Origin of the sequence: Flavimaribacter sediminis (genome assembly GCF_019492055.1) — a bacterium.
GTDB classification, from domain to species: Bacteria; Pseudomonadota; Alphaproteobacteria; order Rhizobiales; family Rhizobiaceae; genus Flavimaribacter; species Flavimaribacter sediminis.
Window position 1 is genome coordinate 399,086 of record NZ_JAICBX010000001.1, and the last position, 57,671, is coordinate 456,756.

General features: G+C 58.5%; 51 protein-coding genes (1 of these 51 cut by a window edge). 31 read left to right on the forward strand and 20 right to left on the reverse strand.

Annotated features, from left to right (window positions below; all coding sequences use genetic code 11):
• The first annotated feature begins 59 nt into the window (after positions 1 to 59).
• The 3 genes from K1W69_RS01945 (at position 60) to K1W69_RS01955 (ending at position 2,665) form a co-directional block, all read left to right on the forward strand.
• Complete coding sequence (locus tag K1W69_RS01945; protein ID WP_220226648.1) at positions 60 to 272, forward strand: hypothetical protein; 213 nt, start codon at positions 60 to 62, stop codon at positions 270 to 272.
• A gap of 34 nt (positions 273 to 306) precedes the next feature.
• Positions 307 to 987, forward strand: a complete 681-nt coding sequence (locus tag K1W69_RS01950; protein ID WP_220226649.1) for a cysteine hydrolase family protein — start codon at positions 307 to 309, stop codon at positions 985 to 987.
• Between the two features lie 127 nt (positions 988 to 1,114).
• A complete protein-coding gene (locus K1W69_RS01955) occupies positions 1,115 to 2,665 on the forward strand; it encodes a serine hydrolase (RefSeq protein ID WP_220226650.1) in 1,551 nt (516 codons plus the stop codon).
• On the opposite strand, the gene K1W69_RS01960 is transcribed toward K1W69_RS01955, so the two are convergent.
• Together K1W69_RS01960 and K1W69_RS01965 are read right to left on the reverse strand one after the other, a co-directional pair.
• Entirely contained in the window at positions 2,666 to 3,016 is a 351-nt protein-coding gene (locus tag K1W69_RS01960; protein ID WP_220226651.1) for a cupin domain-containing protein, read from the reverse strand.
• Positions 3,017 to 3,086: 70 nt separating this feature from the next.
• Positions 3,087 to 3,746: a GntR family transcriptional regulator gene (locus K1W69_RS01965; RefSeq protein WP_220226652.1), complete on the reverse strand. Its 660-nt coding sequence runs from the start codon at positions 3,744 to 3,746 to the stop codon at positions 3,087 to 3,089.
• A gap of 145 nt (positions 3,747 to 3,891) precedes the next feature.
• On the opposite strand from K1W69_RS01965, the gene dctP reads away from it, so the two are divergent.
• The 5 genes from dctP to K1W69_RS01990 are packed head-to-tail and all read left to right on the forward strand — an operon-like array spanning position 3,892 to position 9,596.
• Entirely contained in the window at positions 3,892 to 4,884 is a 993-nt protein-coding gene (gene dctP, locus K1W69_RS01970) for a TRAP transporter substrate-binding protein DctP (RefSeq protein WP_220226653.1), read from the forward strand.
• A gap of 54 nt (positions 4,885 to 4,938) precedes the next feature.
• A complete protein-coding gene (locus tag K1W69_RS01975; protein WP_220226654.1) occupies positions 4,939 to 5,442 on the forward strand; it encodes a TRAP transporter small permease in 504 nt (167 codons plus the stop codon).
• On the forward strand, positions 5,439 to 6,755 hold the full coding sequence (locus tag K1W69_RS01980; RefSeq protein WP_220226655.1) for a TRAP transporter large permease: 1,317 nt from the start codon (positions 5,439 to 5,441) through the stop codon (positions 6,753 to 6,755). Before K1W69_RS01975 ends, K1W69_RS01980 begins: the two co-directional genes overlap by 4 nt.
• Positions 6,752 to 8,089: a malonyl-CoA decarboxylase gene (locus K1W69_RS01985; protein WP_220226656.1), complete on the forward strand. Its 1,338-nt coding sequence runs from the start codon at positions 6,752 to 6,754 to the stop codon at positions 8,087 to 8,089. The genes K1W69_RS01980 and K1W69_RS01985 overlap by 4 nt, the downstream gene beginning before the upstream one ends.
• Positions 8,082 to 9,596 carry a malonate--CoA ligase gene (locus K1W69_RS01990; protein WP_220226657.1) on the forward strand — a complete coding sequence of 505 codons (1,515 nt, stop codon included), beginning with the start codon at positions 8,082 to 8,084 and terminating at the stop codon, positions 9,594 to 9,596. The genes K1W69_RS01985 and K1W69_RS01990 overlap by 8 nt, the downstream gene beginning before the upstream one ends.
• A gap of 38 nt (positions 9,597 to 9,634) precedes the next feature.
• Here the strand turns inward: K1W69_RS01990 and K1W69_RS01995 are convergent, their stop codons facing one another.
• Together K1W69_RS01995 and K1W69_RS02000 are read right to left on the reverse strand one after the other, a co-directional pair.
• Positions 9,635 to 9,937: a cupin domain-containing protein gene (locus K1W69_RS01995; RefSeq protein ID WP_220226658.1), complete on the reverse strand. Its 303-nt coding sequence runs from the start codon at positions 9,935 to 9,937 to the stop codon at positions 9,635 to 9,637.
• A gap of 55 nt (positions 9,938 to 9,992) precedes the next feature.
• The gene (locus K1W69_RS02000) at positions 9,993 to 10,136 is read right to left on the reverse strand and encodes a hypothetical protein (RefSeq protein ID WP_220226659.1); all 144 of its coding nucleotides are present in this window, start codon (positions 10,134 to 10,136) and stop codon (positions 9,993 to 9,995) included.
• A 14-nt stretch (positions 10,137 to 10,150) separates the two neighbouring features.
• On the opposite strand from K1W69_RS02000, the gene K1W69_RS02005 reads away from it, so the two are divergent.
• Both K1W69_RS02005 and K1W69_RS02010 read left to right on the forward strand, forming a co-directional pair.
• Positions 10,151 to 10,999 (forward strand): HdeD family acid-resistance protein, encoded by an 849-nt coding sequence (locus K1W69_RS02005; RefSeq protein WP_220226660.1) that lies wholly within the window; start codon positions 10,151 to 10,153, stop codon positions 10,997 to 10,999.
• A gap of 91 nt (positions 11,000 to 11,090) precedes the next feature.
• On the forward strand, positions 11,091 to 11,363 hold the full coding sequence (locus K1W69_RS02010) for an acylphosphatase (RefSeq protein WP_220226661.1): 273 nt from the start codon (positions 11,091 to 11,093) through the stop codon (positions 11,361 to 11,363).
• Positions 11,364 to 11,386: 23 nt separating this feature from the next.
• Here K1W69_RS02010 and K1W69_RS02015 read toward each other — a convergent pair whose 3' ends face one another.
• From K1W69_RS02015 to K1W69_RS02025, 3 genes are all read right to left on the reverse strand, one after another.
• Positions 11,387 to 12,217 carry a hypothetical protein gene (locus K1W69_RS02015; RefSeq protein WP_220226662.1) on the reverse strand — a complete coding sequence of 277 codons (831 nt, stop codon included), beginning with the start codon at positions 12,215 to 12,217 and terminating at the stop codon, positions 11,387 to 11,389.
• Positions 12,218 to 12,474: 257 nt separating this feature from the next.
• A complete protein-coding gene (locus K1W69_RS02020; RefSeq protein WP_220226663.1) occupies positions 12,475 to 13,197 on the reverse strand; it encodes an invasion associated locus B family protein in 723 nt (240 codons plus the stop codon).
• A 148-nt stretch (positions 13,198 to 13,345) separates the two neighbouring features.
• The gene (locus tag K1W69_RS02025; protein ID WP_220226664.1) at positions 13,346 to 14,191 is read right to left on the reverse strand and encodes an alpha/beta hydrolase; all 846 of its coding nucleotides are present in this window, start codon (positions 14,189 to 14,191) and stop codon (positions 13,346 to 13,348) included.
• A 283-nt stretch (positions 14,192 to 14,474) separates the two neighbouring features.
• On the opposite strand from K1W69_RS02025, the gene K1W69_RS02030 reads away from it, so the two are divergent.
• The 15 genes from K1W69_RS02030 (at position 14,475) to K1W69_RS02100 (ending at position 33,111) form a co-directional block, all read left to right on the forward strand.
• A complete protein-coding gene (locus tag K1W69_RS02030; protein ID WP_220226665.1) occupies positions 14,475 to 16,454 on the forward strand; it encodes an AMP-dependent synthetase/ligase in 1,980 nt (659 codons plus the stop codon).
• Positions 16,455 to 16,489: 35 nt separating this feature from the next.
• Positions 16,490 to 17,287 carry an ABC transporter ATP-binding protein gene (locus K1W69_RS02035; RefSeq protein WP_220227799.1) on the forward strand — a complete coding sequence of 266 codons (798 nt, stop codon included), beginning with the start codon at positions 16,490 to 16,492 and terminating at the stop codon, positions 17,285 to 17,287.
• Between the two features lie 27 nt (positions 17,288 to 17,314).
• On the forward strand, positions 17,315 to 18,316 hold the full coding sequence (locus K1W69_RS02040; protein ID WP_370688160.1) for a branched-chain amino acid ABC transporter permease: 1,002 nt from the start codon (positions 17,315 to 17,317) through the stop codon (positions 18,314 to 18,316).
• A 12-nt stretch (positions 18,317 to 18,328) separates the two neighbouring features.
• Positions 18,329 to 19,405, forward strand: coding sequence for a branched-chain amino acid ABC transporter permease (locus K1W69_RS02045; protein ID WP_220226666.1), 1,077 nt, complete (start codon positions 18,329 to 18,331; stop codon positions 19,403 to 19,405).
• A gap of 73 nt (positions 19,406 to 19,478) precedes the next feature.
• A complete protein-coding gene (locus tag K1W69_RS02050) occupies positions 19,479 to 20,768 on the forward strand; it encodes an ABC transporter substrate-binding protein (protein WP_220226667.1) in 1,290 nt (429 codons plus the stop codon).
• A gap of 70 nt (positions 20,769 to 20,838) precedes the next feature.
• On the forward strand, positions 20,839 to 21,663 hold the full coding sequence (locus K1W69_RS02055; protein WP_220226668.1) for an ABC transporter ATP-binding protein: 825 nt from the start codon (positions 20,839 to 20,841) through the stop codon (positions 21,661 to 21,663).
• A gap of 113 nt (positions 21,664 to 21,776) precedes the next feature.
• Positions 21,777 to 22,376 carry a TetR/AcrR family transcriptional regulator gene (locus tag K1W69_RS02060; RefSeq protein ID WP_220226669.1) on the forward strand — a complete coding sequence of 200 codons (600 nt, stop codon included), beginning with the start codon at positions 21,777 to 21,779 and terminating at the stop codon, positions 22,374 to 22,376.
• Positions 22,377 to 22,394: 18 nt separating this feature from the next.
• The gene (locus tag K1W69_RS02065; protein WP_502793607.1) at positions 22,395 to 23,543 is read left to right on the forward strand and encodes an isovaleryl-CoA dehydrogenase; all 1,149 of its coding nucleotides are present in this window, start codon (positions 22,395 to 22,397) and stop codon (positions 23,541 to 23,543) included.
• Between the two features lie 11 nt (positions 23,544 to 23,554).
• The gene (locus K1W69_RS02070; RefSeq protein WP_220226671.1) at positions 23,555 to 25,162 is read left to right on the forward strand and encodes a carboxyl transferase domain-containing protein; all 1,608 of its coding nucleotides are present in this window, start codon (positions 23,555 to 23,557) and stop codon (positions 25,160 to 25,162) included.
• A gap of 8 nt (positions 25,163 to 25,170) precedes the next feature.
• Complete coding sequence (locus K1W69_RS02075) at positions 25,171 to 27,177, forward strand: acetyl/propionyl/methylcrotonyl-CoA carboxylase subunit alpha (protein ID WP_220226672.1); 2,007 nt, start codon at positions 25,171 to 25,173, stop codon at positions 27,175 to 27,177.
• A gap of 366 nt (positions 27,178 to 27,543) precedes the next feature.
• Positions 27,544 to 28,095, forward strand: coding sequence for a DUF924 family protein (locus K1W69_RS02080; protein WP_220226673.1), 552 nt, complete (start codon positions 27,544 to 27,546; stop codon positions 28,093 to 28,095).
• Between the two features lie 254 nt (positions 28,096 to 28,349).
• Positions 28,350 to 29,798, forward strand: coding sequence for a UbiA family prenyltransferase (locus tag K1W69_RS02085; protein WP_220226674.1), 1,449 nt, complete (start codon positions 28,350 to 28,352; stop codon positions 29,796 to 29,798).
• Positions 29,795 to 31,111 (forward strand): FAD-binding oxidoreductase, encoded by a 1,317-nt coding sequence (locus K1W69_RS02090; protein ID WP_220226675.1) that lies wholly within the window; start codon positions 29,795 to 29,797, stop codon positions 31,109 to 31,111. The genes K1W69_RS02085 and K1W69_RS02090 overlap by 4 nt, the downstream gene beginning before the upstream one ends.
• Positions 31,112 to 31,224: 113 nt before the next feature.
• Positions 31,225 to 31,653 carry an EamA family transporter gene (locus K1W69_RS02095; protein ID WP_220226676.1) on the forward strand — a complete coding sequence of 143 codons (429 nt, stop codon included), beginning with the start codon at positions 31,225 to 31,227 and terminating at the stop codon, positions 31,651 to 31,653.
• 48 nt (positions 31,654 to 31,701) lie between these two features.
• Positions 31,702 to 33,111 (forward strand): aspartate aminotransferase family protein, encoded by a 1,410-nt coding sequence (locus tag K1W69_RS02100; RefSeq protein ID WP_220226677.1) that lies wholly within the window; start codon positions 31,702 to 31,704, stop codon positions 33,109 to 33,111.
• Positions 33,112 to 33,140: 29 nt separating this feature from the next.
• Here K1W69_RS02100 and K1W69_RS02105 read toward each other — a convergent pair whose 3' ends face one another.
• Positions 33,141 to 34,880 carry a glycosyltransferase family protein gene (locus K1W69_RS02105; protein ID WP_220226678.1) on the reverse strand — a complete coding sequence of 580 codons (1,740 nt, stop codon included), beginning with the start codon at positions 34,878 to 34,880 and terminating at the stop codon, positions 33,141 to 33,143.
• Positions 34,881 to 35,106: 226 nt separating this feature from the next.
• Here K1W69_RS02105 and K1W69_RS02110 point away from each other — a divergent pair, with 226 nt between their 5' ends.
• Positions 35,107 to 37,617, forward strand: a complete 2,511-nt coding sequence (locus K1W69_RS02110; RefSeq protein ID WP_220226679.1) for a GcvT family protein — start codon at positions 35,107 to 35,109, stop codon at positions 37,615 to 37,617.
• An 8-nt stretch (positions 37,618 to 37,625) separates the two neighbouring features.
• On the opposite strand, the gene K1W69_RS02115 is transcribed toward K1W69_RS02110, so the two are convergent.
• Together K1W69_RS02115 and K1W69_RS02120 are read right to left on the reverse strand one after the other, a co-directional pair.
• Positions 37,626 to 38,627 carry a GlxA family transcriptional regulator gene (locus K1W69_RS02115; RefSeq protein ID WP_220227801.1) on the reverse strand — a complete coding sequence of 334 codons (1,002 nt, stop codon included), beginning with the start codon at positions 38,625 to 38,627 and terminating at the stop codon, positions 37,626 to 37,628.
• Between the two features lie 336 nt (positions 38,628 to 38,963).
• Entirely contained in the window at positions 38,964 to 39,224 is a 261-nt protein-coding gene (locus K1W69_RS02120; protein WP_220226680.1) for a hypothetical protein, read from the reverse strand.
• A 146-nt stretch (positions 39,225 to 39,370) separates the two neighbouring features.
• Between K1W69_RS02120 and K1W69_RS02125 the strand changes: the two genes are divergently transcribed.
• Positions 39,371 to 40,315 carry a LysR family transcriptional regulator gene (locus K1W69_RS02125; protein ID WP_220227802.1) on the forward strand — a complete coding sequence of 315 codons (945 nt, stop codon included), beginning with the start codon at positions 39,371 to 39,373 and terminating at the stop codon, positions 40,313 to 40,315.
• Here K1W69_RS02125 and K1W69_RS02130 read toward each other — a convergent pair.
• From K1W69_RS02130 to K1W69_RS02160, 7 genes are all read right to left on the reverse strand, one after another.
• Positions 40,274 to 42,322: an ASKHA domain-containing protein gene (locus K1W69_RS02130; protein WP_220226681.1), complete on the reverse strand. Its 2,049-nt coding sequence runs from the start codon at positions 42,320 to 42,322 to the stop codon at positions 40,274 to 40,276. The two genes, K1W69_RS02125 and K1W69_RS02130, sit on opposite strands and share 42 nt — an antisense overlap.
• Positions 42,323 to 42,342: 20 nt before the next feature.
• Positions 42,343 to 43,299, reverse strand: coding sequence for a methyltetrahydrofolate cobalamin methyltransferase (locus tag K1W69_RS02135; protein WP_220226682.1), 957 nt, complete (start codon positions 43,297 to 43,299; stop codon positions 42,343 to 42,345).
• Positions 43,300 to 43,309: 10 nt separating this feature from the next.
• Positions 43,310 to 44,215, reverse strand: a complete 906-nt coding sequence (locus tag K1W69_RS02140) for a methylenetetrahydrofolate reductase (protein ID WP_220226683.1) — start codon at positions 44,213 to 44,215, stop codon at positions 43,310 to 43,312.
• Positions 44,212 to 44,517 carry a virulence factor gene (locus K1W69_RS02145; protein WP_220226684.1) on the reverse strand — a complete coding sequence of 102 codons (306 nt, stop codon included), beginning with the start codon at positions 44,515 to 44,517 and terminating at the stop codon, positions 44,212 to 44,214. The genes K1W69_RS02140 and K1W69_RS02145 overlap by 4 nt, the downstream gene beginning before the upstream one ends.
• Positions 44,518 to 44,664: 147 nt before the next feature.
• Positions 44,665 to 45,309 (reverse strand): exopolysaccharide biosynthesis protein, encoded by a 645-nt coding sequence (locus tag K1W69_RS02150; RefSeq protein ID WP_220226685.1) that lies wholly within the window; start codon positions 45,307 to 45,309, stop codon positions 44,665 to 44,667.
• 176 nt (positions 45,310 to 45,485) lie between these two features.
• Positions 45,486 to 46,073: a DUF1638 domain-containing protein gene (locus K1W69_RS02155; RefSeq protein ID WP_258570772.1), complete on the reverse strand. Its 588-nt coding sequence runs from the start codon at positions 46,071 to 46,073 to the stop codon at positions 45,486 to 45,488.
• 84 nt (positions 46,074 to 46,157) lie between these two features.
• Positions 46,158 to 46,859 carry a cobalamin B12-binding domain-containing protein gene (locus K1W69_RS02160; protein ID WP_220226687.1) on the reverse strand — a complete coding sequence of 234 codons (702 nt, stop codon included), beginning with the start codon at positions 46,857 to 46,859 and terminating at the stop codon, positions 46,158 to 46,160.
• A 335-nt stretch (positions 46,860 to 47,194) separates the two neighbouring features.
• On the opposite strand from K1W69_RS02160, the gene K1W69_RS02165 reads away from it, so the two are divergent.
• Together K1W69_RS02165 and K1W69_RS02170 are read left to right on the forward strand one after the other, a co-directional pair.
• The gene (locus K1W69_RS02165; protein ID WP_220226688.1) at positions 47,195 to 48,754 is read left to right on the forward strand and encodes a trimethylamine methyltransferase family protein; all 1,560 of its coding nucleotides are present in this window, start codon (positions 47,195 to 47,197) and stop codon (positions 48,752 to 48,754) included.
• Positions 48,755 to 49,682: 928 nt separating this feature from the next.
• Positions 49,683 to 50,255: a hypothetical protein gene (locus K1W69_RS02170; protein WP_220226689.1), complete on the forward strand. Its 573-nt coding sequence runs from the start codon at positions 49,683 to 49,685 to the stop codon at positions 50,253 to 50,255.
• Positions 50,256 to 50,347: 92 nt separating this feature from the next.
• Here the strand turns inward: K1W69_RS02170 and bmt are convergent, their stop codons facing one another.
• Positions 50,348 to 51,358 carry a betaine--homocysteine S-methyltransferase gene (bmt, locus tag K1W69_RS02175; protein WP_220226690.1) on the reverse strand — a complete coding sequence of 337 codons (1,011 nt, stop codon included), beginning with the start codon at positions 51,356 to 51,358 and terminating at the stop codon, positions 50,348 to 50,350.
• A 110-nt stretch (positions 51,359 to 51,468) separates the two neighbouring features.
• On the reverse strand, positions 51,469 to 52,479 hold the full coding sequence (locus tag K1W69_RS02180) for a glycine betaine ABC transporter substrate-binding protein (protein WP_220226691.1): 1,011 nt from the start codon (positions 52,477 to 52,479) through the stop codon (positions 51,469 to 51,471).
• A gap of 284 nt (positions 52,480 to 52,763) precedes the next feature.
• Between K1W69_RS02180 and K1W69_RS02185 the strand changes: the two genes are divergently transcribed.
• Positions 52,764 to 54,440: an NAD(P)H-dependent oxidoreductase subunit E gene (locus K1W69_RS02185; RefSeq protein WP_220226692.1), complete on the forward strand. Its 1,677-nt coding sequence runs from the start codon at positions 52,764 to 52,766 to the stop codon at positions 54,438 to 54,440.
• Positions 54,441 to 54,461: 21 nt separating this feature from the next.
• Positions 54,462 to 57,251 carry a formate dehydrogenase subunit alpha gene (fdhF, locus tag K1W69_RS02190; protein ID WP_220226693.1) on the forward strand — a complete coding sequence of 930 codons (2,790 nt, stop codon included), beginning with the start codon at positions 54,462 to 54,464 and terminating at the stop codon, positions 57,249 to 57,251.
• 31 nt (positions 57,252 to 57,282) lie between these two features.
• Here fdhF and K1W69_RS02195 read toward each other — a convergent pair whose 3' ends face one another.
• A protein-coding gene (locus tag K1W69_RS02195) for a L,D-transpeptidase (protein ID WP_220226694.1) crosses the window boundary here: on the reverse strand, positions 57,283 to 57,671 show its end. Its footprint extends 628 nt past the window's final position; the window shows 389 of its 1,017 coding nt (coding positions 629-1,017); its start codon lies off the right edge, out of view; it ends in the stop codon at positions 57,283 to 57,285.

The following is a 57,671-nucleotide window of genomic DNA, read 5'->3' on the forward strand; positions in this document are numbered from 1 at the left end:
GAGGTCTATCTTTCGATCTATGCGGCACATTGTTGAAACATCATGCGAGGAGCCGCGCCATGCCAAGACACAAACGCCATTCCGAACTCTGGGCCGCGGAGGAACGCAGGCTCGTCGAAGCCTCGTCGGATTTTTTCCACGTGCTGCAGCGGCTGATGTGCAATCTGCGCCCCACCGATCACCACTACCGGCGGCTGAGCAACCTGACGCGCGAAGTCAACGAGACGGTGGAGGATCTTACCGGCGAGCAGCCCAGATGGACGCGGCGTTGAGGCGCGGAACTGTTGACGACGAAGGCCTTGCGCGATGAAATCCGTTGAGTCTCAACCCTATCCTTTTCCGCTTGCGGGCGCGCTGTCGGTTGAAACGACCGCCTTCCTGTTCATCGACATGCAGGGCGATTTCTGCCGTCCGGGCGGGTTCATGGACGCGCAGGGTCTGGATGTCGCGGCGCTTGCGTCAGGTCTCGGCAACGCGGCGCGGCTGCTTGCAGCGGCGCGCGCTGGCGGCTTCGCCGTCATCCACACGCGGGAAGGCTACGCGGCAGATCTTTCGGACGCCCCGCCCAATCGTCTGTGGAAGGGAAGGGGCGACGACCAGCCGGCCGTCGGCGACGCAGGGCCTCACGGCCGCTACCTCATCCGCGGCGAACCCGGCTGGGAAATCATGCCGGAGGTCGCGCCGATCGTTGGCGAAACCGTTCTCGACAAGCCGTCCTACGGAACCTTCGTCTCAACAGACATAGATCGCCGCTTGCGCGCCAAAGGCGTCGCCAATCTGGTCGTCTGTGGCGTCACAAGCGATTGCTGCGTGCACCAGACCGTGCAGGAGGCGCTGGACCGCGGCTTCGATTGCCTGACGGTTGCGGACGCCAGCGCGGCGGGCTTCGCGCCTGTCCATGAACGGATGATGGAGCAGATCGGGCTCAAGGGCGGCGTCTTCGGGGCGGCGGCGTCGACGGACGCGGTGCTGGCGGCGCTGCGCTGACGCCTGTTCCGGCGCTTTCGTTATTGCAAAACCGGGCGGTGAATATTTGTTCGCGCGCCGGGATTCGGATAAGAGTGGACCGCCGGAAGGATCGTCTTTCCCGGCGATCCGGACAGGGATGGGCGACATGATCTCAAGGACATTGGCGGCATTCGGCATAGCCGTCGCGACTGTATTTCCGTTCACATCGGCCCAGGCGGCCGACATAACCGCGGAATCCGTCAAGGCGGCGCTGCCAAGGCTGGACGCGATCGTCAACGACGCCATGGAGCAGACGGAAGTGCCGGGCGTCGCCGTCGCGGTGGTCGTCGGCGATGAGGTCGTCTATCTGAAGGGGTTCGGCGTCCGCAAGGTCGGGGAGGACGCGCCGGTCGATCCCGACACCGTCTTCCAGATCGCTTCGGTTTCCAAGCCGCTCACCTCGTCGGCGATCGCCTCGGTCGTCGGAACGGGCGAAGTGGCGTGGGACAGCCGGATCGCCGATCTCGATCCCGGTTTCCGCCTGATCCAGCCGTGGGTGTCGGGCCAGGTCACGATCCGGGATCTTCTGTCACACAGGAGCGGCATGCCCGATCACGCCGGCGACCTGCTCGAAGACCTCGGCTATGATCGCGCGGAAATCCTCTACCGGCTGCGCTTCCTTAAACCCTCGAGCAGTTTTCGTTCGCAATACGCCTACACGAATTTCCTGTTCACGGAGGCCGGCGTCGCGGCCGCGCGGACGTTGAACACGTCGTGGGAAGATCTGATCGACGCCCGCGTCTTCGAACCGCTGGGCATGACGTCAAGCAGCGCGCGCCACGCCGACTATCTGGCGGCCGAAAACCGCGCCTCCATCCATGCAATAGAAAACGGCGAGGCGCTCGCCAGATATGACCGCAATCCCGACGCCCAGGCGCCGGCGGGCGGGGTCAGTTCCAGCGCGCGGGACATGGCGAAGTGGCTGACCCTCCTGATCAACAAGGGCAGCTTCGATGGCCGGCAGATCATCGACGGTGACGCCCTTGGCGAAACGTTCCGTCCGCAGATCACCAGCGGGACAAGTCATGAAGACGGCCGGGCGGAGTTTTACGGCCTCGGCTGGATCGTCAATTATGATACGAACGGCCTGATCCGGCTTTCCCATTCCGGAGCATTCTTCACCGGCGCGCGCTCGGTCGTATCCTTCCTGCCCGGCGAGGAGGTGGGGATCGTCGTGCTCGCCAACGCCTTTCCGACAGGACTGCCGGAAGCCGTGACCAACACTTTCTTCGACATCCTGCTTCGCGGTGAGCCCCGGCGCGACTGGCTGCCCCTGTTCGAGGGCCTGTTCCAGCAGATGCTGGACGCCGAAGCCGGTTACGATTTCTCGTCGCCGCCGGAGACAGTGTCACCGGGACTTTCCGCTTCGGCCTATAGCGGCCAATACGCCAATCCCTACTTCGGCGACCTGCAGATTACGGAAGAAAGCGACGGCCTCGCCATTCGTCTCGGCAATGATCTGGGGCCGTTTCCGCTTGCCCACTGGGATCGGGACATCTTCAATTTCACGTTCCTGACGCATGGCGACGACGGCGAAAGGACGGTCGGCGTCACCTTCACCGTGCCGGACGGCAAGCAGGCCGGCGCCGTCACGCTCGATTTTCTCAACGCCTACGGGACCGGAACGTTCGTCAGGGCAGGAGACGGGAAGGAATAGTCATTCGTTTCCCGTCCGGTAGCGCAACGGGTAGCGATCGGCTTCCTCGAACACGTCCATCAACAGGCTTCCCGCCTTGAGCCTCGCGGAATGCGGCGCGCCGGCCGGGATGTCCCAGCTGTCGCCTGGCTTACAGACGCGTGTCTTCCCGTTCACTGTCAGTTCGACAGAGCCAAGGAATATGGAGCCCCATTGCGGTCCATGACTGTGCTCGGGGAGGTCGAAATCTTTGTGGACAGTGAAATAGACGACCAGCGCGTCGTCCGAACGAATGGCGTTGGTCGTGACGAGGTCCTCGGGAAAGGGAATGTCGACTGCCGGCAACGACCTGATGAATTCTGGAAACTGCATGTCTTCCTCCTGCATTTTTGATGATGGCGATACCGGGACTCCTGTCCGGCGATTTGCTTCCAGGCGACCGTTATCCCGCTCGGGCCTCGTCGTAACTGGCCATCAGATCGTTGAATTTCTCGCCCTGGATGGCGACGTGGTCGTGCATCAGGCGCCCAGTGAGGTCGGCGTCTCCGGACCGGATCGCTTCAACGATGTCGCGGTGTTCGTTCAGGGATTGCCGCATACGGTTTCTCACGCGGAGCTGAAGCCGTCGAAAGGGCCTCAGGCGACGATGCAGCTTCGAAGCCTCGCCGCTCAGAAAGGTGTTGCCGCTCGCCGCGTAGATCAGGTGGTGGAAGGTCTCGTTCTCACGATAATACTGGTCGGTGTCTCCGGCCAGATGCGCGGCTTCGCATCCCTGCATCGCCTTTTCGATGGCGACAATGCCGCTGTCGGTCATTCGGCGGGCGGCAAGACGTCCGCACATGCCTTCCAGTTCCGCCATGACCTCGAACATCTCGATCGTGCGCCGGAAGCTCGGATAGCGCACGAAGGCTCCGCGTCGTGGAAGCTGTTCGACAAGGCCGGAAGCCGACAGGGCGTGAAGGGCCTCGCGCACCGGCGTGCGCGACACGTTGAACTGTTCCGACAACGAGACCTCGTCCAGCCGTTCACCATCGGCGAAGGCCCCGCCTATGATGGACTGTTCCAGTTCTTCGCGAATCCTGTCTGCTGTTCGTTCCGTCATGTCCAGACACTATTTCTGCTGCAAGCATTCCACAATGCATTTCTTGTATACAAGAATATTGACAATGCATGCAATTGGTGTTGTCATTCAATCGTCAATTGATCACGACGATCAACACGGCGCCCCGGCGCCAAGGGAGGAAATCATGAAAATACTTACCGCCGGCCTCGCCGGCGCCATTCTCATGTCCGTGTCACTAGGCGCGGTCGCACAGGACATGACCCTGAAGGCTTCGCATCAGTTCCCGGGAGGAAAGGGCGATGCGCGCGACGAGATGGTGCAGATCCTCGCCAAGGAAATCGAGGCCGCCGACGTCGGCCTGAAGGTGCAGGTCTATCCGGGCCAGTCGCTTTACAAGGCTCGCGAACAGTGGGGCGCCCTGACGAAGGGGCAACTCGACTTCACGTCTTTCCCGCTGGACTATGCTTCCGGCCGAGTGCCGCAGTTTTCCGTGACCCTGATGCCAGGCCTGGTGCGCAACCATGACAGGGCCAAGCGGCTCAACGATTCTCCGTTCATGGAAGACATCAAGGCGCTGATCGAGGAAAACGGCGCAATGGTTATTGCGGACGCCTGGTTGAGCGGCGCCTTCGCCTCGAAAAGCAACTGCATCACCTCGCCTGAAAGCATATCGGGGCAGGTGACGCGCGCCGCCGGGCCGGCCTTCGAACAGATGCTCGTCGGTGCCGGAGCCTCCATCGCCTCCATGCCGTCTTCCGAGATCTACACCGGCATGCAGACTGGCGTGCTTGACGCGGCGAACACCTCTTCGGGATCGTTCGTATCCTACCGGCTGTTCGAGCAGGTGAAATGTCTGACGGCGCCTGGCGAAAACGCGCTCTGGTTCATGTACGAGCCGCTGCTCGTCTCCATGGACACCTGGAACAAGCTCAACGACGAGCAGAAGGCGGCGGTGCTCGCCGCCGGTCAGAAAGCCGAGGAATATTTCGACAGCCAGGCGCGTGATCTGGACGCCCGCATGGTCGACACGTTCAAGCAGGCCGGTGTCGAGATTACCGAAATGTCACCGGAAGACTATGAGCAGTGGCTCGCCATCGCCAAGGAGACTTCCTACAAGGAATTCGCCAATGTCGACGGCGGTCAGGAACTGATTGAAAAAGCCCTTGCGGTCGACTGATCTCCAACGTCGCCGGGCGCCTCACGCAGGGCGTCCGGCGTTTCCGGAAAAGCCATGACCATTTTCATTCGCGCCGTTGAGGCTGCTTCGCGACTATGCGGCCTCGCATCGATGGTTCTGCTTGCCGCGGCGGTCATCGTCGTCTCTGAAATGGTCTTCGTACGTTACGTGCTTGGCCACTCCACCATCTGGCAGACGGAATTCGTAATCTATTCGATCATCGCCTCGACCTTCATCGGCGCGCCTTACGTGCTGCTTCTGCATGGACATGTCGGCGTCGACCTGCTGCCGAACGCGCTTCCGCGCGGGCCTGCGCGTCTGATGAATATCGTCGCATCGCTGATAGCGCTGGCCTTCTGCGCCCTTGTGGCGTGGACGAGCGGGCATTTCTGGTACGAGGCCTTTTCCAGAGGCTGGACCACGGAAACCGTCTGGAAGATTCCGCTCTGGATTCCGCTGCTGCCGCTGCCGCTTGGAATGATCATGACCTGCCTGCAGTACGTCGTTCAGATCATGAAGCCGGTCGAACCGACCCAACCGGAGGCGTTCAGCGGATGAGCCCTCTCGAGATCGGACTTTACATTTTCATCGCGCTCATGGCGCTTTTTGCCAGCGGCATGCCCATCGCATTCGCTCTGGGCGCGGTCTCTGTGGCGGCCCTGCTATTTACCGAAGGCACAAGTTCGCTCGACATACTGGGCGAAACCTTTTTTGCAGGGTTGAATTCCTTCACCCTCGTCTCGATCCCGATGTTCATCCTGATGGGGGCGGCGGTTGCATCCAGTCCGGCCGGCAAGGATCTGTACGAAGCGCTGGACCGCTGGCTGAACCGCGTTCCGGGCGGCCTCGTCCTGTCCAATCTCGGCGCCTGTTCCATCTTTGCGGCTCTGTCCGGCTCGTCGCCGGCGACCTGCGCGGCGATCGGCAAGATGGGCATTCCGGAGATGCGGCAGCGTGGCTATCCCGCGGAAATCGCCACGGGATCGATCGCCGCAGGCGGAACGCTCGGCATCCTCATTCCCCCGTCGATCACCATGATCGTCTATGGCATCGCCACGGAGACGTCGATCGGGCGGCTTTTCATCGCCGGCATACTGCCCGGCCTTCTGCTGACCGGGCTGTTCATGCTCTGGTCGATCTATTCCTGCTGGCGGCAGGGCCTGTCGCTCAAGAGCATGGCCGACCGCTATTCCTGGAAGCAGAAGTTCGAGGTTCTGCCCCGCGTGCTGCCGTTCATGGCGATCATCGCGGGCATCCTCTATGTGCTCTACGGCGGCGTGGCGACGCCATCCGAGGCAGCCGGCGTCGGCGCTCTGTTCTGTCTTGTTCTGGTGGTGGTGATCTACCGGATGTTTCGCGCAAAGCCCATTATCTCGATGTTCCGGGATACGGCCAAGGAATCGGTGATGATCATGATGATCATCGCGGCGTCCGAACTGTTCGCCTTCACCCTTTCGCTGACGTTCGTCACCCAGTCCATCGCCGAGTGGATCTCGATGCTCGACGTCAATCGCTGGGTGCTGATGGCGATGATCAACGCCTTTCTGCTGGTTGCAGGCTTCTTCCTGCCGCCGGTCGCCGTGATCCTGATGACAGCGCCCATCTTGTTGCCGATCATTCTGCAGGCCGGGTTCGATCCATACTGGTTCGCCGTGATCCTCACCATAAATATGGAGATTGGCCTGATCACGCCGCCGGTCGGACTCAATCTCTATGTCATTAACGGCATTGCTCCGGATATACGTCTCCAGACTATCCTGCGCGGTTCGCTGCCCTATGTCATGTGCATGGTGCTTGCGATTGTTATCCTGTGTATCTTCCCGGGTATCGTAACCTGGTTGCCGACGGCACTGATGGGACCTGCGCTTTGACACGATCGAATTTTCTTGCAGATCTCCTGTCCTCGGTCTTCGAGCGCGGCCAGCGGCGTTTCGTCAGCCGCGACAGCCGGTCGATTGAGGAATTGTGCAAGGCTCTTCTGTCGGAAAGCGGAGAATCTTCCGGGACGCGTCTGGCCGGCGCCATCCTCGACCGTTATGCGGAACTCGACGACGAAGCCAGGAAGCGTTTCTTTGCCCTGCTTGTCGAGGAATACGACATCGACACGGACAAAGTGGCTGCGGCCGCCACCAGATACGGCGACAGCAGGGACGGCGCCGATCTTGCCATACTGCTGGAAGAAGCCGAGCCAAAACGACAGGAACTGCTTCGGCGGGTCAATCGCGCGCCCGGCGCTACCGGCCAGCTTGTGCGCATGCGCGCCGATCTTTTGTCGCTGTTGAAGGAAAATCCCGAATTCCGGCGGGCTGATATCGATTTCGACCATCTGTTCGCGTCGTGGTTCAACCGGGGTTTCCTCGTCCTCCGGCACATCGACTGGATGACGCCGGCGAATATTCTCGAGAAGATCATCGAATATGAAGCCGTTCACGCCATCGATGACTGGGAAGACCTGCGCCGCCGGCTGGCGCCGGAAGACCGGCGCTGCTTCGCCTTCTTCCACCCGTCAATGCCCGACGAGCCATTGATCTTCGTCGAGGTGGCGCTTGCGACCGGTATTCCGGGTTCGATCCAGGACGTGCTGAGCGAAGACCGCAAGCATGTCGACGAGGATGAGGCGACTGCGGCGGTTTTTTACTCCATATCCAACTGCCAGAAGGGGCTCGCAGGCGTGTCCTTCGGCAATTTTTTGATCAAGCAGGTGGCGACGGACCTGAAGCAAAGCCTGCCGAATCTCAAAACCTTCGTCACCCTGTCGCCGGTTCCGGGCTTTAACGACTGGCTTCGCGGGCAGGCGGCTCTGGACGGCGACGAGCAGCGCGCTGATCGCGACGAAATTCTCGCTATACTTGAGGCAGGTGACGGTGGGAAACTTTCCGAATATTCGACCGAACTGACGCGCCTGGCCGCGGAATATGTTTGTCTTGCCAAGCGGCCGGACGGGCGGCCCGCAGATCCGGTTGCGCGATTCCACCTTGGCAACGGCGCGCGGCTCGAACGGATCAATCCGCAGGGCGATCTGTCGCGGAAAGGATTGGCCGCTTCGAGTGGCGTTATGGTCAACTATCTCTATGACCTGAACACGGTCGAGGACAATCACGAGGCCTATGCCCACAACAATGAAGTGATCGTCGCCCGGCCGATCAGAGCCTTGCTGCGCGAACGGCCGGGGCGAAAGACACAACGGAGTTCCGAGAATGCCTAATGCCCTCTACGACGCATTGTTTGAACAGCACCGGGGCAGCAGTCGGCCTTATATCTTCAAGCCCGACGGGACGAGCATTACCTATTCGGATTTCCTGGCGATGGCGGCGCGCACGGCCCATGCATTGGTATCCTGCGGCGTGGAGCCTGGCGACCGGGTCGCCGTCCAGATTTCGAAGTCTCCGGAAGCGCTCGCGCTCTATATCGCCTCGGTGCAGGCGGGCGCGATTTTCCTGCCGCTGAACACGGCCTATACGCCTTCCGAGATTGAATATTTCGTCGATAACGCCGGACCGAAACTGGTCGTTTGCGATCCGGCCTCCGTCGACGCCCTGTCCCCCATTGCGGCTGCGGCTGGGGCCGAGCTGAAGACGCTTGCTGGCGATGGATCGGGCTCGCTGACGGATCTGGCGAAGGATCAATCCACAACCTTCCCGACGGTCGATCGGGGTCCTGACGACCTCGCGGCGTTCCTCTACACGTCCGGCACCACAGGGCGTTCCAAGGGCGCGATGCTTACACACGACAACCTGCTTTCCAACGCTTTGTCTCTTGTGGACGCATGGCGCTTTACGGAGGACGATATCCTCCTGCACGCCTTGCCGATCTTCCACACCCACGGGCTTTTCGTTGCCGCCAATACGCTGACGCTTGCAGGCGGCGCGATGATCTGGTTGCCCGGATTCCAGATCGACGCGGTGATCGAAAACCTTCCGCATGCGACATCCATGATGGGCGTGCCGACCTTCTACACCCGGCTGCTGGACGACCCGCGCTTCACGCAGGACCTCGTCAATCATATGCGGCTGTTTACTTCCGGAAGCGCGCCGCTTCTCGCCGAAACCCACGTCGCCTTCGAGGAGCGGACAGGCCATCGTATCCTCGAGCGCTACGGCATGACCGAGACCAACATGAACACCTCCAATCCCTATGACGGCGAGCGCCGGGCGGGAACCGTCGGCTTCCCGCTGCCCGGCGTCAGCCTGCGCATCTGCGATCCGGAAACGGCAGACGAACTCCCGCAAGGCGAGATTGGCGTTATCGAGGTCAAGGGTCCGAACGTCTTCAAGGGTTACTGGCGGATGCCTGACAAGACGAAGGAGGAATTTCGCGACGACGGTTTCTTCATCACCGGCGATCTCGCCCGGATCGACCAGGACGGCTACGTGCATATTGTCGGACGCGCCAAGGATCTGATCATCTCGGGTGGTTACAACATCTATCCGAAGGAGGTCGAATTGCTACTCGACGAACAGCAGGGCGTGCTTGAATCCGCCGTCATTGGCGTGCCGCATCCCGATTTCGGCGAGGCTGTGGTCGCGGCTGTCGTTCCGCAGAAGGGATCGGCTGTAGACGAAGCGGACATTTTGGGAGCGCTCCACGACAAGATCGCCCGCTTCAAGCAACCGAAGCGCATTCACATCGTTCCGGAACTTCCACGAAACACAATGGGCAAGGTCCAGAAGAACTTGCTACGGGATCAGTTCGGCAAGGATTTCAGCGCCTGAGCGGCGCCTGCCGATTTCTGACGCCGCTCGGGCTGACGCTATTCGAGCAGTTCGGTTTCCACGAACTCGACCGTGCCGGGTCCTGGATTGACGACGTTGTGCTCGACGCCGGCCTTGCGGAAATAGGATTCTCCAGCGACCATGTCATAAGTGTTTTCCGTTCCATCCGGAGAAACAATCAGGAGCTTTCCGCACATCGTCGGCACGACGACATAGTCATGGCCGTGGATATGCCAGCCCGTCGCCGTGTTGGGCGGAAACGTCCAGCGCGTGACGCGAACACGTTCATTCTCTGCCTGAACGGTTGCCGTGGCGGACGGGTATTCCTTGCGTTCTGCCATTCTGGTTCTCCGGTTGCGGCGACCAGGGAGAAACCCTGGTTTGGGCGACCGCCGTCTACTGGTAGAGCGTCACTGTCTTCACCACAAGGATGATAACGGCGGCAAGATCGTCTCTCAACTCATGACCTTCATGCGAGAGCGCAACTCCCTTGTCCCGATCGACGTGACCATCGATGCGACGGCCCGGATCCCCTACCAATACTGTTTTGTAGTATGTCGTATCTGTCGCTCGTCTCCGCCAATCAGCACCGGCTGTCGCCGATTGCTTCGACACTCGACGATTTGATGCGGGATATCGTTTACGATCGACCTGCAAGCCAAGAGCTGTCAATATTTAAAAAAATATTTCAATGGTTGAGCGCATCCAAAGTTAACTATGCTTGTTACTTGACAATTTCTCCATCCGGTTCAACAAATGCACCAGCCATGCGCGAAAGCGACCAGGAGTCGGGGGCATGTCGTCCCTGGCCTTTTTCGGGGGATAGGGAAATGACCGATAATCCAATGACTGCAGCTTCCGGCGTCCGGGAGATCATCGCAAAACACAAAACGTGGTTCACGGTGCTCGGCGTATGCCTGATCATCCTCGGCATTCTGGCAATCATTTTTCCGCTTCTGGGAACAATCGTCGCCAAAACGTTCCTGGGCTGGCTGTTCCTGATAGGCGGCATTGTTCAGGTTGTCCATGCGTTTTCGACGGCCAAGTGGAGCGCGTTTTTCTTCAATCTGCTCGTCGGCGTTCTCTACATCGTTGTTGGCGCATGGCTGGCTTTCCTGCCGCTGGCCGGCATCTTGACGCTGACCATCCTGCTCTCGGCGATGTTCATCGTGCAAGGCGTGCTGGAAATCGCGATGGGATTTCGCCTGCGCCCGAACAGCGGCTGGGGCTGGGTGCTGGTCGCCGGAATTCTGGCGCTGGTCGTCGGCGTATTGATCTTCCTCGAATTGCCGGGTTCCGCCGCCTGGGCGATTGGATTGCTTGCCGGCATCAACCTGATTTCTTCGGGATGGGCCTACGTCTTCATGGCGATGGCCGCCGGCAAGGAAACGCCGACCACCTGATCGCCATACGAAACTCGTCGACGCGGCCGAGAGGGACAGTCCAAACTTTCGGCCGCGTTTCCGTCGTCGTCGAAGCGCTACACCTGGCTATATGAAAAAGGTCAATGTTCGCATTACAGGCAGGGTGCAGGGGGTGTCGTATCGCGCTTGGACCCGAGCGACGGCCGAGCAGATGGGGCTGACCGGCTGGGTCCGCAATGAGCCGGACGGCTCTGTGTTTGCGCTGTTATGCGGCTCCGACGAGAACGTCGCCGTCATGATCGAAACTCTGTGGAGCGGTCCTCCTGCAGCAATCGTCGATAATGTGGAGGTCAGCGAGGCTGAAGCGGCCGACGAGGCGCGTGGTTTCAAAATCACCCGCTGACAGGAACGTCTGCAGGCGCAGTATCAGGTATCGGCGGTTTCTTTTTTACGTTCGGGTGTTTGTACCCTGACCGGAGGCGGCCGCCGGTTTTGGTGGCCATACCAGCTGTTTGATCCGGTATCGGCGTATTTTGCCTCCAGCAGGGCTGCGACATCCGCCATCGTGCCGTCATGGGGCACCCAGCCGTTTTCGATATCGGGAAAATCGAGCTTGCAGTTGGCGCATTTCGAACCCGACTGAAACTTGATCGGGCACCAGAAGGACTCCAGATTGCGCAGCATCTCCGCGCCGAGCGAATAGACCCCCGTCATCCAGTCGCAGTAAAGACACCACAGACGATCGTGCCCCACCAGGCCCTCGAATTTGTGGCGGCTTATCGCCACCCAGTCCCCGGATTTGTAAGGCGGCAGATTGATGCCCCAGACAAGCACCGGATAAACGACGATCTCGGCAAGGCGGATCAACCAGAAAGCCGGAAAGGCCAGCGTCGTCGTCCAAAGTGCGGTCTGCTGCCGAAAGCTGCTGCCGACGATGCGATTCAGGGTCGTGACGATGCGTGGCCCCTTCCGGATAAGCTCCCGATGGTGGTATTCGTGCGCAATCACCCACACGAAATACGCAATCAGACAACCGGCAAGCGCGCCGGCCAGTCCAGCCCAGCCGCCAAGGATCGCGCCGGCGGCAAGCGGCAGGACCTGATAGGCGACGATCACGCCGTCGAGCGCGGGCGCTTTGGAGAGTGAATCAAGGATTCGTCGGCCCGAAGGGCCAAGGCGAGCAAGAATGTGCAGCCCGGCCGTCAATGCCAACAAGTAGCTTGCGATAGCGATTGCAGTGGTCAGAAAAGTGGTCATGTATGTGTGCCCGACAAATAATGTCGGCTGCACACTTAAGGCAATTCAATAGAATTCGCAAACAGCTACATAATGTAAATCAGGCATTACAGCAGATTTTGTAAGTATATTTTGAGTAAAAATTTATTCGAATATTACGAATTGTGACTTACGAAGCAGAACGTGCAGGAACAGCGGCGAAATCCCGGGGTCCGCCACCACGGGTTCGGCCAATACTGTCCTGCGTGGCTAACTGCTACAACCTGATGAATGCGCTGCTATTGCAGCAGCGTCAAACCGTCGGCAAGGCCGTCCGTGTCGATCTGGAAAGTCATCGGCGCGCCATTGACCGACGTGATCGTCGCGCGGGCCGTCGTCGCCGATTTCAGCATCGTCACGAAATCGGGAGCCAGGTTGGCGCGGGAGAGGCAGAAGCGGGGCGTGCAATCCTCAAAAGGCAAGACAATGGGTTTCGGAGTTCCTGCTTCGATAATGATGCCGCGGCTGACCTTAACGCCGGTGCGGGTTCGCCACACGGCGCTCATATTGCCCTCGGGATCGGCGGTTATTGTCCAGGCAAAGGCAAGAGAACCGTTCGCGCCTTCCTTTACGCTATGGCTGATGCTGCACTGTCTGGCGGACGCAGGTTCGTCCGTGCAGCTGTAATCCCAGGCGCCGATCGGCTGTCCAATCCGAATTTCCGCAGGATTTTCCAGGGCGACGCGGGAAGCGGTGGTGCGGGTCGTCTGTGTTGTCCGCGAGGCCTGGCTCGCAGGTCTGTTTAATCCCGTCTTTTGCGCTGCGGGTTCGATTTTGGATTCGCTGGAAGCAATTGTGGTCGCATCGTCGCCTCCGGCCGCTTCAATCCGGGCCCGGACACTTGCGACGATCACCTCGACACTGTTCTGGAAACGGCGCAAATCTCCCGGCGGCACCACAACAATTGCGATAAGAACGGCGGCCAGCAAAGCAATCAGTAGTGTGATGAAGGCGAAACGCATGGGAGCCCGACGATACGAAAAGGTCCGAAAGACCTACCATCCGGAGCGACTTTTCTTCAAGTTGCAAATAGATGGATCCAACCTCAGGATTAACGGGGCGGCTGGTCGCAATACAGGTTTGGCGCACATGACATTCTATCGCTCTCCGTCAATTATCCCCGACAGGCAGGTTCGACCTTTCAACCAGTTCATGTCTTTTGAGAAACTCCAGCATCCGGTCGCGTAGCCCAAGACGCCACAGTTCGGTATGTCCGGCGTCTTCGAAAAGAGCAAATTGCTTTGGGTCGTTCGCGAGTTCATAAAGGGCCTGTCCCTGTGCGAACGGAACCACCCTGTCATCCGTCCCGTGCAGAATGAGAACAGGCTCCGTCACGTCGATGATACGGTCCCTGCTTTTGAACTGGTCCTTCATGAGAAACGAGACCGGAAGCCAGGGATAGGCGCTCGCGGCGATGTCCACCGTCGCTGTGAACGGCGCTTCAAGGATGAGCGCTTCCGCGTCTCTTTCAGCCGCTACGGCGGTGGCGACCCCGGTGCCGAGGGATTCGCCATGTAATATGACGCCGGATGAAATGGCGTCTGCGCGGTCGAAATGATGAAGCGCATCGGAAATGAACATTTCTTCCGAGGGCGATCCTTCGCTGCCGGGATATCCGCGATAGGCGGGCGCGTAGAAACCAAGTCCGCTTTCCATGATTTGCTGGAAGCGCGTCGCACGGGTTGAAATGTTGCCCCCATTGCCCTGGAAATAGAGAACTGTCGGCAGGTCGTGGCGGGCGGGCTCTGCGCGCCAAACCGTCACCACAACGCCGTCCGCCATTGTCACATTTTCGACGATCACCCCCTCAAGGCCTTCGTCGACCGGATCGGACAACGCGCCGGACGGGATGAAGACATGGTCGCGCTGTGTCGCGTACAGGAAGCCTGCCGCGGCTGCGTAGAGCACGACCGCGATCACGACAAGGTTGAGGATGTTTCGCAGGATTTTCGCCATTTGTTTTACTCTATCGCCGATCGATCAATGGGCCCGGGGACAGGTTGCCTGACTGAAGGCCGTTTCAAGTTGCCTTTCAAATTCCAATTTACAGGCTTGGTCAAATTCCATAGCCTGCCTCCATAAAAATCAATCTGTGGGCATTCAACCAAAGTCTGCTTGCAAGATTCGGGGAATATGAATAAATAAACGAGCGTTCAATTAATCATTGAGCGTCTATTGAAGCGACAAGCTTCATCGGTCGATTGAGGAGTCGGCCGGACTGGGAGGAGAATCTGGGGTAATGCCAAAGTCGGGCCAAAAGGCCGGCCGGAAGCCGGTTACCTTTCCGCAATATCTTGTGCTGAATGCAGAGCGTTACGCCGATCGAACGGCGATGCGCCACAAAAGCTACGGCATCTGGCAGAGCTGGAGCTGGCCCGAACTTTTCGAGGAGATCAGGGCGTTCTCGCTGGGTCTGCGCGAACTCGGTCTGAAAAAAGGCGACAAGGTCGCCATTGTCGGCTCCAACCGGCCGCGCCTCTACTGGTCTTTCTGCGCGATACAGGCGCTTGGCGGCGTGCCGGTGCCTGTGTATGCCGATTCAGTCGCCGAGGAGATGGTCTACGTCCTCGAGCACGCCGAAGTCGTCATGGCGATCTGTCAGGATCAGGAGCAGGTCGACAAAGTTCTTTCCATGCAGGACAAGCTTACTTCGCTGCAGCGCGTGCTATACGACGAAGTCCGCGGCATGCGCGACTACGATCAGGAGCATCTGTTTTCCATCGATTCCATTCAGGCCCGCGGCGCGGAGATTTTCAAATCCTCCGGCGACGCCGACTGGATTGAGGCGATCGACAGGGGAGAGGGGGCTGATCTCGCGGTCATGCTCTACACGTCAGGCACGACCGGACGGCCGAAGGGCGTGATGCTTTCTTTCGACAATCTGGTGATTTCCGCGCTTAACGGCAATGCGTTCGATCATCTGGACGAGCATGAACAGACGATCGCTTATCTCCCGCTTGCTTGGGTCGGCGATCATATTTTCTCCTACGCCCAGGCTTATACCGCCGGATATTGCGTTTGCTGCCCGGAAAGTCCGGATACCGTGACCGAAGACCGGCGAGAAATCGCACCGACTTACTTCTTTGCCCCGCCCCGCGTTTTCGAGATCCTGCTGACACAGATCATGGTCCGCATGGAGGACGCCGGAAAGACCAAGAAGCGCATGTTTGACAACTTCATGGCGCATGCGCGCAAGGTTGGCGAACCGATCCTGAACGGCGAGCCCGTGGGGCTGGCGGACCGGATAAAGTACTGGATCGGAGAAATCCTTGTTTACGGCCCGCTGAAAAACCGCATGGGGTTCAGCGGCCTCAAGGTCGGCTACACTGCGGGCGAGGCGATCGGTCCGGAAATCTTTCGTTTCTATCGAGCGCTCGGGCTGAACCTGAAGCAGCTCTACGGCCAGACGGAAGCGTCCGTGTACATAACCGCCCAACCCGACGGCGAAATCCGAGCCGACACGGTTGGCAGGCCCTCTCCGGATGTGGAGATCCGCATCGACGAGGACTCAGGAGAAGTGCTTTACCGTTCTCCTGGCGTATTCCTCGGCTACTACAAGAATGACGAGGCGACCCGCACGACCAAGACGGAAGAGGGCTGGGTCCACACCGGCGACGCGGGCTTTTTCGATCAGGAAGGCCACCTCAAGATCATCGACCGGGCCAAGGATGTCGGCAAGCTGGCCAACGGCAATCTGTTCGCGCCGAAATATATCGAGAACAAGCTCAAATTCTTCCCGAATATCAAGGAGGCCGTGGCCTTTGGCGATGGTCGTCCCTATTGCACGGTTTTCCTGAATATCGACCTTACATCCGTCGCGAGCTGGGCCGAGCGCAACAATATTTCCTATGCGTCCTATCAGGAACTCGCCGCTCATCCGGAGGTCTATCGGATGATGGAAGAACATGTGGATCAGGTGAACCGCGAATTGGCCGCCGAAGAAATGATGGCCGGTTCGCAGATCCATCGCTTTCTCGTGCTTCACAAAGAACTAGACGCCGATGACGGCGAGCTCACCCGGACCCAGAAGGTGCGGCGCTCCTTCATTTCGGAACGTTACGAGCCGTTGATCGAGGCGCTTTACGACGGTTCGACCTCCAAACATGTCGAGACGGAAGTCATCTTCGAGGATGGCCGGAAAGGCAAGATCGCCGCGACCGTGGAGATCCGCGAAATGAAGGAACACGCACCCAGCTTTGCGAAGGAGGCTGCGGAATGAACGTTCATGTTCACCCGACGCAAGAGTTTCGGTTCATGCGGCCTGATGACGGGATCAAAAAAGGCGATCCGCTGCTGGTCGTCGACGACATCTCGCTGTCATTCGGCGGCGTAAAGGCGATCACCGACATATCATTCGACATATTGAAGGGCGAGATCCGCGCGATTATCGGTCCCAACGGCGCTGGCAAAACCTCGATGCTCAACGTCATCAACGGTTTTTATCATCCGCAAAAGGGCACGATCACCTTTCGTGGTCAGAAGCGCAGCCGCATGCGACCGCACGAGGCCGCCAATCACGGCATCGCACGCACCTTCCAGAACATCGCGCTGTTTAACGGCATGAGCGTTCTCGACAACATCATGACCGGGCGCATCACGCTGATGAAGCGCAACATGCTCTGGCAGGCTCTGTGGCGCGGACCGGCGGAAACCGAGGAAATCGAAAACCGCGAGATTGTCGAGCGGATCATCGATTTCCTCGAAATCGAATATATTCGAAAAACACCGGTGGGACGGCTGCCCTATGGCCTGCAAAAACGCGTCGAACTCGGACGCGCGCTGGCAGCCGAACCGTCGCTTCTTCTTCTCGACGAGCCGATGGCCGGCATGAACCTCGAGGAAAAGGAGGACATGAGCCGCTACATCCTCGACGTGAACCAGCAATTCGGCACGACAATCGCGTTGATCGAACACGATATGGGCGTTGTCATGGATCTTTCCGACCGGGTCGTGGTCCTCGATTACGGCCAGAAGATCGGCGATGGAACGCCGGACGCGGTGCGCAATAACCAGGATGTCATCGACGCCTATCTCGGAGTTAGCCATGACTGACAGGCGCCAGACAGGAGGAGCAGTCAGGTGAGCCCCGCATTCCTGAATTTCATCGAGATTTTCATCAACGGTCTGATGGCCGGGATCATGTATTCTCTCGTTGCCCTCGGCTTTGTGCTGATCTTCAAGGCGTCCGGCATTTTCAACTTCGCACAAGGCGTCATGGCGCTCTTTGCGGCCTTGACGCTGGTTGGTTTGCAGACGGGTCAGGTTCCGTTTTCCCACCTCATTAATGCAATCTTCGGCACGGACATACATGATTGGGGGCCGGGATTGCCGACCTTCCTTGCGATCCTGCTGACCATGGTCGTGATGATCGCGCTAGCGTGGGTTCTTGAAAAATTCGTTCTCAATCATCTGATCAACCAGGAGCCGATCATTCTGTTTATGGCGACGATAGGACTCGCCTATTTTCTGGAGGGTTTCGGCGACTTGATGTGGGGATCGGACGTCAAGACGCTTGATGTCGGCTTACCGTCCGGCGGCTCCTTCTGGTGGGAGGACGTGACGCGCGCGTGGGCGCCGGAAGACGCCGACTACTGGGGCATGTATATCGACAAACTTGACATCAGCGCGACGATCATTGCGGTGGTGCTGGTGACGGCCCTTTCGCTGTTCAGCCAGTACACCGCGACCGGCAGGGCGCTGCGCGCCGTCGCCGACGATCATCAGGCGGCCCTGTCCGTCGGCATTTCCCTGCGCAAGATCTGGGTGATCGTCTGGTCGATCGCCGGGTTCGTGGCGCTGGTCGCAGGCATCATGTGGGGCTCGAAATCCGGCGTGCAGTTCTCCTTGTCGCTGATCGCGCTCAAGGCTCTGCCTGTGCTGATCCTCGGAGGCTTCACATCAATACCGGGCGCCATCGTCGGTGGTCTGATCATCGGTGTCGGCGAAAAGCTCGCCGAAGCTTATATCGGACCGATGGTGGGTGGCGCCATCGAGAACTGGTTCGCCTATGTGGTGGCGCTCGCCTTCCTGCTGTTCAGACCGCAGGGCCTGTTTGGCGACCGGATCATCGAGCGGATATAGCGGGAGGGAACAATGCTCTATCGTGAAGCAGGCGACTTCAAGACCACCTACCGGGCCGACGAACAGACCTTTCCGATCCGGTCGGAGCGCTGGCTGTTCTGGACAGTAATGGTGCTGGCCTTCGCCGTCGTTCCCTTCTTCATCAACGACTACTGGAACAAGGCGGTTCTGGTGCCTTTCCTCGTCTGGGCGCTGGCGGCGCTCGGACTGAACATCCTCACGGGCTATTGTGGCCAGGTGTCGCTTGGCACGGGTGGTTTCATGGCCGTCGGTGCGTTTGCATGCTACAAGATCATGACAGCGTTTCCCGATCTCAACATGTTCATCGTGGTCGTGCTTTCAGGATTTGTGACCGCCGGCGTCGGAATACTGTTCGGTCTGCCTTCGCTCCGCATCAAGGGATTCTATCTCGCCGTGGCGACGCTTGCGGCGCAGTTCTTCCTGATCTGGGTCTTCAACAAGTTTCCATGGTTCTACAACTACTCGGCGTCCGGGCAGATCACGGCGCCTGAACGGACGATCCTCGGAATTGCGGTGACAGGCCCGAACTCGCTGCCTTGGGCGACCTATCTGTTCTGTCTGGCGATCGTCTTCGTGTTCGCCTGGGTGGCGCGCAACCTGACGCGCGGCCGCATCGGCCGATCCTGGATGGCGATCAGGGACATGGATATTGCGGCCGAAATTATTGGCGTGTCGCCGCTCAGGGCGAAACTGTCCGCTTTCGCCGTATCGTCCTTTTATATCGGCATGGCCGGAGCGCTTTTCTTCTCCGTCTATCTGGGCGCAGCGGAAGTCACCGAGGCTTTCGGCATCGACAAATCGTTTCTTGCGCTCTTCATGGTGATCATCGGTGGTCTGGGCTCGATCCTCGGCTCCTTTCTGGGAGCCGGGTTCCTGGTGCTCCTGCCGGTGCTTTTCAAGAACATCATGGTCAACCAGTTCGGCTGGCCGACGGACGTCGCCGCTCATCTGCAGATCATGCTGATCGGCGGTCTCATCATATTTTTCCTGATTGTGGAGCCGCACGGGCTGGCGCAGCTCTGGCGCCTGACCAAGGAGAAACTGCGTTTGTGGCCGTTCCCCTACTAGGGGCGCGCGCCGAAGGAATTCCTTTCGGGAGGAAGGGAATATCGAAATGTCTGTAAACCCCAGGAGGAAAGACATGAAATTCACGAAAATCGCCATGGCCGGTGTGCTTGCCGCCATGGTCAGTGCGCCGCCGGCGATGGCCGATCTGGTTTTCCCGGCGCTCAGCTACCGAACCGGTCCCTACGCGCCGAACGGCATCCCCTTCGCCGATGGTTACGCCGATTATCTGACGCTGATCAACGAACGTGACGGCGGCATCAACGGCGAGAAGATCCGCCTCGTTGAATGCGAAACCGGCTACAACACGGAAAAAGGAGTGGAGTGCTATGAATCCACAAAAGGCGAGGGCGCGCTGATCTATCAGCCGTTGTCCACGGGCATCACCTACCAGCTCATTCCCAAGGCGACTGCAGACGGCATTCCTGTGCATTCCATGGGATATGGTCGCACCTCGGCCGCTAACGGCAAGGTGTTCAAGTGGGTGTTCAACTATCCGGCCACCTACTGGGACGGCGCTTCAATTGCCGTCAAGCACATCATGGATCAGGAAGGCGGCGATCTCAGCGGCAAGAAAATTGCGCTCGTTTATCACAATTCCGCCTACGGCAAGGAGCCGATCCGCACCCTTGAAGAGCTCTCCAAGAAACACGGTTTCGAGCTGATGCTGATCCCGGTCGATCATCCGGGGCAGGAGCAGAAATCGCAGTGGCTGCAGATTCGCCGCGAACGTCCGGACTATGTTCTGATGTGGGGCTGGGGCGTGATGAACTCGGTCGCCGTCCAGGAAGCCGCCAATATCCGTTTCCCGATGGATCACTTCATCGGCATCTGGTGGTCGGGTTCCGAGAACGACGTCGAGCCTGCCGGCGACGGCGCCAACGGCTACAAGGCGCTGGCTCTCGCAAATCCGGGCGGCGACTATCCGATCTACGAGGATCTTCAGAAATATGTGTACGATTCCGGCAAGGCCGCCGGTGACGGAACCCATACGAAGGAAGTTCTCTACAATCGCGGTATGTATGCGGCGCTTCTCGCCGTCGAGGCAGCCAAAAAGGCCCAGGAGATCCACGACACCAAGCAGATCGACGCGTCTATGATGCGCGATGGCATGGAGGCCCTGGAAATCACTGCGGCCAAGATGACGGAACTCGGCCTTCCGGAATTTGGTCCGGAATTCGCGGTCTCCTGTGAAAACCACGGCGGATCGGGCGTCGGCAAGATCCAGCAATGGGACGCGAGCGCCGGTGAGTGGAAGGTCATCACTGACTGGATTTCGGCCGATCGCGAGATCGTCGATCCCCTGATTGCCGAGGACTCTTCGGCTTACGCGCAGGAAAACAACATAGAAGAGCGCTGCAACTAGCAGCCCCTGACACCGCGGCCGGCGAGAAATCGCCGGTCGCTACCGGACATAATGCGGGACTCGCAAGGCCATGCTTCAGAAAGTCGACGACACAGCGCCGATCCTCAGAATCAACAATATCGAGGTCATCTACAATCACGTGGTCCTGGTGCTGAAGGGTGTTTCCCTGACCGTGCCGCGCGGCGGCATCGTGGCTATCCTCGGCGCAAACGGCGCCGGCAAGACGACGACGCTCAAGGCCGTATCGAACCTTTTGAAGGCCGAGCGCGGCGAAGTGACGAAGGGCAATATCCAGTTCGAGGGAAACGAGATACAGGAACTGTCGCCGTCGGATCTCGTGAAACGGGGATGTATTCAGGTCATGGAAGGCCGCCATTGCTTCGGTCATCTGACGATTGAGGAAAACCTCATGACCGGCGCCTATACCCGAAGCGACGGCAGAGCCAGGATCCAGGACGATCTGGAGATGGTCTATACCTATTTTCCGCGGCTGAAGGAGCGCCGAAAGTCGCTGGCGGGTTACACCTCCGGAGGCGAGCAGCAGATGTGCGCCATCGGCCGGGCGCTGATGTCGCGGCCTTCGACCATTCTGCTCGACGAACCGTCGATGGGGCTTGCGCCTCAACTGGTCGAGGAGATCTTCGAGATCGTCAAGAGCCTGAACAGCAATGAGGGCGTCTCGTTTCTGCTCGCCGAGCAGAACACCAATATCGCGCTCAAATACGCCACTTACGGCTATATCCTCGAATCCGGCCGGATTGTTCTCGACGGAAGGGCGGATGAGCTGCGTGAGAACGAGGACGTGAAGGAATTTTACCTCGGCGTTGGCGGAGAAGGCCGAAAGTCCTTCCGTGACGTCAAGCATTACAAGCGGCGCAAGCGTTGGCTGTCATAGCGGACTGGACGTCGGGAGAGTGTTGACCTGCGCAAGCCGGCCCGCTACGAATTAAACGTACGTTCATTTATTTAACTGCGCATCGTGCAATTATGGTGCGCCTGGATGGTTCGATGGCGCGCAAGGTAGGATCGGTTGGAACGGAGACTGCCGACAAGGTGCGGCAGACTGCGCTTCTTCTGTTTGCGCGACACGGCTATGCGGCGGTGTCGATGCGGCAGATTGCCCGGCAGATCGATTTGCAGGCTGGCGCCATCTACAACCATTTCCCGACCAAACAGCAATTGCTTCGAGATCTGCTCGTATCCCATATGGAGCGTCTGTTGGCGGCGTGGGACGCGGAAGGGGTGGAAGGACTTCCGGCCGGAGAGGCTCTGGTCGCTTTCGTGCGGTTTCATCTTCGCTATCACACGCAATGCGGTGAGGAAGTCTTCATATCCTACATGGAGCTCCGCAATCTGGAGGAAGAAAATTTCCTCGATATCGAAGCCTTGCGCAAGCGCTATGAAAAGGGGCTGCAAGACATTCTCGAACGCGGCGTGGCAGACGGAACTTTTCGGATCTCCGATCCGCGTGTGACGACCATGGCGCTGATCGCCATGCTGACCGGCGTCACCAACTGGTATCGGAGCAACGGTCGGTTGTCGCTCGGCGAGATTGAGGCGCTATACGTGGGAATGATATCCGGCACAGTCGGACTGAAGGAGGTGTAGGCGATGTTTACGACGGGTATGGCGTTTGGACTGGGTGAGGAAGTCGATCTTCTTCGCGACACCGTCCATCGTTTCGCACAGGAAAAGATCGCTCCGCAGGCGGCCGAAATCGACAGCAGCAACCAGTTTCCGACGGAGCTTTGGACCGAACTCGGGTCTCTCGGTCTCCTTGGCATGACGGCTGATCCGGATTATGGCGGCACGGGCATGGGATATCTCGCCCATACCGTGGCGATGGAGGAGATTTCCCGCGCGTCCGCCTCTGTTGGACTGTCTTACGGCGCCCACTCCAACCTCTGTGTCAATCAGATCAACCGCTGGGGCACAAAGGAGCAAAAGGAACGTTATTTACCTGCGCTGTGCAGCGGAGATAACGTCGGCGCTCTGGCCATGTCCGAGCCTGGCGCCGGATCGGATGTGGTTTCGATGAAGCTGCGGGCGGAGGCGCGAAACGACCGCTTCGTGCTCAACGGCAACAAGATGTGGATCACCAATGGTCCGGACGCCGACACGCTGGTCGTTTACGCAAAGACCGACATGGAAGCGGGGCCAAAGGGCATCACGGCGTTCCTGATCGAAAAATCGATGAGCGGATTTTCCACGGCCCAGAAACTCGACAAGCTGGGCATGCGCGGCTCCAACACCTGCGAACTGGTGTTCGAGGATTGCGAAGTGCCATATGAAAATGTCCTGGGTGAAGTGGGGCAGGGGGTCCGTATTTTGATGTCGGGTCTTGATTATGAGCGTGTCGTTCTGGCTGGCGGTCCGGTTGGCATCATGGCTGCGGCCATGGATGTCGTCATGCCCTATGTGCACGAACGGCGGCAGTTCGACACGCCGATCGGGGAATTCCAGTTGATGCAGGGCAAGCTTGCCGACATGTATACGACCATGAACGCCTGCCGGGCCTATGTCTACGCCGTGGCCAGCGCCTGCGATCGCGGCGAAACGACACGGAAGGACGCGGCCGGCTGCATTCTATACGCCGCGGAAAAGGCGACGCAGGTCGCGCTCGAGGCCATCCAGACGCTCGGCGGCAACGGGTATATCAACGAATACTCAACGGGCCGTCTGTTGCGTGACGCCAAGCTCTACGAGATTGGCGCCGGGACGTCGGAAATCAGGCGCATGCTGATCGGCCGCGAAATGTTCGCCGAAACCGCCTGACCGGGAACGCCATGTCCGAGATCAAGTCACAGATCATTCCGTCCTCGACCCAGTTCCGGAACAACTGCGCCCGGATGAAGGCGCTGACGGACGAAATGCGCGACATCGCAGGGCGTATCGAAAAAGGTGGGAGCGACCAGTCGCGGGAACGTCATATCGCACGCGGCAAGCTTCTGCCGCGCGAAAGGGTTCGACGGCTTCTCGACAGCGATTCGCCGTTTCTGGAAGTCGGGCAGTTCGCTGCGTGGGACATGTATGGCGAACAGATCTCTTCGGCGGGCCTCATTGCCGGTATCGGCCGCGTATCCGGCCGGGATGCGATGATCGTCTGCAACGACGCGACCGTGAAGGGCGGCACCTATTTTCCGATGACCGTCAAGAAGCATTTGCGGGCGCAGGAGATCGCTCTCGAGAACCGGCTGCCCTGCATCTATCTCGTTGACAGCGGCGGCGCCAATTTGCCGAACCAGGACGAGGTGTTTCCGGACCGCGAGCATTTCGGCCGGATATTCTTCAACCAGGCCAATATGTCGGCGCGCGGCATTGCGCAGATCGCCGTCGTGATGGGATCCTGTACGGCGGGCGGGGCCTATGTTCCAGCGATGTCTGACGAGACGATTATCGTCCGCAATCAGGGGACGATCTTCCTCGCCGGGCCGCCACTGGTGAAGGCCGCAACCGGAGAAATCGTGTCGGCGGAAGATCTCGGCGGCGGCGACGTTCATACGAGATTGTCCGGCGTCGCTGACCATCTGGCCCTGGACGACGCGCACGCGCTGGCGCTGGCCCGCCGGGCCGTCGCCAATCTCGGCGTCGGCGGCAAACAGGAGATGACTGGACAGGCGCCGGAAGATCCTCTTTACGACCCTGCTGAAATCGCCGGCATCGTTCCTACGGACATGAAGACGCCCTACGATATTCGCGAGGTTATCGCCCGGATCGTCGATGGCTCCCGCTTCGATGAATTCAAGGCGCGTTACGGCCCGACCCTCGTCTGCGGCTTTGCGCATATCCACGGCATGCTGACTGGCGTCATCGGCAACAACGGAGTGCTGTTTTCGGAATCCGCGCTGAAAGGCGCGCATTTCGTGGAACTTTGCTCCCAGCGCGGCATTCCACTGGTGTTTCTCCAGAATATCACTGGCTTCATGGTCGGTCAGAAATACGAGTCCGGCGGCATCGCCAAGGACGGCGCGAAGCTGGTGACGGCGGTCGCGACGACTTCGACGCCGAAGATCACGATGATCGTCGGCGGATCCTTCGGCGCCGGTAATTACGGCATGTGCGGGCGCGCCTATGATCCGCGTTTTCTGTGGACATGGCCGAACAGCCGCATTTCCGTGATGGGCGGCGAGCAGGCCGCCGGCGTTCTGGCCACCTTGCGGCGGGAAGGCTTTGAGCGCAGCGGCGGCGACTGGAGCGCCGAGGAAGAGGTCGAGTTCCGTCGGCCGATCATCGAGCAGTTCGAGCATCAGGGACACCCCCTCTACGCGTCGGCGCGACTTTGGGATGACGGAATAATCGATCCGTGCCGCTCCCGCGACGTGCTTGGACTATCTCTGTCGGTGACTCGCAACCGCGCGATCGAAGAAACACGCTTCGGCGTGTTCAGGATGTAGGAGCGGTCATGTTCTCCAAGATACTTGTCGCCAACCGCGGAGAGATCGCCTGCAGGATTATACGGACGGCGAGGGAGATGGGCATTGCGACCGTCGCCGTCTATTCGGACGTCGACGCCGCTTCCCTGCATGTCGCGATGGCGGACGAGGCCGTTCGAATCGGAACGGCCGCCGCTTCTGAAAGCTATCTGCTCGGCGACCGCATCATAGAGGCCGCGCACGAAGTCGGCGCAGAAGCTATTCACCCGGGCTATGGCTTTCTTTCCGAGAACCCGGATTTCGTAGATGCGGTTGAACGCGCCGGGCTCGTTTTCATCGGTCCGTCGGCTGACGCCATTCGGGCGATGGGTTTGAAGGACGCGGCCAAGACGCTGATGGAGAAATCCGGCGTGCCAGTGGTTCCCGGCTATCACGGCGAGACCCAGGAACTGGTGGTGCTCGCCGGCAAGGCGAACGAAATCGGTTATCCGGTGCTGATAAAGGCGCGCGCCGGCGGCGGCGGAAAGGGAATGCGGCTTGTCACCGACCCTTCTAGGTTCGGCGACGCGTTGTCAGCTGCGAAACGTGAAGCGGAAGCTTCCTTCGGCGACGGTCGTGTGCTGGTCGAGAAATTCGTCGCCACGCCGCGTCATATCGAGGTGCAGGTTTTTGGCGACGATCATGGAAATCACGTCTACCTGTTCGAGCGCGACTGCTCGCTGCAACGCCGGCACCAGAAGGTCATAGAAGAAGCGCCGGCGCCCGGCATGACAGCCGAGATGCGGGCGGCCATGGGCGAAGCGGCCGTGCAGGCGGCCAGAGCGATTGGCTACAGCGGCGCGGGGACGGTCGAGTTCATCGTCGACGCCAGCGATGGACTGCACCCCGATCGCTTCTACTTCATGGAGATGAACACCAGGCTCCAGGTCGAACATCCGGTGACCGAGATGATCACCGGGCTCGACCTTGTTGAATGGCAGTTGCGGGTCGCCGCCGGTGAAACGCTGCCCCTTAGCCAGGGGGAACTGGAAATTTGCGGCTGGGCTTTCGAGGCCCGGATCTATGCGGAGGATGTGCAAAAGGGGTTTCTTCCTGCGACGGGCGTTCTGCAGCATCTCTCATTTCCCGGCGCGCCGGCGCGGGTCGACTCCGGCGTCAGGGCCGGCGACGAGATCACGCCGTTTTACGATCCGATGATCGCCAAGCTGATTGTCCACGGCCCGAACCGGAACATTGCCCTCAGTCGCCTGGCGGCCGCGCTCGCCAGAACCGAGATTGCAGGCGCAACGACAAATCTCGAATTTTTGTGGCGGCTGTGCCGCAACCCGGAATTTGCGCAGGGAGGCGTCGACACCGGCCTTATTGATCGCGAAACTGCATCGCTCTCGGCCTCTGATCCGGTCTCTGATGAAATGATTGCGCTTGCGGCGCTGTCGGCTATCGGCGTCGGATACGCGCCGGACGGCAACGACCCCTTTGTGACGATTGGCCCCTGGTCCCACTGGACGGCCGCGAAGCGGATCGTTCACCTTGTCGCCGACGGCGTCGATTTTGCGGTGACGTTGTATCGGCATTCGCAGGCTCGCTGGTCGGCTGCAATAGACAGGTCGGACCGAACGAGCGGCGCCGGGCTGGAGTTCATGCTATTCGGCGCCGACGACGGGCGTTACCGGGCAGGGTTTGGGAACCGCCAGGTCAATCTTCACTGTGTTCGGGAAAAGGGTTCGGTCTCCGTCTTCATGGGCGGCCTGACCCATACATTCCAGATCCCGGCGGATGCGTCGACAGACGATGATGTCCAGGCGCCAGGCGACAGGCTTGTCGCTCCGATGCCTGGCGTAATCAAGCAGATCACCGTAGCAAAGGGCGATGAGGTGCAATTGGGGGCTCCGATAATCGTGATGGAAGCGATGAAGATGGAGATGAGCCTGGAAGCGCCGGGTGACGGGATCGTGGCTGAAGTTACCGTCTCAGAGGGAAGTCAGGTAAAAGACGGAGATGTTCTGGTTGTTCTCGAAACGAAAGTCGATGACTAGGCGGCTTTTTCAAGAACAGTTTCCTTTTTAGACATTCTATCCGCAGACAAAAGAAGATCTTTTTGTTTGAAGACCAATCCACATTATAAGTTGCTTGCATGGTTGCATAATGTCGTATTTTGCGTACACTTTTTACTGTAGTTGGTGTGTGTGCAGTTTCAATTTCCTCCCTAGACTAGGGCTGCAATTATGCAGCCTTTTTTTTGTGCATATATTTCATATGGTTAAGGTTTAGTCGATTGAGCACTTTCCGATCGGCTGACGCATTGTTTCGTAAAAAAATGATTCGCGCTGATTCGGTTTGATGGCGTATTTTTGGCTTTGAAGACGCAGGTGACGACCTGTCAGTCAATTCGGGAGGCTTGAATGGTGGATATTGTGGCGCCGCGCGAGGTGACGACATTCTGGTTCGACGAACTGGAGGAACGGAACTGGTTCGAAAAGAACGAGGAGATCGATCGCGCCATCAGAAAGCGCTTCATGGACACGCACCTGGCGCTTTCCGCACACGTTCCGCAGGAATGGCGCGAGACGCCGGAGGCTGCACTTGCACTGATTATTGTTTTCGACCAGTTTCCTCGCAATATTTTCAGAAACAGCCCGCATGCTTTCGCGTCCGATCCTTTGGCGCTCAAGGAAGCCACGCTTGCAATAGAGAAGGGTTTTGATCTTCAGACGCCTGAAAAACACAGGCTGTTTATCTATATTCCGTTCGAACACTCGGAAAGCATCGAGGATCAGAATCGTAGCGTCGCGCTCTTTGAAACCCTGAACGACGAAAATCTGATGAAGTATGCGCTGGCGCATCGCGACGTCATCGAAAAATACGGCCGTTTTCCGCACAGAAATGCAATTTTGGGGCGTGTTTCGACACCCGAGGAAGAGGCTTATCTGGCGAAGCCGGGAGCAGGATTCTGAGCAAAAAAGTCGTGCGATCAGACGTCGAAATGACAAATGGAATATGTGTTTTTGACCGCTTTCGCTGAAATTTGGTCCAATAAAGCGTATACAATGGTCGCGGTTGAATTTATTGACATTGCTTATAGCAAGTAGTTGATAACCAGATTCTCAACTTTCTGTCGGCGAGGAGGCCTGTTTCAGACAGGTTTATCTACGGTTAGTAGATGGCGTGCCACAATCGAGGCGTGTTTGAAGCTGTTTGGTTTTTAAGAATGACTGTCGTGTCGGAAATTACCCAGGATAAACCGCTCTGTGTTGATCTCGATGGAACACTCGTCGCGACCGATACACTGTGGGAAAGCCTGTTGCGGCTACTGCTCCGCAATCCATTCATGATCTTCAGCGTCATTCGTTGGGTGTTGAACGGAAAGGCCACGCTGAAATGCGAGGTCAGCAAGCATGTAAAAACCGATCCGGCGCAGTGGCCATTTCGGCCGGAAATCCTCGAGTGGCTAAAAGCGGAGAAATCCAGGGGACGCCATATCCTTCTCGTGACCGGCGCCCCGGGGCAGGTCGCCAACAGTGTCGCAGACCATCTCGGCATATTCGATGGCGTATTCCATACAAGCGAAGCGATCAACCTCACGTCGCTGCGTAAACGCGATCTTCTGGTTGAGCATTTTGGCGAGAAGGGCTTCGATTATCTTGGCGACAGCAACGATGACATCCCGGTTTTCGAAGCGGCCCACAACGTCTATCTCGTGCGGCCCCACGGCTCGGTTGGCCGGTGGCTGAAGAACAATTCGCAAGCGGAAGTTCTCCTAGAATATGGCAATGCGTTCCGCACTGCGCTGAAAGCCATGCGGGTTCATCAATGGTTGAAGAACACGCTGCTTTTCGTTCCGATTGTTCTCCAGCACGAATATTTCGAGCTTCTCTATGCGCTGGACGGCATTATCGGTTTCTTCTCTTTCAGTTTTGCGGCGAGCAGCGTTTATATCCTCAATGATCTTGTCGATCTGAGGAATGACCGGCGTCACAGTACAAAACGTTTTCGCCCGATCGCGAGTGGCCAACTCGAAATACCAAACGCCATCATGCTCGCCGGCGGCCTGCTTGTCGTATCTTTGGCTTTGAGTTTGCTCCTGCCGCCGGTTTTTCTGTTGGTGCTCGCCGTCTATCTGGTAGCCACGACCGTCTACTCCTTCTTTCTCAAGAGGAAACTGCTCGTGGATGTGTTCACCTTGGCGGGTCTGTTCACGCTACGGATCATCGCCGGCGCGGCCGCCGTCGGGGCAAGCCTCTCGTTCTGGCTGCTGGCTTTCTCGATATTCTTCTTCCTGTCCCTCGCTCTCGTCAAACGCTATGTCGAACTCCAGGAGCTCGATTCATCGGAGGGATCGAAGAAAGTCGGTCGCGGGTATTACGCCGTTGATTTCGAGATGATCGGACAGGCCGGGATTTCCTCCGCCTTTGCAGCGGCCCTGGTCCTCGCTCTCTATATCCACAGTGAAGAGACCCGGGAGATTTATCAGTCGCCCCTTTTCCTGTGGCCGCTGTGCCCGCTGATCCTCTACATGCTGCTCAGAATCTGGATGCTGGCGCGCAGGGAACAGATGCATGACGATCCCGTCGTCTTCATCATTCGCGACTGGCGCAGCCAACTCGTCACCGCAACCGGGGCCCTGCTGATGGCGTTGGCGGTCGCTTTTCCCACATGAGCTATGAAAGCTGGGGTCGGTTGCGGCTCCGGGACCGTAGCGGCGTCGACGCTGCTTCCATTGGTGTAATCGACGGCAGGATGCCCGGCGGTTTTCTTCCATTCGGCAATGGCCGCTCCTATGGCGACAGTTGCCACAATGACGCCGGCACTCTCTTCGATAGCCGCAGTCTGGATCGGATCATCGACTTCGACCCGGAGACGGGCGATCTGCATTGTCAGGCCGGTGTTCTACTGTCTGATATCCTTTCCTATGCCATTCCGCGCGGTTTCTTCCCGCCAGTGACTCCAGGAACGCAATACGTGACTGTCGGCGGCGCCATCGCCAATGACGTCCATGGTAAAAACCACCATCGACGCGGCGTCTTTGGAAACTGGGTGCAGTCTTTCCGATTGATGCGCAGTGATCTCGGAACGATCCAGTGCGACAGGCGGCAAAACAGCGGGCTCTTCGCAGCGACGATTGGCGGCATGGGCCTGACAGGATTGATTACGGACGCCGTCATTCGCCTGGTGCGAACGCCCGGCCCGGATATCCGTCAACACACGTTGCGATTTTCATCCATCGACGGCTATTTCGACGCTTTCGAGAGCTTCGATCGCGACCATGAATACGCCGTCGCATGGATTGACCAGTCAGCGCGTGGTGGCCACTTTGGCCGCGGCCTGCTTCTGGGTGGGGATCACGCGCAAGGTAAAGAGCAGGCCGCCGCGCCCCGCAGTCATGCACGGCTTTCCGTACCGTTCACGCCTCCGATCAGCCTTGTGAACTCGATCAGTATGCGCGCCTTCAACGCATTGTATTTCCGAAAGGAAAGGGCGGGATCGAGCGTCCGGGACGTCCCGTGGCGTAAATATTTCTACCCGCTCGACGCGCTGGGTCACTGGAACCGGCTCTATGGACCACGGGGGCTTCACCAGCACCAGAGCGTTTATCCGGAAATGACGGGCAGGCAGACGACAATCAGGCTGCTGGAATGCGCTCAAGCGCACGGTCACGCCTCATTCCTGACTGTTCTCAAGCGGTTCGGCGGAGAAAAATCACCGGGTCTTTTGTCGTTTCCGCGCGCAGGTTTTACGCTGACGCTCGATTTCGCCAACCGTGGTAAACCGACAGAGAGATTGCTGGACGCACTCGATCGGATCGTCATGGAGGCTGGCGGCGCGGTCAATCCTTACAAGGACGCACGTATGTCGGCGGACGTGTTCGCCGGTTCATTCCCAAATTGGCGCGACCTCGAAAACATCAGGGATCCGGCCCTGATGTCGGATTTCTGGAGACGCACCGCCATGATGCTGGAGAAGCAGGACTGACCGACAGGTCACAGCAATTGCCTGGCCATTCACAAACGCAAACAACCGTTAACCTTCTTGCTTCACCAATTCTACTTGTCTTTGTGGCAGGAACTCAGAAACGGGACCTCGTGATGAACTACATACCCTTTATCCTTTTTACCGTTCTGACCAATGCGGGCGCTCAATTGCTGCTCAAGCAAGGCGCCAACTCTTTGGGCGAACTGGACATATTCGCCGGAAATCCGATCGTCAGAATTCTGCAGATCGCCTTCAATCCCTGGGTGTTCTTTGCGCTTGTCTCGTTTGTCGTCTCCATGGCGACGCATATCTATGTCCTCACCAAGGTGGAGCTCTCATTCGCCTATCCGTTTTTGAGCCTCGCCTATGTCATCGTGGTGCTGTTCGCCTTCTTCGTGTTTCACGAAACTCTGGGCGGATGGAGAATTGCCGGCATCACCCTCATCTGCGTTGGCACTATTCTGGTGGCCCAGTCAGGCCGCGAAGTGTCGGCGACGGTCATACCGCAACACGATGCCGGCGACGACGGCCACGTTGATTGAAGCCGTGACCATCCGGACGCGACACGAAATATCTGGAGCGATCGAACCATGAGTGTCAGTACAACGAAACCTTCTCTTCTGGGCGTCGAAGACGCCAAGGCGCTGGGCATTGAACAAATGACGATGCTTTTCCGGGATCATCTCAATCCCGGACAGTTGCATTTCATGAAGCTACTCGGTTTTAACAAGATAAAGGTCGAGACGGCGGAGGGCATGTACTACACCGATCAGAACGGTCGAAAGATCCTCGATTTCTTTGGCGGGTTCGGTTCGCTCGCGCTCGGGCACAATCACCCACGGGTGCTCGAAGCCCGCAAGCGTTTCCAGGATGAAAAGCGCCACGAAATCGCCATCGCCTTCATGTCGCAATATGCTGCCGCGCTCGCAAAAAACCTTGCCGAGATATCGCCCGGCAGCCTGGACATGGTCTTTCTGGGCTCCAGCGGTTCGGAAGCCATGGAAGCCGCCGTCAAGGTGGCTGAACGCGCCGCAGGACCTGGACGCCACAAGGTGGTCTATGCGGAGAACTCATTCCATGGCAAAACGAAGGGCGTGCTGTCTCTGACAGACTCGCCGCTCTATCGCGGGCAGTTCCGTCTGGTCGAGAACACGATCCGCGTGCCTTTCGGCGATATCGATTCCATCAGAAACGCCTTCGAGGCCGATCCGCAGATCGGAGTGATTGTTCTTGAAACGGTTCAGGGCGGCGGCGGCATAGTCGGCGCGGAGCCGGCTTTCTGGCAGGAACTTCGACGGTTGTGCGACAAGCATGGCGTTCTGTGGGTCGCCGACGAGGTTCAGTGCGGCGTTGGACGCACGGGACGCTTCTATGCATTCGAACACGCCGGCGTCGTGCCTGACGTGACGGCGCTCGCAAAATCACTCGGCGCCGGCAAGACAGCAATGGGCGCGATGATCGCCCGGCGCGATGTCTACATGAAAGCCTATGGAAAACCAGGCACGGCGCTGATCCACGGTCCCGCCACTTTTGGCGGCATTGGCGAAGCGTGCATTACAGCAATTGAAGGCCTTAATGTTCTGTATGACGAGGAGCTGATAGACAATTCCGCCGAACAGGGCGCTTATCTCCTCTCCGAACTGCAACGCCTCCAAGGCAAATATCCGAAAATCATCAAGGATGTTCGCGGTCAGGGGCTGATGGTTGGGCTTGAGTTTCAGGACTTCAGCCAGACGCTTCCGGCTGTTTTGCGTCCCGTCGTATCGGTGCTGGACGAGAAACTGAAAGGGTCGCTTTCCGGTTTCGTTGGCGCGCTTTTGCTACGCGACTACGATGTGCTTGTGGCCTTTACCGAATACAATCGCAACGTCATTCGACTGGAACCGCCGCTGATCTGCCGGAAGGAACACATAGACACTTTCGTTTCGGCGCTGGACTCGCTGCTTGGACGCGGCGTCATCGCTATCGTGCGGGATTTCGTGGCGAGCCAGGTGAAGTAACGCCGCGGGCCTGAAGAGGTGGGCCTGACCTACTGCGCCGGCGCGTCCGTATCGAGGATATAAGCGTCGAAACAGCCGGTCAGTTCAATCTTCCGGCGCCCATCCAACGCCGGGCGATAGATTTGCTCCAGCAGCAGGATTGCTGGCGTCACCGGGCATTTAGGTGAGAGTATGAGGTCTGTGTCCCGGACCGCCTGCGTGGTTTTTGCGTCGAGCGGCGGGATTGCCCGAAAGGGATCGGCGCCGATGGCGACGTGTTGCGGCGCTTTGCGATCCATCACAAAGGGCACGATATTCGTGAAATCAAGAGTGAATATCGTGTCGAATGTGAGATCGTTCTCCCGCTCGTAAGCTTCGATGGCGTCGATGAGTTCGTCGTGCATCATCAGCCACATTGTCTGGAAACCGGGTTCCGAGTAGAGAAGGAAGGATTGCATTTCTCCCTCCTCGGACAGTCGCCGGGTCACTGGAACGTTTTCCTCATAGTGTTTTTTCATTCTCTCGGCGCGTTTGTATGACACGTCTTTTACGATGACCTGGCCGATCGTGCCGAGATTGCGGTTTTCGAGCGCATAGTTGTCACCTATCAGGGAAACAGCCGTCGTCCGGATAGCCTTGTGGAGCAGGCCGCCGACAATCGGAACGCACATGAAGGCGATCAGAAGGGCGAGAACAGCGCCGGAAACGCGCTGCCGGCCCTGGTTGTTGAGCCAGATCTTGAGCACGCCGGGAAGAACGATGATGAATGCATGGCTGCCGGTGTTCTGGGTCTCGAAGAACAGTCCTGCAAAGAGCAGGACGCTCAGCCAAAGCCAGTCACGATGAATGGCGAAGGCTGAACCGTCGATTGTCGAACCGGTCATCCGCGTGACGAACCGCCCCGCGCCATCCTTCATATCGCTTATGATCAGATAGAGTGCGAGCAGACCGCCGGCGATGACGACGCCGGTGAAATGCGAGGTCGCGGTAAGAAAACGGGGTAGGAGGACGCCTTCGTTCCGTGTGGTCAGCGCCAGAATATCCTGAATGTAGTATCCGATCGTTCCGTCATAGATCTGCCAGACGCCCAGGACAGCCAGAAAGACGATCGCTGTCATGATTGCCGTGCGCACTTTGATCAGGCCGCAAGCGAAGGCGAAAGCGAGAACCAGGCCGCCGCTGATAAAGCCCGTGATTTTTGTCAGAAACAGCGCAAGCGTAAGAATAATGAACAGGACAAGGCGGATCGATCTGTTGTCAACGAAGAGAACCGCAGTCGTCAGCAAATACATCAGAAGCGCGCTCTGACGATTGTATATACCGAAACCCTCGACACCCGGATAAGGGTAGAAGCCGAAGACATTGAAAGGCAGCGCTGCAAAAATCATGAAACCGGCCAGCAGCGACCATGCAATGATGCGTGAGCGTGGTCCGATATCGAAGAGGATCAGCGACATCGCAGGAGCGGCGACTACCAGGATGCACCAATCTGCAAGAAGTAGCGGATTGCCGTTCGGGAAGAGCCACTCGAACAGGGCGAAGAGATAGTAACCGAGCGGTCCGACCGGCGCGAAGAAATCAACAATCGGAGTTTGCCCCTGGGAGATGCGTCCCGCGGCGTCCAGATAGATAAAAGTGTCCCAGTACATGGGGCCGATCATCAGGGAGACCGGGTAGATGAGCATTGCCGCCAGCAGGCACAGGAATACCACAAGCCACAATTGCGGGCTGGTCAGTACTGATGAAAACAAACCGCTTTTGGCTGTCCCGGTTCCTGGTGATTCCAACATATTGTCCATCAAATCTTGAAATGCAATTCGGGCGAGTAAATAGCAGTCTTTCACGAAGCAAAGGTAAACCGCGGCGCAGATCCCGCAACTTTCATGCGCCTGTCCGCCGCAGGTCGCCGGCCGTTTTTTGCATGTCGCAAACAGGCGGTAGCACAGTTGTGCTCGGCGGCATAGTTGATCCGCAATCTAGCAAACTGGCCCGAGTGGCCCCTGGAAGGGCGTGGACATGAAAGACAAAGCGCGAGCAGTTGTCATTGGCGGTGGCGTGGTCGGCGTTTCGACTCTGTATCACCTGGCGAAGAAAGGTTGGAACGATGTTGTCCTTCTCGAACGGAAGGAACTGACATCGGGGTCAACCTGGCACGCCGCGGGTCTTTTGCCGCTCTTCAACATGAGCTACTCGGTTGGGCAGATTCACAAATATTCCGTCCGCTTCTATCAGGAACTGGCGGAGGAGACGGGCATGGACACCGGCTTCCGCAAGGTGACGAACGTGCGTCTCGCGCGAACGAAGGATCGCCTCGACGAATATGAATACTATATGGGCGTCGCCGAAACGCTCGATATCGCCGTCGAACGCATGACGCCGGAAGAAATCGCCGCGAAGTGGCCTTACGTCAACGTGGACGGGCTTCTGGGCGCGATTGTTCATCCGGAAGACGGATATATCCAGCCGGCCGATCTGACGCAGGCGCTTGCCAAAGGCGCGCGCGACCGGGGAGCGACCATATACAGAAACACCGTCGTCACAGCCATCGAGCAGCAGGATAACGACAGTTGGGTCGTGAAGACGGACAAAGGCGACATCGCCTGCGACCACGTCATTTCCTGCACCGGTAACTTCGCCCGCAAAACCGGCGCCATGGTCGGGTTGGATGTTCCAGTTATTCCGGTTGAGCATCAGTACATCGTCACCGAGGCGCATCCCGAGATCAGGAAGTTTCGTTCCGAAGGCGGTGCAGAGCTTTGCGTTCTGCGCGAGTCGGATTCCTCCTGGTACATGCGCGAGGAGGCCGGGGGTCTTTTGCTCGGACCATACGAGAAAGGCGCGCCCTGCTGCTATGTCGACGGTCCGACTGACGATTCCGAGTACGAATTGTTCCAGGAGGACATCGAGCGTCTGATGCCGCACATCGAAACCGCCATCGAGCGGGTTCCCTATTTTGGCGAGGTCGGAATCAAGAAAGTTTACAACGGCGCGATCGCCTACACGCCGGATGGTTCTCCGATCGTTGGTCCGGCGCCGGGCCGAAAGAATTTCTGGCTCAACGAGGGACACTCCTTTGGCGTGACAGCCGCCGGCGGCGCCGGATGGCAGCTTGCGGAATGGATCGTCGAAGGCGAGCCGACCATCGACATGATGGGCGTCGATCCGCGCCGTTTCGGACCTTACGCCACAGAAGGATATCTGCGCGAGAAAAACGAGGAAGCCTACGCCAATGTGTTCACGCCGCACTATCCCGACGAAGAGCGCGGCGCCGCGCGGCCTCTGAAGAGGGCGCCCTGCTATGATCGCATGAAGGAACTCGGCGCGGTTTTCGGATCTGTCTATGGCTGGGAGCGCCCGAACTGGTTCGCGCCTGAAGGCTACGCCATCAATGTCGATGACATCGAAAAGCCTGACGTGCTGACCAATCACAATCATCCCGAGCCGGACGCCGACGGCAATGTCAAGGAAATCTGGTCCTTCCGTCGTTCGAACTACTTCGAGCACATCGGCGAAGAAGTTCGCAACGTGCATGAAAAAGTCGGCCTTCTGGACATGTCGGCTTTTGCGAAAATGGAAGTCTCGGGACCGGGCGCGCGCGATTGGCTCGATTCCATTCTCGCGAATTCCATCCCGAAAAAGCGGGGCCGGATCGCGCTTGCGCATCTGCTGACGAAACAGGGCGGCGTTCGATCCGAATTTACGGTCTATGAATGGGCGCCCGGGCGTTTTTACCTGGTGTCCGCCGGCGCCTTCGAGGCGCATGATCATGACTATCTTCGAAAGCTTGCGCCTTCGGATGGATCTGTGCGTCTGAACGCCATCACCGAGCGGCTTGGCGTGCTGGTGCTGGCTGGGCCCCAGTCCCGGAAAGTACTGCAAAAGGTGACTGGCGCCAGTCTTGAAAACGCCGACTTCCCCTGGCTTTCGGGAAAGCAGGTGAATATCGGTCCGGCGACCGCACAGGCTCTCCGGGTTAATTTCGTCGGCGAGCTTGGCTGGGAATTGCACCACCCGATCGAACAGCAAAACACCATCTTCGACCTGATCATGGAGGCCGGAGCCGAATACGGGATCAAGCCGTTCGGGATTCGCGCGATGACGGCGATGGCGATCGAAAAATCCTATCGCCTGATCCCGCGTGAACTGTCGATCGAATACAATGCCTACGAATCCGGCCTCGATCGCTTCATCAAGCCGAACAAGAGAGATTTCATCGGTCGCGATGCGGTTGTGCGCAAGCGTGAGGATGGGCTGGACTGGAACTTCGTCACGCTGGAAGTTCAGGGCGTCACCGACGCCGACGCTCGGGGCAATGAGGCGATTTACAAGAACGGCGCGCTGGTTGGTCGCGCGACCCATGGTTCCTACGGCTGGAGATGCGGAAAGTCCCTGGCGCTCGCCATGGTGCGGCCGGAACAGGCGGAGCCGGGAAATACCGTCAGCATCCGTATTCTTGGTGACATGTATGATGCGGTCGTGGTCGCTGAAAGCCCGTTCGATCCGGACAACGAGGCGCTAAGGGCCTGACGAAAGCGTCAGGCCACGGAGGTCAGCAATTGCTTGCGATCGGCGCGTTCCTGTTGCGGTGAGCGGCCATAGAGTTCGCGGTAGCATTTTGAGAAATGCGACGCCGAAACAAAACCGCAGGCGACGGCGACCTCGACCACCGGCATCGACGACTGAACCAGCAGATGGCGGGCGCGGTCGAGCCTGATTTCCAGATAGTAGCGGGCAGGGGAACGCCCCATCTCCTGCCGAAAGAGCCGTTCGATCTGTCGTCGCGACAGTCCCGCGAAATCGGCGATTTCAAGCAGCGAGAGCGGCTCCGACAGGTTTGCTTCCATGAGCTCGATAATCGAAAGGACCTTCGAATTCTGGACGCCCAGACGCGCCCGCAAAGGCAGGCGCTGTCGGTCGTGGGGGCTGCGCACGCGGTCGGTCAGCGCCTGTTCGCAAACCCTGTTGACGAGATTGTCGTCATGGTCTTCGCCGATCAGGTTCAGCATCATGTCCAGCGCGGCGGTCCCGCCCGCACAGGTGTAAATATTGTCGTCTACCTCAAACAGGTCGGCATAGACGTCGGCGCGGGGATATTTTTCGGCGAAGCCCGGCAGATCTTCCCAGTGTATCGCGCAGCGTTTTCCTGACAGAAGGCCGGCCGCCGCCAGAATATAGGCGCCTGTGCAAAGTCCGCCGACGGCGATATTGCGATTGTGCACTTCGCGGAGCCAGGCCTGGACTGATTTCTGAGAGAACGAATCGGCGTTTATGCCAGAACATACGAAGACCATCGACGGTCGATTCTCTCCGGTCAAGGAGCGGCGCTCGTCTTCCAGAGAGGTGTTGGCCGCCACCTCGACGCCATTTGAGGCGCGCACAGGCCCCGCATCGATGGACGCTACGCGCCACCGATAGGAGTCGTAACCAAGCATGCGATTGGCGATCCTCAGCGGCTCGATTGCGGTTGCGAACGCAATCATCGAGAAATCGGGTATGACGTAAAACACGATCGTGCGTTTTACGGAATTCGCCTCTATGTGAGTTGCCATCAACCCTCGCGACACGGTTCGGGCAAGGCCCGCGCAATCCACAGTTCAGGAGGGTGAGGACTGGTCTACCCGGAATGTCCTGGTCCTTTATTCAGGACCGGCGTTCAGGACGCCTCATCTCCCTTTCAAAGCCCGAACATTGTCATAGTCGCAAATGGCTGTGAAGTTAAAACTCTTCCAGAGTTCAGGAATTAAGCAGCTTTTTCGATGCATTACGCACGATGCAATGCGGACCATGACTGCAGAAAACAGGCCGGCGCGTTAGGGACATGCGCCGGCCTGCATTTCAGGCGGATCCAGATTGGGCGCGACAGGCATGCCGCTTTATCGCCGCCGCCGCGCCATTTGGTTTTCAAAGCGCTCGGGCCAGCCAATGTCCCGCCGGAGTTCGGGACTTAGTTCCGAAACCGCCTTCACGGTGTCGCGCCTCAACCGGGCTTCTTCGCGCCCTTGGCGGAATCTGTTGTAGGCGTCGACAAGAAAATTTATGCCGCTGAAAATCAGATCGGACAGTACGCGTCCCTGACCGACTTCGATGAAGACGTCGGCAAAGGGTGAATTCGAATCATAGTATCTGTTGCTCATCATAAGGTTCCTTCACTGTTTACTCCGATCCGCAGGATCGGTGGTTTCAGGAAGGTCGCGACCTTTGATATTGACTATGGTGGGTTTCTTTGGTTCAATCAAACGAATTAGAATTAAGATCTGGATCAGAAAAATTGAACATCAAACTGAATGCTCCACTGAACCAGCCGATGCCTCTGCTTGAACTCGACGTGCTCCGCACCTTCGTGGCTATTGCAGATACAGGCAGTTTCTCGACGGCGGCGTCTATCGTATTTCGCACGCCTTCCGCAGTGTCCATGCAGATAAAGAAACTGGAAGAGACACTTGGCCGTCCGATGTTTTTCCGTGATGCGCGCTCCGTCAGTCTGACGACGGACGGAACCATGCTGCTGGGTTATGCCCGACGCCTGCTGGCTTTGAACCGGGAGGCCGTGTCACAGTTCGTCACGCCGGAAATTTCCGGCGTCGTGCGTTTCGGGTCGCCCGACGACGTCGGCGAACGCATTTTGCCTCTGGTATTGAAACGCTTCGCGAAAACCCATCCTTCGATCGCGGTTGACGTGGTCATCGACCAGAGTTCGAACCTGATCAAGCGCTTTGAGGAAAAGCGTCTCGATATCACGCTGCTGACTTGCCAGAAGGACAAGACGCCGCCGGGGTCCGAGATCGTTCTGACGGAAAAACTGGTCTGGGCGGGAGCGAAGGGTGGCGCGGCTCATCTGCAATGTCCGCTTCCGGTGTCTTTGTGGGAGGAGGGCTGCGCCTGGCGGGCTGGCGCGGTCGAGGGCCTTCAGACCATCAAACGCGATTTCCGGGTCGCCTACATGAGCGCCCATACCGCGGGACAACGTGCGGCGATCCTTTCCGATCTTGCAATCGCGCCGCTGCCGAAGTCTTTTGTGGGCGATGACATGGTAATCCTCGGAGAAGAGGACGGATTACCGCCGATCGGCGACTATATGCTGGCGATGATGGTTGGCGCAGAGGTCGACCCGCCGGTTTGCGCCGTTGCGGAACATATTCGCGCGACATTCGAGATGCAGGCGGAAACCGGGTATTTTACAGAGTCAGCGTTCGCGCACAACGCGACTGCGGCGTCTGCGGCCTGAGCCGGCGCCGGCGTCCGGCGACGCACCGCGTTCCGGAAGCTGTACGCTCCCGCCGAGCTTGTCGAAGGGATCCACCTTGTTGGGCAGCGCCATGGCGTGTACGAAATGGTCCTGGAATTTCGGCTCCAGAGCTGTCTCGATCTTCTCGATCCTGCGAACCGTCTGCTCGATTTCACGGCGATAATCGCGATTGAGCAACGCCATTCGGGCGCCTGTGCCCGCCGCATTGCCGACGGCGGCGACCCGATCCAAATCGCAATCGGGAATAAGCCCAAGGATCATTGCGTGCTTCGGATCGATCAGCGATCCGAAGGCGCCGGCAAGCCGGATACAGTCCACATGGTCTGTCTCCTGTTTTTCCATCAGCAGTTTCGTGCCGGCGTAGAGGGCTGCTTTGGCGAGCTGAATTGCGCGAATATCGTTCTGTGTGATCGCCAGCCTGGCGTCCCCGTCCCACAGGACATAGGACCAGGTGCGGCCATTCTGGACGATCCGAGGCGAACGAGCGGCGAGGGATCCGTCAACCACGCCGTCCTCCGAAATGACGCCGGCCAGAAACATCTCCGCGACGACTTCCATGATCCCGGAGCCACAGACGCCCGTGACTTTCGTTGCCTGCGCGCGTTCGGCGAATTCCGGTTCGTCAGACCAGTGGTCGATGCCGATGACCCGGACACGCGGCTCCAGCGTCGCAGGGTCGATGCGCACTCTTTCGATCGCGCCAGGCGCGGCGCGCTGACCGCATGATATTTCTGCGCCTTCAAAAGCCGGTCCGGTCGGCGAGGACGCCGCGACGACCCGGTTGCGATTGCCGAGAACGATTTCCGCATTGGTCCCGACATCGACAAGCAGCATCATTTCGTCCTGTCGGTGCGGACCCTCGCACAAGGTGGCGGCGGCCGCGTCCGCGCCGACATGGCCGGCGATGCACGGCAGCAGATAGACGCGGGATCCGGTGTTGAGCTCGAGATCGAGGTCGTCTGCGCGGCAGTGAATAGCTCCCGAAACCGCCAGCGCGAATGGCGCGCCGCCGAGTTCTGTCGGGTCGATGCCCAGAAACAGGTGGTGCATGATCGGATTTCCGACGAACACCGCATCGAAGATATCCGTGTGGTCTATGCCTGCTTCAGCGGCGACTTTGCCGATCAGGCCGACGATTGCCTCGCGGACGGCTCGCGTCATCGCTTCGCGACCGTCCGGATTCATCATCACATAGGAGACGCGGCTCATCAGGTCTTCGCCAAAACGGATCTGCGGATTGGAAGCGCCGGAGGATGCGATGACCGCGCCGGACAGCAGCGATGTCAGATGCATCGCGATCGTGGTCGAGCCGATATCGCAGGCAATACCGTAGGCTTCGTTTTTCAGTCCCGGATAAAGCGCAATCAGGCTGGGGCGAGACGTTTCCAAATCCCGATGAATAACCGCCGTTACAGCCCACTTTCCGGCCCGCAATATGGACTGGACTTTCGGCAGAATGTGATGGTCGACAAGGATATCGGCGAAGCCCCAATCCTCTTCCAGCGCCTGGGTCAGCCGGTCGAGATCTCCAAGCGGCTTGTGCATGTCCGGTTCATCCACCTCGACATAGCACATCTGTATAACCGGATTTCGTTCGATGACTCGCCTGTCGGCGTCCTTTCGCACGACCTGCGCCTGGGCCAGCCCTTCCTGGGGCACGTCTATGACCAGATCGCCCTCGATACGGGCGGAACACGACAGCCGTCTCCCGGGCTTCAGATCGCGTTTGCTGGCGTAATTTTGTTCCTTGGCTGAAAATGCGGAAATATGGTCGGCGCTCGAGGTGACGCCGTGCTTGGCGAAGCGGCCTTCCTGCACGTCGATCTGGCAGCGGCCGCAGATGCCGCGCCCACCGCACACGCTTTCCACATAGACTCCGAGTTCGCGGGCCGCCTCCAGCAGGTTTGTTCCTACGGGAAAGCGACCGCGCTTGCCGGAAGGCATAAACAGGACCAGAGGGTGCTTTGCGTCGGTATTCTGGTCCATGCGTCAAGCGTCCTTGCTTGTCAGGCGCGCGCGCGCCGTCCTCCGCGGCGCCGGCCTCCGGACGCGGCCTGCGCGGAAGTCTCGCCGCCTGCGGCGGACGGGTCAATGGCGGAAAGCGCGGGTTTCTCGCGATAGATACGGATCCAGAACTGGCAGTTAGGGTCGGTTGAATTCAGCACATTGGCGCCGTGAACCATCTCCATCTCCTGGGGACGGCACGGATTCATGATCGCCGATGTCATACCCGAAGCGATAACCATCGGAATGAAGGCGGCGTTGATTGCGTGCCTGTGCGGCAGTCCGAAGGAAATATTGGACAGGCCGCATGTCGTGTTGACGCCAAGTTCCTCGCGCAGGCGACGCACAAGCCGGAACACTTGCTGTCCCGCGGTTCCCATCGCGCCGATTGGCATGACAAGGGGGTCGACGACGATGTCTTCGGGTTTGATGCCGTAATCGGCCGCGCGCTCAACGATCTTTTTAGCCACCGCGAAGCGGACGTCAGGGTCCTCGGAAATACCGGTTTCGTCATTGGATATGGCGACGACCGGCACATCGTATTTCTTTGCAAGCGGCAGGATCGCTTCGAGCTTTTCCTCTTCACCCGTCACCGAGTTGATGAGGGGACGGCCCTTGGCGACTTCAAGACCGGCCTTGATGGCTGCTGTCACGGAGGAGTCGATCGACAATGGAACGTCGACAAGACTCTGGACGATCTCCAGCGTCTGCACCATCAGGGCGGGCTCAGTCGCATTCGGATCCACCGCGGTCACGCCGGCGTTGACATCAAGCATTGTTGCGCCTGCCGCGACCTGCGCCAGCGCATCGGCCTTTACCGTTTCGAAATTGCCTTCAACCATCTCGGCGGCCAGCTTCTTGCGGCCTGTCGGATTGATGCGTTCGCCAATAACGCAGAACGGCTGGTCGAAACCGATAATGATTTCCTTTGTCGCGGAAGCAACGATTGTGCGTGCCATGGGGCAATCCTCAATTCTGGAGGGAAGACAAGGAGAGATCAGCCGAGATCCCGGTTTGCCAGCTTCCGCGCTCAACCAGCCATTCGGATGTCTTTTTCAAACCTCCGAAAGCGAAAACGTGGATTTGGCGGATCGGGGTGGAGGCGCCGCTCAGGACGTGGTCTTCGATCGGTCCGACAACGGTCTCGGGTGAATGCGACGTTGCAAGCGCTGTCAGCGACATTGCGTTCTTTTTCAGAAAGCCGATGGAATTGCCGACGCCGCACATGGCCGCGTATTTGATCAACGTCGTGATCTTCGCGGGGCCGGCCACGCCCAGATGCACGGGAAGATCAATTCCGTTTGCTTTCAGGCCATCGGCCCAGGCGATGAATTTCGCCGCGTCGAAACCGAACTGCGTCACGATGCGCATAGAAGCATCCGAACGCTCCGCATAGGACTTTTTCAGGCGCAGCGCCTGCAGAGCGACTTCTTCGGTGAAATCAGGGCTGCCTTCAGGGTGACCGGCGACGCCGATCCTGTCGACGCCGTATTTGTCGAAGAAGCCGGTTTCAAGAACTTCCATGGTGGAGGAAAAGTCGCCGGCCTGCCTCTCGAGGCCTCCGCCAATGACGAGTACGTTTTTCACGCCTGCTTCTTCGGTCATCATCCGGATGCGTGTTTCAAGCGCCTCGCGAGTCGTCAGGCGGCGGGAGGCGAAATGCGGAACCGGCTCGTAGCCGAGATCGCGGACCCGTTTGGCGGCCTTGACCAGCGTTTCGCTCGAATCCGTTCCGATTTCGGTAATGTAAACCCAGGCGCCCTCCGGGAACAGGCCCGGCAGGTCAGCTGATTCGATAGCCTGCTTGGGGGCGACCTCGATGGAGGCTGCGATCCGGGCGGGTCGCGCCGGTTTGATGTTGATGACTTTTGTCATTCTGCTTCCGCCTTTCCGCCGGCCTCGACGAGATCTTTCAGCCGTTGTTTGGTGTAGGTTTCCTCGATATGGGCCGCCGCCTTGTCGGCTTCGGCGTCCAGATCATCGCTCACAGGTTTCGGCTGTCCCCGTCGCCATTGCGCAAGGTAGTCGTCTGTCTCATGAGCGCCGCTGCGCATCGCGCACATGTCGATCGCTTCCGTGAACCGCAAGGAAAGCACCCGTTTGGCGCTTTGCCTGCCCTTTTTCACGATGATTTGCGCCGGGATGTCACGCCAGTAAACAATTGTCAGATCCGCCATGACCCGCTCCCGATCCATGTCCGCACGGCTTAAAATGATGAGATTCCGATCGCCAAGCTAGCTGCACGACGACGCTGAACGCATCAAAAACGACGCGGCTGTTTCAAGGGGCGAAACCTGTGTCGGAAAGCGTGAATTCTCAGGCGTCTAAAGCAGGCTGGCGAAGACAACTGTCGTCAGAACCGTCATGAGAAAAAGCACTGCTATCGACATGACGCCAACGACGACGCCGACGCCAAGGCAATTGCCGTCCTGTTCCGTGTGGGCCAGGCCAATGATGGCGATCGCGAAAGCGGGCAGCCAGTTGCAGAACGGGATCGGGATCAGCACCACGATTGCCAGAATAAGGATATAGATGCCAAACAACCGTTCTGAACGGTGGTTTTTGAGAGGCCAGTGCCGTGGCCTGACCCACGCTTCCATGCGGCGCAGCCACGGGTCAACCTTGGTGACCATGGCGACCAGCGTCTTTTTGTCGAGGGAATAATTGGCGAGCCGTCGCGGCAGCCAGATCTTCTGTCGACCGGCCACGATCTGCCAGGATATGAAAATCAGCGGAAGGCCAAGGATCAGCGTTGCGCCGGGCGGAAGGGGAATGAGGTTCGGCAGCGCAAAAACGAGGAGAAAGGCGCCGAATGAGCGTTCGTCGAGCGCCGTCGCCAGTTCCTTCAGCGTAATTCGCTCTCCGGCGGCGTTCGCCAGGCGCTGCAACAGGCTGGAAAGGCTTTCCGTATGCTCCTGCGCTTCGTTGGCTCGTTCGGAGGCAATCTTGTCGGCTGTGGTGTCGCTCACCGTTTCGTTCGTTCCTGTTATTTGAACCGATACATTAGGCGAGGCCTATTGCAATTTCGCTAACGCCCGACTGCACTGCAATTACGTCAAATATCCGGCGACGGGAGGCCGGAGCACACTATGTGGGAATTGCCGCTCCCGTTGGCAAGATGGTTTGCGCCCGTGGGAGGCCGGTGTCAAGCCGACTGCAAGGCTTTCGTCAAGTCGCCATATCCCGTCAGCCGGTACTCGTATGTCAGTCCGAGAAAATCCGCGGCCTGTCTGGCGCGCCCCTGAAGATCCGTATCTTCATTTTGCGACAAGTAGACGAGTTTGCGGTAATTGCCGAAATACATATCCCGCAATTCCGGATGTCGGTCGAGTCCGAGCGGTTCGACGACGAAGGCTTCGAATTGACGCGCCAGGAAGTCGGTCAGGAAAAACGAGGTGATATCGTCTTCCATTGCGGCGAAGGCGTCGTTGCCGGCGAAGAAGGAGAAGCAGTGGGGGCCTTCGATCCGCCCGACGCCCTCTTCGAGACAGACCTTGTCCAGTTCGCCCTGGGTGCCGCATTCAGCATAGGCTACGAATATGCGTTCAAAACCGGCTTCGCGGGCTTCGGCGATGCTTTTTCGAACGCCGGGCGCGATCAGTTCCGGCCGATTGTGCCAGATTGCAGGCAAGCAAATCAGATCAACGTGGTCGAGCCTGTTGACGCGGCAGACGTCTAGGATTTCGCGCGCCAGAGCCCCGCAGCCAATGACGCGCACTGGACTTGCATTCATTGATTTCGCAGCCGTGACCTTCATACATCCACTCTATCACGCTGACCGCGCGTCAAAAATGGTTGCACCAAACTGGCGGGGCCGTCAGCGCGCCCCGGCGAGTTGATTGTGCTTGCGCTTCAACAGGTCTTTGGCTGTTTCAACGGTTACGGCGGCGTCACGGCAATAGGCGTCAGCGCCAACGGCCATGCCGAATTCCTCATTGAGCGGAGCGCCGCCGACGAGCACGATGTGCTGGTCGCGAAGACCCTTTTCCTTCAGCGTGTCGATGACGACCTTCATATAGGGCATCGTCGTCGTCAGGAGAGCGGACATTCCCAGAATGTCGGGCTCATGATCCTCGATCGCCTGGAGATAGTTCTCAACCGGATTGTTGATGCCGATGTCCACAACGTCGAAGCCGGCGCCTTCCATCATCATGCCGACGAGGTTCTTGCCGATGTCGTGAATGTCTCCCTTGACCGTCCCGATCACCATCTTGCCGAGTTTCGGCGCGCCGGTTTCGGCCAACAAAGGACGCAGGATCGACATTCCCGCCTTCATCGCATTGGCCGAAAGCAGAACTTCCGGCACAAACAGGATGCCGTCACGAAAGTCCTCTCCGACAATCCTCATGCCTTCAACGAGGGCCTTGGTCAGAACGTCATAGGGCGCCCATCCGCGCTCGAGCAGAATATGTGTGGCTTCCTCGATCTCTTCCTTCAGGCCGTCATAAAGATCATCGTGCACCTGCTGCACGAGTTCGTCGTCCGGCAGTTCGGAAAGGATGATGTCGTCATCGGTCATGGCAGTTAATCCGATATGAGCTGCACTTTACGCGGGCGACCGGGAATGTCGTCAAAATCCTGTCACAAACCCGGCGTTCGAGGAATCCGCATTTGGCGGCTTCACTTACGAGAATGATGCAATTTTGCGAAATTCGTCTCTTCAAAAACGACGTGTAATTCATTGAAAAACGACGGCGCGCGCATCTTTGACCTGTCTGCGGATGCAGCGCGTTTCCGGGTGTCCGTTTCGCGTCATCGCTTGGCGCTGTCAGAAAATGCGCTTAACACGCCGTGGGGTAGCATATCAGTGGTTGGAATAGCCGGGCGAAGGCGCCGGATGAAAGGTGGAACGGGATGGATACGGACAGTGCGGTCGGTCAGTCTGCGAAACGCCGCGCGCGCGGCGGAGCCGCGGCGCGCAGAGCTTCGCGAGGCGGCGGAGGCCCGGGTTTGCAGAAGCCATTCATCAAGCGGAATATCCGAACCTACGAGGTTCTGGATGAGGAAGGCCTGACGCTTATTGAAAACAACGCCGACACCATTCTGGAAGAGATCGGCGTCGAGTTCCGTGACGACTCAGAAGCGCTCGAACTTTGGCGTGAAGCGGGCGCCGACATTCGTGGTGAAAGAGTGCATTTCCCGAAACGGCTTTGCCGTTCGCTTCTGGAAACTGCGCCGCCGGTCTTTACGCAGTTTGCCCGCAATCCGGAGCGTTCGGTGCAAATCGGAGGCGATGCAACGGTCTTTGCGCCCGTATATGGGCCGCCATTTGTTCGCGACCTTGAAGGAAACCGTCGTTACGCCACGATCGAAGATTTCCAAAATTTCGTGAAACTCGCCTATATGGCGCCGTCCATCCATCATTCGGGCGGAACGGTTTGCGAGCCGGTGGACATTCCGGTGAACAAGCGCCATCTCGACATGGTCTATTCGCATATCCGCTACTCGGACAAACCGTTCATGGGCTCTGTGACGGCGCCTGAGCGCGCCGAAGACAGCGTCGAGATGTGCAAGATCTTGTTCGGCGAGAGTTTCGTCGACGAAAACTGCGTTCTCATCAACCTGATCAACGCCAACTCGCCCATGGTTTTCGACGAAACCATGCTGGGCGCGGCCAAGGTCTATGCGCGCAACAACCAGGCCTGCATCATTTCACCCTTCATTCTCGCCGGGGCCATGAGTCCGGTGACCGTTGCAGGAACCTTGACGCAGATTCTCGTCGAGGTGCTGGCGGGCGCGGCGTTCACGCAACTGATTCGTCCGGGCGCGCCCGTCGTGTTCGGCACATTTGCGGCTTCCATTTCCATGCAGTCCGGCGCGCCAACATTCGGAACGCCCGAACCGTCGCTCGTATCCTATGGAGCAGCGCAGCTTGCGCGACGCAGCGGCCTTCCGTTCCGGACGGGGGGGTCGCTTTGCGGCTCGAAAGTTCCCGACGCACAGGCCGCCCATGAAAGCGCGGCCACGCTGAACATGACCTTGCTTGCGGGCACGAATTTCGCGCTGCATTCAGCCGGTTGGCTCGAGGGAGGGCTGGTGTCTTCCTATGAGAAGTTCATGATAGACCAGGATCAACTCGGCATGATGCAGAAATTCGCCGCCGGCGTGGATCTTTCCGAAAACGCCCAGGCGCTCGACGCGATCCGCGAAGTCGGTCCGGGAAGCCATTATCTGGGCTGCGCCCACACCCAGGCGAACTTCGAGACGGCATTTTATGCATCCGCGCTGACCGACAACAATTCCTTCGAACAGTGGCAGATCGAAGGCGAAAAGCGCATCGAAAACCGTGCCAACGAAGCATGCAGGCAGTGGCTGCAATCCTACCAGCCGCCGGATCTCGATCCTGGCGTCGATGACGGTTTGAATGCATTTATTGCGCACAAGAAGGAGTCGATGCCCGACGCCTTCACCTGAAGGAAGCCCGTTGACGGCCGGGCGATCGTGGCCGACCTGATCCACAAGGAAGTCTGGCGGACAACGCCAGACGGAAAGACCGAGTCTTGATTGGCGATGTCTACGGCGAATTGGATCGCCGATTGCGGGACGTCGGATTGATGCTTCGGGGCGGGCTTGTCGCCTCCGAAACGCTTCCTGAGCTTGATAACGGCGAAACCGCCGGAACCATCCTTATGGTCGGTCATGCGGGGTCGACGCTGTGGCCGCACTTCAGCGATTATCTCAGGCGCTCGCCGGGACCGGACCCGCTCGATCGCTGGACACGGTTCGTTATCGAACCGGTCGCCCAACAGTTCGGATGTCGGGCGCTTTACCCGTTTGAGAAGCCCTGGTGGCCATTTCAGCGCTGGGTATCGGAAATTGAAGGACTGCGGCCGTCTCCGCTTGGCATCCTCATCCATCCGGCATTTGGTCTCTGGCACGGCTATCGCGCGGCGCTGGCATTTAGGAAAACACTTTCCGTGCCTGAAAGGCAAAATTTGCCACATCCATGTGACGGCTGCCGTGACAGGCCTTGCATAAGCGCTTGCGCTGCCGAGGCGATTTCAACAAGCGGATTTTCCGTCGAGCCCTGCCGGTCCTACCTGGCCAGCGGCGATGGTAGTGCGAGCTGCATGCTCGCTGGATGTGATGCACGCAATGCTTGTCCAGTCGGCGCAGAATTTCGGTACGTGGAACCACAGCTCCGCTTCCATATGGCGGCGCTGTAAATTTCATCTAAGTTGCATCTTAACCCTCTGTATTTTATATGCTAAGGCGCATTCATGGAACGTCGGCTCCAGACAATCTCCTATCATTGCGCCGGCAAAACAACTGTTGCGGATGAGCAATACCGAGAAATAACATTTTCGGATTTACAATATTAGGTTGTGAATTTGCAGGGCTGTTGTATTATTCGAATAACTCAACAAGAGGTTTTAAAATGTCTATTCTGAGACCGATTGCCGTCGGCATGGCTTTGCTGGCTTCAGGTTCTTTCAGTGCAGCACAGACGCTTGACTGTACATGTATTTCTTCCAAATCTGCTGGGCAGTCTTATCCCGTCATCGGGGAGATCTCCGATTCGTCCGGAAGCGTGATGTACTCCGGTACGACCGGATTCATCGACGGGGAGGCCGGCACGCAGATCACGGCGGGATCCCAGATCAATGTCGGGCCGGGCGGCAAGGCGCAGGTGCAGATCGGATCAGATTGCAAACTGGCTGTTGCGCAGAATTCGGAGATCAGCATCCTTCAGCCGGAAGGCAAGGAAGGACCGATCTGCGTGCAAATCACTGAAGCCGAATTTGCAACGGCGACTTTGGATTCCGGGTCATCAACTTTCCTTCAGGAAAATCCAAATGGCGGCGGTGCAAACCAGGCAGCCGTCATAGCCTTGGGCGCTGCAGCAGGCCTTGTCGCCATTTCCTGTATTGGGTGGTGTCAGGACGGCGGCGGTCCGCGACCAGCCAGTCCGTAATTTCTAAAAATTGTGTGAGCCCAAACAGCTCCGATTCGGGCTCACATCATAATTCACAAGCCTGCCAGCCGTTTTTGGCCAAGGCTGTCAAATTACCTGCGACGGCTTCGGCGCTCCCGGCGCGGCTGATCCACACCTTCTGACGCGGCCTTGTTGCGAAGCGGGCCGATTTTCTCGACGATATCGGCAATTGTAGGCCTCGGACCTTCCACATGATCGTCGATTGCGGCCCGCATCGCCTTGAGATGCGAACAGGTCGTGCCGCAGCAACCGCCAATAATCGTCGCGCCGGCGTCCATTGCAAGATGGGTATATTTCGCCATCAGTTCAGGCGTGCCGGAATAATGGATTTCCGAACCGCGGAATTCGGGAATTCCACAATTGCCCTTGACCACGACAGCAGCGTCTTTGTTGGCGCTGCTGATTTCCAGCAGCGACGCCAGTATGTCGGGCGCTCCGACGCCGCAATTCGCGCCCACGGCGACTGCCGTTTGTCCGACGTCGTTCGCCACGCCGTGAATGTCCTTGGGATGCAGCCCCATCATAGTCTTGCCGGCCGTATCGAAAGAGCCCGTATAAACATAGGGCATGTCGCATTTGACGGAGGCGTCCGCCGCGGCCTTGATTTCGTCTGGCGCCGACATGGTCTCGATCCATACGACGTCAACGCCGCCCGCCTTGAGACCTTCGATCTGCTCGATAAAAGCTTCTACCGCATCGTCATAGGTCAATGCGCCGAGCGGTTCGAGCAATTCACCGGTCGGTCCTACCGAGCCGGCGACAATGACTTTTCGATCAGCTGCATCCGCGACGCCGCGGGCGATTTCGGCCGCTTTACGGTTGAGTTCGAAGACGCGATCCTGGGCATGGTGAAGCTTGAGCCGGTGCCGCGTTCCGCCGAAACTGTTGGTCAGGATGATATCTGAGCCGGCGTCGACGAAGCCGTTATGCAGGTCGATAATTTTATCCGTATTGCTTTCGTTCCAGAGTTCCGGAGCTTCTCCCGCTTCCAGTCCAACTGAGAAAAGATGAGTGCCTGTCGCGCCGTCGGCAAGGAGAACGCCTTTTTCGGCAATCAGGTCTGTAAGGGCATTGCTGGTCATGTCGGCCCACCATTGAAATGTTTGCCCATATAAACATGTCTTTATATGCTTGCAATGAGGGATTTGATCGCAAAACAACGCCTGGGACCGAAACTGTCCTGTGGCGGATTTTATTCGTCCAATGCGCCGCCGATTTTGTTCGCGGCGTCAAGCGTCACCCAACGCATCCAGATCTCGTCGTCCTCTTCGAGAAAGTGGCGAGCGGCCTCTTCTGCCGTGGCGTCGTTTTCCTCCATCCAGGCCAGCAACCGATTGATCGTGCTGTTGTGCCACGAGCGGCGAGAAAGATAGTCGAACGCATGTGGTGAAGCGTTCCGCATTTTCTTGGTGACAACCGTATAAGCAAGCGCGGAAGGCCAGCCATTCGGCTTCGGGTCTTCGCAATTGGCTACAGCCGTGCAACTGTCCCATTCGGTTTTGTTGAATGGCGCGCCGAAACTCAATCGGACCAGATCGTATCGACCGAGCAGGGCTGTCGGAGCCCAGTAGTATCCGAGCCAGCCCTTTCTGCTTTCAAATGCGTCTGTGATTGATTTTCGCAACTCCTCTGCGGAGCCGGCTTCCACCAGTCTGAATCCTCTTTCTTCTGCGCCGAAGGCTTTGAACAGGTTTCTGGTCGAGATGCTGCAACTCCAGTCCGGCGGGCAATTGTGCACGGCGCCTTTCTGTGGATCGTCCGGGTCGGCAAAAATTTCGGGATGCTGGAGCGCTTCCGCGACACTGGTGATGTGCGGATGGGTCAACGCTACGTAATGCGGCATCCACCATCCTTCAACTCCGCCATCGGCCAGCGCCTTGGCGCCATAGAAAAGGCGTTGTTCGTCAACAGCTTTGTCGAGTTGCTCGCGTATCGAATTGATCCATAATTCGGGCGCGACATCCGGCGCCCCCTGTTCATTCATCGATTGAAATGTCGGGATCGTGTCTCCTGGCACAAGCGTGACATTGCAGCCATAACCCTCCGTCAGGATGAGCTTGTCGATTTCAGCGAGTAGCGCGGCCGATTGCCAGTGCATCCTGGCAATGCTAATTTCGCCGCATTCCGAAGCCAGCAGCGAGCGCGACGGCGCGATGGTCGCGGTTATGACGAACAGCAGCGCATAGAGCAATTTCACTATCATTTTCTCCTGATCCGCCACACGCGCGCGCAAATATTTCATGTCCGCAGTCTGATTGACTGCATTCTGTGTCGCCGGAAACCGTTACAGCGTAACGTATATTTATGTCCCGAAAAAGACTCCCGGACAGATTAGAAGGCGTCGCGCCATACGTTTTTCAAGCGCTGCGCCAAGCCCGTTTAAGGCTGATCGCAAGTGTGCGACGTCGGATTGCCGCATTCGGGCCGGTTTACGGATTGTCTGGGGTTTTATAAGCATTCCAGAATGTGCGGGAGTTGGAGGACGTCATGAGTCGGCAGGAAATGAGGAGGCGCAAGGATCGGGGGCCGAAAGGGCGTCCGCTCGATGATGCGGCCGTGGACGATGTCCGTGCGCTTCTCGATGGGCGAACGCTTCGCCGTGACCTGCTGATAGAACACCTTCACGGTATCCAGGACACCTATGGGTGCTTGTCGGCCGCGCATCTGCGTGCGCTGTCCGAGATTATGAAATTGCCGCAGGCTGAAGTCTATGAGGTGGCTTCCTTCTACGACCATTTCGACGTCGTCAAGGAAGGCGAGGCGTCGCCTCCTCCACTGACCGTGCGGGTTTGCGACAGCCTGTCCTGTATGATGGGCGGAGCGGAAGAATTGATTTCCGAACTGGAAACCCGCATGAACCCTTCTCTGGTCCGCGTTGTACGCGCCCCTTGCATGGGGCGTTGCGCGACGGCGCCGGCAGCCCGGCTTGGCGATCGCGAACTCGATCATGCAAGCGCTGACGATATCGCCAAGCTGGCCGATGAAGGCGGCTTCGATGTTCTGACGCCCGACTATGTCGGGCTTTTCGCCTATCAGGAATATGGCGGGTACGAATGCCTGGAAAAGGTCCGAGGCGGCGAAATCGCGACGGACGCCCTGATCGACATGCTTTCGGATGCGGGACTGCGCGGCCTCGGCGGCGCAGGTTTCCCGGCAGGCAAGAAATGGGGCTTCGTACGCTCCTACGCCGGACCACGGTTGATGACGGTCAATGGCGATGAGGGCGAGCCGGGCACGTTCAAGGACCGCTTCCTTCTCGAAAGCGATCCGCACCGCACGCTGGAAGGCGCCTTGATCGCCGCCCATGCGGTCGACGCAGAACGCATTTATTTCTATATGCGGGACGAGTATCCAGCGGTGCTGGAAATCCTGCGTCAGGAGATCGCCGCCCTGGAAGCCGCCGGGCTTATCGAACCGGGTTATATCGAACTTCGTCGCGGCGCGGGCGCCTATATCTGCGGCGAGGAAAGCGCGATGATCGAAAGCATTGAAGGCAAGCGCGGGTTGCCGCGCCATCGTCCGCCCTATATCGCGGAGGTCGGACTTTTCGGAAAGCCAACGCTCAATCACAATGTCGAAACGCTGTGGTGGATCCGCGATATCGTCGAGAACGGGTCCGAATGGTTCGCTGCACAGGGCAAGGAAGGCCATCCCGGCCCCCGCTCGTGGTCTGTTTCAGGCCGGGTAAAGGATCCGGGGGTAAAGCTCGCGCCGGCTGGCGTCACCATTCGCGAGTTGATCGATGACTATTGTGGCGGCATGGCGGACGGGCATGTCTTCAAGGCCTATCTTCCAGGCGGCGCCTCTGGCGGCATTCTGCCGGCGCATTTGGACGACATTCCGCTCGATTTCGGTGGGAAACTGGCTGAACTTGGAAGTTTTGTCGGCTCGCATGCAGTCGTCGTCCTGTCGGAAAATGACAGTGTCAAGGACGCTACGCTCAACCTTCTGAAATTCTTCAAGCACGAGAGTTGCGGTCAATGCACGCCGTGCCGGTCCGGCACGGAAAAGATGATTGCATTGCTCGAAAAAGACGGTCCGCTCGACGAACAGGCGATCCGAGATCTCGAAGCGGTAATGCGCGACGCTTCCATATGCGGGCTCGGACAGGCGGCGCCAAATCCGGTCAATCACCTTTTGACCTTCTTCCGGAATGACCTTTAGAATGAACGTCGGGAAACAGTGATGACAACGATCAAATTCACCCTGGACGGCAAAACGGTCGAAGCTTCCCCCGAAGAAAGCATTTGGGAGGTGGCGAGGCGCGAAGGGACGCGCATCCCCCATCTGTGCCATGTCGACAAGCCCGGCTACCGCTCGGACGGCAACTGCCGGGCGTGCATGGTCGATATCGAGGGCGAGAGAGTTCTAGCGGCTTCGTGCATTCGCAAGCCTGCGGAAGGCATGGTCGTGCGAACGGACACCGAACGGGCTGACAAATCCCGTCGTATGGTGTTCGAACTGCTGGCGAGTGATATGCGGCCGCGCGAAGAGACGCCTGACAACCAGTCTGAATTCTGGCAATGGGCGGCGTCCATGGATATCGCCGGCTCGGATCGTTTCGAATCGAAATTCGAGACCGGGGAAGCCGCGCGCGGGATCGACCACAGCAATCCGGCGATCGCTGTCAATCTCGACGCCTGCATCGCCTGCAACGCCTGTGTGCGCGCCTGCCGTGAGGTTCAGGTCAATGACGTGATCGGCATGGGCGGACGCGGCAATCACGCCGCGCCTGTCTTCGATATTCGCGACCCCATGGGAAAATCCACATGCGTGACCTGCGGCGAATGCGTGCAGGCCTGCCCGACCGGCGCCCTGTATGAAAAGACGCTGATGAGCGAAGATCATCGAACACGCGCCATTCAGGACTTCGACAGGGTGGTGGACAGCGTTTGTCCCTTCTGCGGGGTCGGATGCCAGACCAAAGTCGCGGTGAAAGACAACACGATCGTGCAGGTCGATGGCCGCAACGGGCCTGCAAATGAAAACCGATTGTGCGTCAAGGGGCGGTTCGGCTTCGACTATGTGCATTCGCCTGATCGCCTCACGACGCCATTGATCCGGCGTGAAGATGCGCCGAAGGCAGGCGACATGGATCTGCGTTTTGTCGATCCAATGGAGGTGTTTCGGCCGGCCACATGGGAAGAGGCGCTGGAAAAGGCGGCGTCCGGACTGAAATCGATTCATCAGGCGGACGGCGGCAAGGCGATTGCCGGTTTTGGATCGGCGAAGGGCTCCAACGAGGAAGCCTATCTTTTCCAGAAACTCATACGCGAGGGCTTCGGCACCAACAATGTCGACCATTGCACGCGCCTGTGCCACGCATCGTCCGTGGCGGCCTTGATGGAGGGCGTTGGTTCGGGCGCCGTTTCCGCTCCGTTTACCGACGCGTTGATCGCCGACTGCATCATCGTGATTGGCGCGAGGCCGACCACGAACCATCCTGTCGCCGCTACCTATTTCAAACAGGCGGCGAAGCTGGGCAAGACCCTGATCGTTCTGGACCCACGCCGTCAGGATCTGATGCGTCACGCCACCCACGCGCTGCAATTCAAACCGGGCAGCGACGTGGCGATGCTCAACGCCTTTCTTCATGTGATCGTGGAGGAAAGGCTTTATGACGAGCAATATATCCAGGCCAATGTTTCCGGTTTCGAGGCGCTGAAGGAGAAGGTCAGGGACTTTTCTCCGGAGGCGATGGCCGAGGTCTGCGGCGTCGACGCCGAAACATTGCGAACTGTCGCGCGCACCTATGCGACGTCGGAACGCTCGATCATCTTCTGGGGAATGGGCATTTCGCAGCATACGCACGGCACGGACAATTCACGTTGCCTTATCGCAATGGCTCTCACGACCGGCCATGTCGGGCGTCCCGGAACCGGACTTCATCCGTTGCGCGGCCAGAACAACGTGCAGGGAGCGTCCGACGCCGGTCTTATTCCGATGTTCTACCCCGACTACAGATCGGTCGAGACGCCGGATATCCGCAATGAATTCGAAGATCTGTGGGGTCGTTCGCTCGATCCCGCCCGGGGACTTACCGTGGTGGAGATCATGGACGCGATCCATGACGGCGAGATTCGCGGCATGTATGTCTTGGGCGAAAACCCGGCGATGTCCGACCCGGACCAGATCCATGCGCGCGCCGCGCTGGCGAAACTCGATCACCTGGTCGTGCAGGACATATTCCTGACCGAAACGGCGTGGCACGCCGATGTGGTGCTGCCGGCTTCGGCGCATGCGGAAAAACTCGGAACGTTCACCAATACGAACCGCCAGGTTCAGATTGGCCGACCGGCGCTGGACTTGCCCGGCGAAGCGCGTCAAGACTGGGAACTGATCGTTGCGATCGCCAGGGGCATAGGGCTCGACTGGACCTACTCGCATGTCTCGGAAGTCTATACGGAGATGGCTTCTGTGATGCCGTCCCTGAAAAATATTTCATGGGAGCGCATTGAGCGGGAAGACGCTGTCACATATCCGGCCGATGCGCCTGACAAACCGGGCAACGAGATCATTTTTGCAACCGGCTTCCCGACAAAAAACAGGCGCGGCTCCATCGTTCCGGCCGATCTGCGTGCGCCGGACGAGGTTCCCGACGAAGAATATCCATTGGTGCTGACGACAGGCCGGCTGCTTGAGCACTGGCATACAGGCGCCATGACTCGCCGCGCCGGCGTTCTCGACGAATTGGAGCCGCAGGGAATCGCAGCGATGAACCCCTACGAAATCGAGAGGCAGGGTCTGACTCCCGGTCAGATGATTTCCGTGTTGACGAGGCGCGGCGCCGTCGAAGCGGTTCTGCGGGCAGACCGGGAGGTCGCAGACGGCATGGTCTTCATGCCGTTCTGCTTCAACGAGAGCCCGGCAAACCGGCTGACCAACCCGCAGCTTGATCCTTTCGGTAAAATTCCGGAGTTCAAATACTGCGCGGCTCGGGTCGAAAGCCTGAAAGTGGCGGACGCCGCTGAATAGCGATCTGTCGCCCATTTCAGGGCCGCCGGTCTCAGGCCTTGTCGCCATCCAGTTCCGTTGTCACGACGACGAAATCGCGATTGCTCCTCGTGTCCGGGTGCGCCGGCGCATCGACGGTTATGAGCGTTGTTCCGGGATGCCAGTTTTCGCGTATGGCCTGAACGACGGTTGTGTCTGCACGGATGCGGTTGATCGCGCCGGCGTCGGCCGTTGCGAGGTCCTCGGCGACGTCGCCATGGCTGATGGAATGCCACTGCAGCCCGCCGGAACTGTCATGTGCGCCGGCCAGAACGTACACATGATTTCCGAGCGGGCGCATGGGATCCGAGATCGTCGCTTCGCTCTCGGCGACGATGTGCCCGTTTTTCATGACAATGATGTTGCTGTCCGAGCTTGAGACCAGGATCGTGACCGGAGCAG

Coding starts and splice junctions, on each gene's coding strand:
- K1W69_RS02145 (WP_220226684.1), bottom strand. CDS start 44,517: ATGGCGGATCTGACAATTGTTTACTGGCGTGACATCCCGGCGCAAATC.
- K1W69_RS01950 (WP_220226649.1), top strand. CDS start 307: ATGAAATCCGTTGAGTCTCAACCCTATCCTTTTCCGCTTGCGGGCGCG.
- K1W69_RS01995 (WP_220226658.1), bottom strand. CDS start 9,937: ATGGCAGAACGCAAGGAATACCCGTCCGCCACGGCAACCGTTCAGGCA.
- K1W69_RS02005 (WP_220226660.1), top strand. CDS start 10,151: ATGTCGTATCTGTCGCTCGTCTCCGCCAATCAGCACCGGCTGTCGCCG.
- K1W69_RS02060 (WP_220226669.1), top strand. CDS start 21,777: ATGGCGCGCAAGGTAGGATCGGTTGGAACGGAGACTGCCGACAAGGTG.
- K1W69_RS02185 (WP_220226692.1), top strand. CDS start 52,764: ATGAGTCGGCAGGAAATGAGGAGGCGCAAGGATCGGGGGCCGAAAGGG.
- K1W69_RS02135 (WP_220226682.1), bottom strand. CDS start 43,299: ATGGCACGCACAATCGTTGCTTCCGCGACAAAGGAAATCATTATCGGT.
- K1W69_RS02020 (WP_220226663.1), bottom strand. CDS start 13,197: ATGCGTTTCGCCTTCATCACACTACTGATTGCTTTGCTGGCCGCCGTT.
- dctP (WP_220226653.1), top strand. CDS start 3,892: ATGAAAATACTTACCGCCGGCCTCGCCGGCGCCATTCTCATGTCCGTG.
- K1W69_RS01960 (WP_220226651.1), bottom strand. CDS start 3,016: ATGCAGTTTCCAGAATTCATCAGGTCGTTGCCGGCAGTCGACATTCCC.
- fdhF (WP_220226693.1), top strand. CDS start 54,462: ATGACAACGATCAAATTCACCCTGGACGGCAAAACGGTCGAAGCTTCC.
- K1W69_RS02155 (WP_258570772.1), bottom strand. CDS start 46,073: ATGAATGCAAGTCCAGTGCGCGTCATTGGCTGCGGGGCTCTGGCGCGC.
- K1W69_RS02090 (WP_220226675.1), top strand. CDS start 29,795: ATGAGCTATGAAAGCTGGGGTCGGTTGCGGCTCCGGGACCGTAGCGGC.
- K1W69_RS02180 (WP_220226691.1), bottom strand. CDS start 52,479: ATGATAGTGAAATTGCTCTATGCGCTGCTGTTCGTCATAACCGCGACC.
- K1W69_RS02075 (WP_220226672.1), top strand. CDS start 25,171: ATGTTCTCCAAGATACTTGTCGCCAACCGCGGAGAGATCGCCTGCAGG.
- K1W69_RS02070 (WP_220226671.1), top strand. CDS start 23,555: ATGTCCGAGATCAAGTCACAGATCATTCCGTCCTCGACCCAGTTCCGG.
- K1W69_RS02160 (WP_220226687.1), bottom strand. CDS start 46,859: ATGACCGATGACGACATCATCCTTTCCGAACTGCCGGACGACGAACTC.
- K1W69_RS02085 (WP_220226674.1), top strand. CDS start 28,350: ATGACTGTCGTGTCGGAAATTACCCAGGATAAACCGCTCTGTGTTGAT.
- K1W69_RS02095 (WP_220226676.1), top strand. CDS start 31,225: ATGAACTACATACCCTTTATCCTTTTTACCGTTCTGACCAATGCGGGC.
- K1W69_RS02105 (WP_220226678.1), bottom strand. CDS start 34,880: ATGTTGGAATCACCAGGAACCGGGACAGCCAAAAGCGGTTTGTTTTCA.
- K1W69_RS02025 (WP_220226664.1), bottom strand. CDS start 14,191: ATGGCGAAAATCCTGCGAAACATCCTCAACCTTGTCGTGATCGCGGTC.
- K1W69_RS02110 (WP_220226679.1), top strand. CDS start 35,107: ATGAAAGACAAAGCGCGAGCAGTTGTCATTGGCGGTGGCGTGGTCGGC.
- K1W69_RS02120 (WP_220226680.1), bottom strand. CDS start 39,224: ATGAGCAACAGATACTATGATTCGAATTCACCCTTTGCCGACGTCTTC.
- K1W69_RS01975 (WP_220226654.1), top strand. CDS start 4,939: ATGACCATTTTCATTCGCGCCGTTGAGGCTGCTTCGCGACTATGCGGC.
- K1W69_RS01955 (WP_220226650.1), top strand. CDS start 1,115: ATGATCTCAAGGACATTGGCGGCATTCGGCATAGCCGTCGCGACTGTA.
- K1W69_RS01990 (WP_220226657.1), top strand. CDS start 8,082: ATGCCTAATGCCCTCTACGACGCATTGTTTGAACAGCACCGGGGCAGC.
- K1W69_RS02065 (WP_502793607.1), top strand. CDS start 22,395: ATGGCGTTTGGACTGGGTGAGGAAGTCGATCTTCTTCGCGACACCGTC.
- K1W69_RS02030 (WP_220226665.1), top strand. CDS start 14,475: ATGCCAAAGTCGGGCCAAAAGGCCGGCCGGAAGCCGGTTACCTTTCCG.
- K1W69_RS02080 (WP_220226673.1), top strand. CDS start 27,544: ATGGTGGATATTGTGGCGCCGCGCGAGGTGACGACATTCTGGTTCGAC.
- K1W69_RS01965 (WP_220226652.1), bottom strand. CDS start 3,746: ATGACGGAACGAACAGCAGACAGGATTCGCGAAGAACTGGAACAGTCC.
- K1W69_RS02010 (WP_220226661.1), top strand. CDS start 11,091: ATGAAAAAGGTCAATGTTCGCATTACAGGCAGGGTGCAGGGGGTGTCG.
- K1W69_RS02100 (WP_220226677.1), top strand. CDS start 31,702: ATGAGTGTCAGTACAACGAAACCTTCTCTTCTGGGCGTCGAAGACGCC.
- K1W69_RS02045 (WP_220226666.1), top strand. CDS start 18,329: ATGCTCTATCGTGAAGCAGGCGACTTCAAGACCACCTACCGGGCCGAC.
- K1W69_RS01980 (WP_220226655.1), top strand. CDS start 5,439: ATGAGCCCTCTCGAGATCGGACTTTACATTTTCATCGCGCTCATGGCG.
- K1W69_RS01945 (WP_220226648.1), top strand. CDS start 60: ATGCCAAGACACAAACGCCATTCCGAACTCTGGGCCGCGGAGGAACGC.
- K1W69_RS02035 (WP_220227799.1), top strand. CDS start 16,490: ATGCGGCCTGATGACGGGATCAAAAAAGGCGATCCGCTGCTGGTCGTC.
- K1W69_RS02055 (WP_220226668.1), top strand. CDS start 20,839: ATGCTTCAGAAAGTCGACGACACAGCGCCGATCCTCAGAATCAACAAT.
- K1W69_RS02165 (WP_220226688.1), top strand. CDS start 47,195: ATGGATACGGACAGTGCGGTCGGTCAGTCTGCGAAACGCCGCGCGCGC.
- K1W69_RS02130 (WP_220226681.1), bottom strand. CDS start 42,322: ATGGACCAGAATACCGACGCAAAGCACCCTCTGGTCCTGTTTATGCCT.
- K1W69_RS02015 (WP_220226662.1), bottom strand. CDS start 12,217: ATGACCACTTTTCTGACCACTGCAATCGCTATCGCAAGCTACTTGTTG.
- K1W69_RS02140 (WP_220226683.1), bottom strand. CDS start 44,215: ATGACAAAAGTCATCAACATCAAACCGGCGCGACCCGCCCGGATCGCA.
- K1W69_RS02050 (WP_220226667.1), top strand. CDS start 19,479: ATGAAATTCACGAAAATCGCCATGGCCGGTGTGCTTGCCGCCATGGTC.
- bmt (WP_220226690.1), bottom strand. CDS start 51,358: ATGACCAGCAATGCCCTTACAGACCTGATTGCCGAAAAAGGCGTTCTC.